The organism is Aeromonas sp. 75A, assembly GCF_051919425.1.
GTDB lineage: Bacteria > Pseudomonadota > Gammaproteobacteria > Enterobacterales > Aeromonadaceae > Aeromonas > Aeromonas veronii.
In genome coordinates, this window is the sequence record NZ_JBQBES010000002.1 from 172,135 (window position 1) to 229,805 (window position 57,671).

The window sequence follows — 57,671 nt, forward strand, 5'->3', positions numbered from 1 at the left end:
AGGGAGAACACCATGAGTCTCGATATCGACATCATCAAGGCCCGCGCCAAGAACGAATACCGCCTCTCCAAGGTGCGCGGCGAAGCGATGATCAGCGTACGCATTCCCGGCGGGATCATGCCCGCCCACCTGCTGGCGGTAGCCCAGCAGATCGCCGAACAGTACGGCAACGGCCTGATCCACCTCACCACCCGCCAGAAGCTGGCGATGCCCGGCATCAAGTATCAGGACATGGACAAGGTCAACGCCGCCCTCGAACCCTTTATCAAGGAGATCGAGGTAGAGACCTGCGGCATCGAGGTAGAGGACACAACAGCCGGTTACCAGACCATCGGCGGGCGCAACATCGTCGCCTGTCAGGGCAACACAATCTGCCAGAAGGGCAATATCGACTGCACCGGGCTGGCCCAGCGGATGGAGAAACACCTCTACCCCAACCCATATCACCTCAAGATGGTGATCGCCGGCTGTCCCAACGACTGCGCCAAGGCCAACATGGCCGACTTCGGCATCCTCGGCATCGCCAAAATCCACTTCAATGCCGAGCGCTGCATCGGCTGCGGCGCCTGCGTCAAGGCGTGCAGCCACCACGCAGTGGATTGCCTCGCCATCAAGCATGGCAAGGCGGTCAAAGAGGAGAGCAAGTGTATCGGCTGTGGCGAGTGTGTGCTGGCCTGCCCGACCCTGGCCTGGCAGCGGGATCCCAAGCAGCTCTACATGGTCAAGCTGGGGGGACGCACCAGCAAGAAGACCCCTCGTACCGGCAAGCTGTTCCTCAACTGGGTGACCGAAGAGGTGCTGCATGCGGTGATCAAGAACCTGTTCGAGTTCGAGGCCGAGATGCTGGATGGCAAACCCATCTACCTGCACATGGGTCACCTTATCGACCGGGCCGGTTATCACAAGTTCAAGGAGCGGGTGCTGCGCGGCGTCACCCTCAACCCGGAAGCCATGGTCGCTGACCGCATCTTCTGGGCCGAAGATCAGTACGTCGCCAACATGCACGTCAAAGCGGTGCAATAGGAAAAACCTCGTTTGGGGAAGCGTGATCAAGTGGCCGACACCGGTGGGGATCTGTCGTTGGCCCGGGCGTAGATCACCCTTCCCCTTTTTTTATTCCCGTCGGGGGATCTTTCCCCCGACCATCCGGGGTGCGTCACGGCGCGCCCTGCTATCTCGCCCGGCGCGGCATCGCGAGCGGGCCAGCATCCGGAGCCTGTTATGGACTTTCTCCCTCTCTTCTGTCAGCTGCAAAACAAGCCGGTCCTGATCGTCGGCGGCGGTGAGGTGGCTGTGCGTAAAGCGCGCCTGCTGCTCGATGCCAAGACGAAGATCACCATCAATGCCCCGCATCTGGAACCCCAGCTGATGAGCTGGGCCGAGCAGGGTCGCCTGACCGTCTGCGCCGCCAGCTTTCATCCCGAACTGCTCGATGGCAAGTGGTTGGTGATCGCCGCCACCAACCAGCAAGAGGTCAACCAGCAGGTCTTCAACGAAGCGAACCTGCGCCAGATCTTCTGCAATGTGGTGGACTCCCCGGCCCACTGCAGCGCCATCATGCCCGCCATCATTGACCGCTCGCCGCTGATGGTGGCCATCTCCAGCGCAGGCGCGGCACCGGTTCTAAGCCGCCAGCTGCGGGAAAAACTCGAAGCCATGCTGCCGCAACACCTCGGCCAACTCGCGGCGCTGGCGGGCAAGCTGCGCGAGCAGGTCAAACTCATTCCGGACAAGCTGGCCCGCCGCCGCTTCTGGGAGCGGCTCTTTAGCCACGATCGCCTCGCCCGCCAACTGGCCCGCGGCCAGCAGCAAGCTGCCGAACAGAGCGTCGCTGAGCTACTCGAGGAGCAACCGCAGAGCAAGGGAAGCGTAACCTTGGTAGGCGCAGGGCCCGGCGATGCGGGGCTGCTTACCCTAAGCGGTCTGCAGCAGTTGCAGCAGGCGGATGTGGTGGTCTATGACCGACTGGTCTCGCAGGAGGTGTTGGCGCTTGTGCGCCGGGATGCCGAGCGGATCTTTGTTGGCAAGGAGGCGGGCCGCCACTGTGTGCCCCAGCAGGCGATCAACCAGCTGTTGCTGGAACAAGCGCAGCTGGGCAAACAGGTGGTACGGCTCAAGGGGGGCGATCCCTTTATCTTTGGCCGGGGCGGCGAGGAGCTGGAAACCCTGGCCGAGGCGGGCATCCCCTTCTCAGTGGTACCGGGCATTACGGCAGCCTCAGGCTGCGCCGCCTACAGCGGCATTCCCCTCACCCACCGCGATCACGCCCAGCGGGTGCAGTTCATCACCGGGCATGACAAGGAGGGCAATATCGCCCAGGAGTGGTCGGCGCTGGCGGCCCCCCGCCAGACTCTAGTGTTCTACATGGGGCTGGCCCACGCCGCCCGCATTCAGGATGAGCTGCAAACCCACGGCATGCCCGGTCATACCCCGGTGGCGCTGGTGGAGCAAGGCACCCAGCTCAGTCAGCGGGTGGTGCGCGGCGAGCTGCAACAGTTGGCCGAACTGGCTCGTCAGGTGAAGAGCCCGAGTCTCATCATCATCGGCTCGGTGGTCACTCTGGCCGACAAGCTGGACTGGTATGGGGAAGCCAACGCCATCCACGGCATCTAACCCCGCACGGCGATCAACCAATAGAGACAACAAAGCAGAGAGCGGCCATGCCGCTCTCTGCTTTTTGCATCAATGACCCAGCCGTGGCACGGCGCGTCTGTTACTCGAGCGTGATGGGGCCGGTATTCTGAACATCGCTGTCATTCCAGTCGCTCTCATCGCGAATACGCGGATCCCCCTGCAAGGTGTAGAGGATAGTGCCCTGACGAAACTGCAGCGCGCCATCGGCCCGTTTCGCCTTCACCTTGACTCCGTTGACCCACACCTGCTCCTTGCCATCCACCTGAATATTGGCCACCGTGGCGCCGGTCTCGCGGTTTTTGGCGATCCACTTGCCCTGATAGGGCGAGTCCCCCTTGGCCATCGGCAGTGCGGCGGCCTTGCCCGCCGACCAGGCGTGCACGGTGCAAAAGCCGTGGGCCCGGCGATCATGCTTGATGACGTAATCCAGGGTGGGTTCGCTGGCGGGCAGATCGAAGGTGATCCCGATGGCCACCTTGCCGCTTGTGGCCGAATAGGCGGCGGGCGCCTGCGTTTTCAGGGTAGCCTTCTTGCCATTGATAAAGACATTGCCCCCTTGCGACTTGACCCGGATATCGGTGGGACAGGTGGCGCTGAAGTTGGGCAGCGCCGCGAGGGCACTGCCGGCATGGGCGGTCATGGCCAACATGACAAGGGTCAGCAGAGCAGGTTTTTGATTCATAGTGATACGCCTTCAAGAGAAGAGAACCTCGTCCGTGAGCGGTGTCGTTCCTGATGGCGGCACTCTAGCTTGACCCTCTCGGGCTACCCAGTTAAAAAAAATAAAACCGGTCAGTGGAATTATTAATAAATATAAATATTTAGAATCAATGCGTTGAGAAAAAATCTTACAAACAACACGTATCTGCCAAGCAATAAAAAAGCCGATAACCCGGTTATCGGCTCATTGCCAATGCAAAAGTGGATGCCCGATCAGACCACCACGGCGGTACCACTGATGCTGACCATCAGCATGCTGCCGTTTTGCCCCACCACCTCGTAGTCGATATCGATGCCGACCACCGCATTGGCGCCAAGGGCGGCGGCACGCTCTTTCAGCTCATCGAAGGCGATCTCGCGGGCACGGGCCAGCTCTTTTTCATAGGCGCCAGAGCGGCCGCCGATGATGTCGCGGATCCCGGCGAAGAGATCCTTGAAAATGTTGGCGCCGAGAATGGCTTCGCCAACCACGATGCCGCGGTATTCACGAATGGTTTTGCCTTCCAGCGTGGGGGTCGTCGAGAGGATCATCTTGAACTCCTGTGAGTAGCAGAAGGGCTCAGACTACCCCAACTGCCCGAAAATCCCAACCGGGGGGTGACCTGTACGACGTCGACCTTAAAAATCACGGCAGCCAGATAAAAAAACACCGCGCACGGAGCGCGGTGTTTGTTTCAAAGGGCCATTGCCAACTGCAAGCCGTCACGGATTGTAAGAGACCACCGAGCCACTGAGGCCGGTCATCTGGGAGATCCGCCCCTGCATCCCCTGCAGTTTGGCCTTGGAGACATCCGGCCCGATAAAGACCCGGTTGAGCTGACCCTGAACCGGTGTGCGCGGCGAGGTGTGGGCAGAGTAGCCCGCCGCCCGCAGCTTGCTCACCAGCGCGTTGACGCTGTCGACGTTCTTGAAGGCGCCAAGCTGAAGGATCCAGCTGCCCTGCGCCGGTGCCGCAGCAGGCGCGGGAGTGGTCGGCTGGGTCATCTTGCTTTCAATCAGATCGTCGAGGGACTTGATCTGACCCGCCTGCGGCTTGGTCGGTGTGGGTGCCTTGGCAACTTCAACCGGTTTGGCTGGCGTCGGCTTGGGTGCTGGCTTGGGCGGTTCGACCGGTTTTTTGGCCACCACTTCCGGCTTGGGCTGTGGCTTGGGTTGAGCATTCTGTTGCGGCTGAACCGGTGCCGGTGCGGCAGGGGTTGTCGCCGGCTGCGCGCCGTTGCCCTGACCGGCGAGGGTCATCGGGTCAGCCACCTCCTCCACTTGCCACTGCTGGGCCGCAGAGGCCTGTTGCTGGCTGGCCAGATGATCGGCTGGCAGGCTGCTGGCCGCCGAGACCTGCAGCGCAGGCTTGGCAGGCTCCAGCTCGGGGCGCAGCGGGATCTTGGCAAAGGCCTCCTCCTTTTGTGCCAGCTTGTGACCATCCAGCAAGTCCGGCAGGAAAATAACAACCAGGGCCACCAGGATGACGGTGCCCACCAGACGGTTTTGAAACTTCGAGGCCAAGTTGAATCCTACCTTTACGTAACTCAATATGCGATTTGGCTCCCCGCCCGAAGACCGGGGAGCCGGGGTGTGGCCTAGACGGCGACACCCGCCAGAATGTCGGCGACAGTGTAAAACGAACCAAACACAATGACCATATCGTCCGGACTCGATGCGGCCAACGCTGCCTGATAAGCGGCGCTGACATCATCAAACACCCTGGCAAGCCCCTTGTCCTCTCCCAACGCCGCAGCCAGCTGCGCAGCAGTGGCTGCGCGCGGGCCGGTGAGGCTGGCCAGATACCACTCGCCGATCAGACCATCGAGCTCGGCAAGGGATCCCGCCATGTCCTTGTCTTTGAGCATGCCGACCACGGCGCGGCGCACACCCGAGCAGGGCATCTTGCGCAATTGCGCGGCCAGATAGGCCGCCGAATGGGGGTTATGGGCCACATCGACGATCACCAGCGGCGCACTTTGCAACTGCTGCATCCGGCCAGCCAGCCGGGCATTGGCAAGCCCGTCACGAATGGCGGACTCCGGCAGCGGCAAGCCGAGGGATTCCAGCGCCGCCAGCACGGTCACCGCGTTCATCAGTGGCAGCGCCGGTTTTGGCAGATCCCGCCACTGGTTGAGGCCATGATAATCCCAACCGCTCTCGTGCTCATCGCCACGAAAATCGATACCGACCTGACGCAGGTTGGCGCCAAGACGCTGTGCTTCGCTCGCAATAGTCGCAGGCGGATTGGGCTCACCGCTTATGGCGGGTTTACCGGCGCGATAGACGCCAGCCTTCTCCACCGCCACGGCTTCGCGGGTATCACCCAGCCAGTCGCAGTGATCGAGGGCAATGGAGGTGATCATCGCCACATCGGACTCCACCACGTTGGTGGCGTCGAGCCGACCACCCAGCCCCACTTCCAGCAGCAGCACATCGGGGGCGGCGCGGCAGAAGAGCCACAAACCGGCCAGGGTGGCGAACTCGAAGAAGGTAAGGGCAATCTCGCCGCGAGCAGCTTCCACCTCGGCAAAGGCGGCGCAGTGATCCCTGTCGGGCAGCTCTTGCCCGTTGACCCGCACCCGCTCGGTAAAGCGCAGCAGATGGGGCGAGGAGTAGACGCCGACCTTGTAGCCTGCGGCCATCAGAATGCTGGCCGCCATGGCGCAGCTGGAGCCCTTGCCGTTGGTACCCGCCACCGTGATCACCTTGAACGGCAGCTGGGTAAGCCCCATGCGCCGGGCAACGGCACCGACCCGATCCAGCCCCATGTCGATATTGACCGGATGGATCTGCTCCAAATAAGAAAGCCAGTCGACAAGCGACCGGCTTTGGGATTGTTGCATGTTTGAACTCATCTTCACTCTTCGATGACGTGAGTATTCAGCATTTTGGCGAGCAGGCTGGCCAGACGGTTACGCATTTCGCGGCGATCGATGATGATATCGATGGCACCCTTTTCCAGCAGGAACTCGGAGCGCTGGAAGCCTTCCGGCAGTTTCTCGCGCACGGTCTGCTCGATAACACGCGGGCCGGCAAAGCCGATCAGCGCCTTGGGCTCGCCCACGTTGATGTCACCCAGCATCGCCAGACTGGCAGAGACGCCCCCCATGGTGGGGTCGGTCAGCACGGAGATATAGGGCAGTCCCGCCTTGGTGAGTCTGTCCAGCGCAGCACTGGTCTTGGCCATCTGCATCAGGGAGAAGAGGGCTTCCTGCATGCGAGCACCACCAGAGGCGGAGAAGCAGACCAGACCACGGCCTTCCTTGATGCACTCCTCGACGGCACGCACGAAGCGGGCACCGACCACGGAGGCCATGGAGCCACCCATGAAGGAGAATTCGAACGAACAGGCGACAACCGGTACCCCTTTGAGGGTCCCTTTCATCACCACCAGCGCATCTTTCTCCGCCGTCTCTTTCTGAGCGGCAGACAAACGATCCTTGTAGCGCTTGGAATCCTTGAATTTCAGTACATCCTGCGGCTCCAGCTCGGCACCGATCTCGGTACGACCCTGCTCATCGAGGAAGCTCTCGAGACGGGCGCGGGCGCTGATGCGCATATGATGATCACACTTGGGGCACACTTCGAGGTTGCGCTCCAACTCTGCCCGGTAGAGCACCTGTTCACAAGCACTGCACTTGGTCCACACCCCTTCCGGAATGTTGTGACGACGGGGCGCAGTGATCTTGCTCTTGGGAAGAATCTTCTCAAGCCAGCTCATGGAATTCCTTAATGCTTTTGTGCCTGACAAAACGCATCGAGCCTAGATTGTTCAATGACTTAATAGCTCGATGGCAACAAATGACGGGTCATTAAACCACAATTTTTCGGGCGCAGTTACTAAAAACTGGTCGTACCCGGTGCCGAGTCCGGCAGCCACAGCGGACCGAGCGGCAACTGCGGCAGAGCAAACTCGGCCGGGTAATCCACGTCGACCAGATAGAGGCCACCGGCCTTGGCGGTCGGCCCGGCCAGATTGCGATCCTTGGCAGCCAGCACCTCGGCAATCCACTCCACCGGTTTGAGCCCCTGCCCCACCAGCAGCAGGGAGCCGGTGATGTTGCGCACCATATGGTGCAGGAAGGCATTGGCCTTGATGTCGAGCACGATGTAGGGGCCGGAGCGGCTGACACACAGATGGGTCACATTGCGCCACGGGGTGTTGGATTGGCAGGCGACGGCACGGAAGGTGCTGAAGTCGTGCTCCCCCAGCAGGCTCTGGCCCGCCTGGTGCATCAACTCGGCATCGATGGTCTCGTGGTAGTGGCTGACGCCACTGCCAAGGATCGCCGGCCGGTAGTTGTGGTTGTAGATGACATAGCGGTAGCGACGGGCGGTGGCGCTGAAGCGGGCGTGGAAGCTCTCGTCCACCTCCTTGACCCAGCGCACGGCGATATCCGGCGGCAGGTTGGAATTGAGCCCCAGGGTCCAGGCCCCTTCGGCGCGGTTAGCCTCGGTATCGAAGTGGATCACCTGACCGGTCGCATGGACACCAGCATCGGTGCGCCCGGCACACTGGATGGAGACAGGGTGGTTGGCAATCCGGCTCAGCGCCGTCTCCAGTTCAGCCTGCACGCTGATCACTTCACGCTGACGCTGCCAGCCGAAATACCGGCTGCCGTCATATTCAATACCTAGGGCAATTCGCATGGATAAACTTGTCTTGTTGTGAAAACGCAGTGAAAGAAACGGGGCGGATTATACGCGCTCAGCCCGAAAAGTCCCACCACACGCGCAATTGGCCTGGATAGCGAGCCTGCACGGCCATGATCCCCCATCGCAAATCGCCAAAATATGAGGGGCAGCCTGCTGGCTGCCCCCATTTTGCTGATCCCGTGATGGGAGATGCTTTAGCCCAACCGCTTGAGCAACTTCTCGGCTTCGGCACGCTGGTGATCGCTGCCCTGCTCCGCCGCCTCTTGCAGCAGCTCGCGGGCGCTATCCTTGTCGTCAATCTCGAGGTAGGCACGGGCCAGATCCAGCTTGGCACCCACACCGCCGTCGTCGGCATCCACATCAAACCCGGTGGATTCCGGCAGCACCTCGGGGAAGCCATCGAGCCCCACATCCAGCGAGAAGCCCTGATACGGCTCCTGCTCCGGCGCAGTGGCATCCGCTTCAGCCAGCAGCTTGTCGATCTCGACGTAGCCACTCTCCTGTGCCTGCTCACGGGGCTGGAGATCTGCCGGATGTGATTCCACCTCGGCAAACGCATCTTCGAAATCGGAGAGCGCCAGCTCGTTGGGATCCCACTCCAGATCCAGCTCCGCTTCCTTCGCCTTGACAGGCTCAAGACCGAGCTCGGCCAGCATGGCATCCGCACTCTCGTCAGCGTCCTCTGCGGCACTGAGATCAATGGCGTTATCATCTTTGCCAGCAGCAGGCTCGTCGAGGGCACTGTCGAAATCGCCGAGATCGAAGCTCGCCAGATCGTCGTCAGCGGAGCCGACTTCGTCGATGGAGCTCAAATCGGGCTCGAGGTCGGCTGAGAGATCCGCATCCAGCTCGGCAAACAGGGCTGCCTGCAGCTCCTCTTCGCTCATAATCTCGTCAGCGGCCTTGGGCTTGGGGTTGAACTCGCTGGCCAGAACCATGGCGGGCTCGTTGGCCAGCGCAATGGGCTCATCCAGCGCGAGATCGAGATCCGGCACAAGATCCGGGTCACGACTGGCTGGCTGGGCCGCCATCCGCTCAGGCTCAAAGCCCTGCAGCTCCATCTCGCCCTCGTCGCTGAACACCAGATCGACATCCGGCTTAGCGGCCGGCTCGTCAGGCTCCATCGGCATAAAGCCATCCGGGGTGTTGAGATCCGGCACAGGGCGCACCGGCTCGTTGTCGGTCACATCGACGCTCAGCAGGTCATCAAACTCGCTCTGCTCCTGATCCATCATCATGGCGGTGGATTCGGAGAGGCTCTTCTCCTGCTCTTCCAGTTCGCGGCGGGCACGGGCACGCAGCCACAGGGTCACCAGCGCCAATACCAGCAGCACCGGCAGCAGAATGATCATGGCGAGGTTGAGCGGTGAGGAGAGCAGATCCATCAACCAGTTTTTCTCAGGCTCAGGCTCGGCTGCCGCCGGCGGGACCGGTTGGGCCTTGAGCTCGGCAATCTCTTTTTGCAGCGCGGTCTGATCCTGCAGCTGGGCCTTGAGGGTCTCCACCTCTTCGGTCAGGGATTGCAGACGCAGCTTGAGCCTGTGGTTCATCTCGGTCACCTGGCCGAGCTGGGCATTGGCATCTTCCAGTGCCAGCGCCATCTCAGTGGCCGGTTTGCCCACTGGTTTATCCAGATCGGAAGGCAGAGGCGCCGGTGTGGTGCCTTCTGCTGCGCTAGGAGCAGGTGCTACCGCCTCTTTCGGCGCTGGCTCGCTCACCTTGGCCACTTCTTTGGTTTCAGCCGCCGGTTGCGGTGCCACCACCGGGGCGGGAATGGGGGCGGCTTTCGCCACTGGCAGCGGCGCAGGCGCAGCCTTCACCAGCTCGGTCTTGGCAGCTTCAACCTTCGCGGGTTTGGCGGCAGCCGGCTTGGCGGTATGGGCCTGCTTGTCAGCCAGATATTTGGGGCTTAACCCCTTCCAGCTGGCGTTGTCGCTACGGAACTTGGCGCGGGCCTGTGCATCAGTGATGACGCTCGCCTCGGCCGCGGTCGGCAGCAGAATGCGGGACCCCACCAGAATGTGGTTGATATTGCCATCGGCAAAACTGCGGGGGTTTTTCTCGTAAATCGCCACCATGGTCTGGTAGACGCTGACCCGATTGGAGGGGCGATATTTGCTCGCCAGGCTCCATAGGGTATCGGTCGGACGAACAGGGCCATAGCTACCGGCATTGGCAGTGACCTGACGCACCACCGGCTGGGCGGTTGTACGCACCGGTTGTGCGGCGGGTCTGGCGACCGGCTGCGCCAGCGGCTGGGAATTGACGGCGGGAGGTGCGGGTTCGTCAGGGCCTTTTAGCTCGACAAAAAAAGGCTCCCGCGCCGAGTCTTCAGCCTGGACGGTGCCCAGCAGACCCAATGCGAGTAGCGTTGCCAATGTTATGCGGGAATGTCCCATATTCGTTCCTTCGTATGACGGCCCTATCACATTGAAAAATCTGGATAGTTACCCCAAAACAGTCGGTTCAATATAAATCAGGCTCGCCTGGCAAGCCAGCAGTCCGACACATTTAGCACCCAACTTGACCCTGAGTGTAGGAAAAAACTTAATCAGTTGATATCGCAACAGAATCTTGAAGTGACGGAGTGCGGCATGGGTCACACCCCGGTTTGATCACAGGCCGGATGCGCAGCACTCCCTGCTGCGCATCTGTGGCATCTGACCGGCCTTACAGATAGTCGCGAACCAGCAGCTCGGCAATCTGTACACTGTTGGTTGCCGCGCCCTTACGAACGTTATCGGCCACGATCCACATATTGATACCACTTGGATGAGAAATATCCTGGCGCACCCGACCCACCAGCACCTCATCCTTGCCGGTTGCGTCACGCACCGGGGTCGGATAGTCCCCTTCGTCATCAAACAGGGTCACACCCGGCGCATTGCGCAGCAGGTCCTTGACCTGTTCAGCATCGAGCGGCTGGTGCAGTTCGACGTGTACCGCCTCGGCGTGGCCGTAGAAGACCGGCACCCGCACGCAGGTGGGGTTCACGGTAATGCTGGCATCCCCCAGGATCTTCTGGGTTTCCCATACCATCTTCATCTCTTCACGGGTGTAGCCGTTGTCGGTGAAGCTGTCGATCTGCGGGATCAGGTTAAAGGCGATCTGCTGCGGATAGAGAGTCGGTTCCACCGGACGACCGTTGAGCAGATGAGCGGTCTGACCCGCCAGCTCGCTGACCCCCTCTTTGCCCGAGCCTGACACGGATTGATAGGTGGCCACGTTGATGCGGGCAATGCCCACTTCGTCGTGCAGCGGCTTCAGGGCCACCAGCATCTGGATGGTGGAGCAGTTGGGATTGGCGATGATGTTGCGATTGCGAAAATCGGCCAGCGCATCCGGGTTCACTTCCGGGATCACCAGCGGGATATCTTCGTCGTAACGGAAGCAGGAGGTGTTGTCGATGACGATGCAGCCGTGTTCGGCAGCAATCGGCGCCCACTTGGCAGAGACCTCGGCACCGGCGGAGAATAGTGCGATCTGCACCTGGCTCCAGTCAAACTCCTCCACATCGAGGATCTCGAGGTTCTTGCCGCCAAAGCGCACGGTATCACCGGCGCTACGGCTGGAAGCCAGCGGATAGAGGGTCGCTACCGGAAATTCGCGCTCTTCCAGGATCTCGATCATCGCCTGACCCACGGCGCCGCTGGCACCCAATACCGCTACGTTAAACTGCTGGCTCATTCTGTTCTCCTCTGATAATGCTGCAATGGCGCCGGGTGGCGCCATGGTCGGCAGGCGCTCGCACGGCGAGATAACGCTGCCTGATATGGCTGAGCCAGCGCAGTAGTATCTGCGCCAGCTCAGTAAAAAATGGGGGCGAGGTAGCCAGTACGGCTCACCCCTTCCGGTTATCTTCCAACTCCTAGGCCCCGATTCAGGGGCGTGACAGCGCAAATCCCAGCTCGCCCAGCGCCTGGTCGGCAAACGCACCCTCAACCTGCAGGGAGGATAGTTCACGGCGCTCGAGATAGTGTTTGCGCTGCTCGTCAAAGCTGCCGGGCAGGCCGAGTCGGGCCCGGAAACGGGCATCATCGCGGCGCACGTCATAGACCAGATGCACCAGCTGCTTGATCAGCGCCTGATCCGGTGCGCGGCCCGGCACCACCGCCTGCACATCGGGGGCAGGCAACAGCTGACTCAAATCCTGACGAGGCTGGCGTCCCAGCTGCTGGCAGAGCGCCTGATAGAGCATCCAGGTACCGCGGGCCTTCCCCTCCAGGCTGTAACCGGCAATATGGGGGGTGGCAATCTCGGTATGGGGCACCAGCGCAGCCAGTGGCTCGGGCTCGTTCTCCCACACATCCATCACCAGTCGCAACGGCTTATCGCTCAGCTGGCGTGCCAGCAGGGCCCGGTTATCCCACACCTCGCCACGGGATGCGTTGATCAGGATCTGCCCTGCCGGGCGCGCGGCAATCTGTTCGGCATCGAGCAGATGGTAGGTGGCATCCGGCCCTTCACGGGTAATGGGCACATGGAAGCTGACAATATCGGCGCCAAGGGCGGTCTGATAATCGACAAAGCCCGCATCGGGGGTATTACGCGCCTTGGGTGGATCGCAGCGCAGTACCCGCATGCCGAGCGCTTGGGCCTTGCCAGCCACACACTCGCCAGTATTGCCCGCGCCAATCACCGCCAGCGTCATGGCCGAGAGGTCGAGTTCGTAACGCTCCGCCAGCACCAGCAAAGCGGAAAGCACATAGTCCCCCACCGAATACTTGTTGCAACCGGGGGCGCTGAAGAAGGGAATATTGCGGCTTGCCAGCAGGGCCTTGTCCACATGGTCTGTGCCTATGGTGGCGGTGCCGACAAACCCGAGTTTGGGGCTGGTCGCCAGCAAATCGCCGTTGACGCGGGTGACCGAACGCACCAGCAGCACATCGGCATCCAGCAGATCGCGGGCCTGCATCTGCCGTCCGGGCAAGGGGATCACCTCGCCAAATTCGGCAAACAGCTCCACGGCATGGGGCATATTCTCATCAACGACTATCTTCATCGGGCTCTCTTTGGTCACAACCGCCACGGGGGCGCCATTCTAGCGCAAAGCCGCCCGAGATTTCAGCCTGTGATGCAATCCGGCGCGAAACGGGACCACATTGCGCGGCAGCCGCTCCATCCGCCCGCTCAAACAGAGGATGTGGCCACAAAATGTGTAAGCAGAGGTAACAAACGTGCTGCTCGGCTTTGTCCGAGCATGTCACGGTGGCACAATGCCCCTCTTTTTTCGCGATCGCCCATACCCACCATGCCGCCACACGCTCCGCCGCTCCCAATGTCAACCGCCTCACTCACCCGCAGTCAGGTGCTTGGCTTCACAGCCCTGTTAATCCTGCCCCTGTTACTACTCGCCACATTGCCCTGGCAGCCTTTTCTGACCGGTTCACTGCAATCAGGCTGGCTATGGTGGTCATACGCCCTTACCCGCATGGTCGATATTCCCGGGATCGGGGTCAGTGGCGCCCTCTTGCTGTTGCTGACCCGCTACAAACTCAAACTGGAGCTGTCCCCCTTCATTGCACTGGGGTGTGCGCTGGCAGCCCTGCTCGCCAGCGACTGGGTGCTCAAGAGCCTGATCAAACACCTGACCGAAGAGCCCAGACCCTATCTGCTCTGGCTTGAGAGTCAGGCGCTGATCCCGGCCATCAAGCACTTCTACGCCAGTAGCGTCGATGTGCGCAGCGAACAGGTTCACGCCGCCAGCCAGCTGCTGGCCCTGCCAGAGTGGCTCGGCCACCACTGGCAGGCCGAGGTGAACTACGCCTTCCCTTCTGGCCACAGCATCGCCGCCATCAGCCTGGCCCAATTTTTTGGTCTGATCTGGCTGGCCCGCGCTCCCACGGGCGTCTGGCTGCTGCCACTGTGGGCACTGGGAATTGGTCTGTCGCGCATGGTGATGGGGATGCACTGGCCGGTGGATGTATTGGCCAGCGCTCTACTGGGGTCGCTCACGGCGCTGATTGCCGGCCGCTGGTGGCTGCACAGATATTGAATCCGGCGCCATCTTGGCGCGGCATCCTGCGTGGGATGGGAGGACAAGCCTGTGCTTTTTTGCCATAATGCCGCCTCATTTTATCCCGACCGAGATCCCATGACCGACGCAGTTCATACCCTCAAGGGCCGTTTCCGTGGTTTTTACCCCGTCGTCATTGATGTTGAAACAGCCGGGTTCAACGCCAAGACCGATGCCCTGCTCGAAATCGCGGCTTACACCCTGAAAATGGATGAGCAGGGCTGGCTCGTTCCCGATCAGGTATTCCACTTTCATGTCGAGCCTTTCGAAGGGGCCAACCTGGAAAAGGCCGCGCTGGAGTTCACCGGCATCGATCCCTACAACCCGTTGCGTGGCGCTGTCTCGGAAAAAGAGGCGCTGACCGAGATCTTCAAGGGGATCCGCAAGGGGATGAAGGAGCAGGATTGCAGCCGCGCCATTATCGTGGCCCACAACGCCACCTTCGATCACGGCTTCGTGATGGCGGCAGCCGAGCGGGCTGGCCTCAAGCGCAATCCGTTCCACCCGTTTGCCACCTTCGACACCGCTGCTCTCTCCGGATTGGCGCTGGGTCAGACCGTGCTGGCCAAAGCGTGCCAGAGCGCCCGCATCCCGTTTGACAATAAAGAGGCGCACTCTGCCCTCTATGACACCGAACGCACCACAGAGCTCTTTTGTCATATCGTCAACCGTTGGAAGAGCATGGGGGGATGGCCGCCAGCGCATCCAGATGATGACACAACCGATGCCCCTGCCGACGATGAGGGGCAAGCATAAACGGACGAAGGCTGCCAGTGGCAGCCTTCGCTTTTTGGGGAAATGATTGATTGCACGGCGCACCGGAAATAGCCATCAATGTCACTATCAACCGCTGCGCACGCGATGAACGGAGACAAACAGGTCAAAACCCCTCATGTTGAGCAACCTTGTGCCACATGCTGCTGCGATATGAGAGGTTTGACTGATTTTTTACTCGACATTTGTCACATTTTTCGCAAACTAACTCCCCTTCACATGACAGACAGCAATAACAAACTATAAGGAAATCAAATGAATCCAGTTGTTATCGCAGTCGGGCTGATGCTGGTGCTCAGTCTGCTGCGGATCAATGTGGTGGTCTCGCTGGCGCTGGGGGCCATTGCTGGCGGCCTGGTCGGTGGGCTGTCGTTGACCGATACCCTCACCACCTTCAGCGGTGGTCTGGGCGGTGGCGCCGAGATTGCCCTCTCCTACGCCATGCTGGGCGCCTTTGCGGTTGCCATCTCCCGCTCCGGGATCACCGACCTGCTGGCCCGCAAGGTGATCAGCCAGTTGGGCAAGGATGCCAGCTCGACCCGCATCATGTGGGTCAAAACCCTGCTGCTCTCTTCCGTGCTGGCCGTGGCTATCTCCTCCCAGAACCTGATCCCGGTTCACATCGCCTTTATTCCCATCCTGATCCCGCCGCTGCTGCATGTGATGGCGCAGATGCAGATCGACCGTCGTCAGGTGGCCTGTGTCATCACCTTTGGCCTGACAGCTACCTACATGGTGCTACCGGTCGGCTTTGGTGGCATCTTCCTCAACAACATTCTGGCCAAAAACCTGATCGATAACGGCGTGCCCATCACCACCAGCCAGATCCCGCTGGCGATGGCCATTCCGGTCGCCGGTATGGTACTGGGCCTGCTGATTGCGGTATTCATCAGCTATCGCAAACCGCGCCAGTACGATCTGGCCAAGATCCTGGATGCCGAGCCCGAAGCAGTCGAGCTCAACCTCACACACATCTGGGTGGCCCTGCTGGCCATTGGCGTGGCGCTGGGGCTACAACTGATGACCAACAGCATCGTACTGGGTGCGCTGGCCGGTTTTGTCATCTTCACCTGCGGCGGCGTCATCAAGTTTCGCGAAAGCCAGGATGCCTTCACTCAGGGGGTGCGGATGATGTCGCTGATCGGCTTCATCATGATCTCTGCCGCCGGTTTTGCCGCCGTCATGAAGGCAACTCACGGGGTCGACTCTCTGGTTCAGGTGGTCGCCTCCGGCATCGGTCAGCACAAGGGGATCGCCGCCTTCCTGATGCTGCTGGTGGGTCTGCTCATCACCATGGGGATCGGTTCTTCCTTCTCCACCGTGCCCATCATCGCCACCATCTATGTGCCGCTCTGTCTGCAGCTTGGCTTCTCACCAATGGCGATCATCGCACTGGTTGGTACCGCTGGCGCGCTGGGGGATGCGGGTTCACCGGCCTCCGACTCGACGCTGGGCCCCACCTCCGGCCTCAACGCCGATGGCCAGCATGACCATATCTGGGACAGCGTGGTGCCCACCTTTATTCACTACAACATCCCGCTGGTGATCTTCGGCTGGATTGCCGCCATGGTGCTCTGATAGCCCCTCGGGCTGCGACCTCTGTACATCACAATGCACAACAAGAAGGCGACCTGATGGTCGCCTTCTTTATTTATTCGGCTAGATGAACAACAGCACGGTAGCTTGTGGTGGCGGTGAAAAGGCACCGCTCGCTAACCCAGCGCAACCTCCTGCATGATGCTCCGATTGATAAAGTAGCGATGGCAGAACAGCAGAAAGTCCTGCAGCGGCAAGGGCCTCGAGTAGAAATAGCCCTGAATTTCATCCACCCCTATGCTCAGCACCGCCTTCAGCTCATCGTTGTTTTCCACCCCTTCCGCCACCACCCGCACACCTAGTTGATGAGAGAAGCTGGTGATCGCCTCGACGAACAGGGCCTGACGGGTGTCATTGTCGATGGCCGTGATAAATGAGCGGTCGATCTTGAGCTTGTCGAAATAGAGTTCCCGCAAGTAGGAGAACGATGACCAGCCGGTACCGAAATCATCGAGGGCCACCCGCACTCCAATCTGACGCAGGGTGTCGATGATCTGCTTGCTCAGCTCGATATCATCCAGAGCAATCGTTTCGGTCAGCTCGACGATCAGCTGTTGCAGGCTTAGCGGCCCCTCTCTCATGTTCTCATCCAGCTGGGCTGCCAACTCCATAGTGAACATGGAACTCGAGAGGTTGACCGAGATCTCCAGCGGTTCAATCAAGTCGCTCGGGAAAGTAGCGAGATCATGTTGCAAGCGCCGGAAGATCCATAACCCGAGCGCCTCCCCCAGCCCGTTATCTTCCGCCAGCGAAATGATATCGAGTGGCGGAATAAACCCGTACTCCGGGTGATTCCAGCGGATCAGTACCTCAGCCCCCAGTCGCACCGTGCCTTGACCACGGACAATCGGCTGATAGTAGAGGCTCAACTGCAAATTGCTGTGGTGCTGGAGCAGCTCGCGCAACTCGGTCGACAAACGGCGGTTACGCAGATAGTGCTGATACATGCTGCTGGAGAAAACCACGTAACGATTCAGCCGCTTGCGCTTGGCACTGTCGAGGGCGATATCGGCAAACAGCAGCATCTCCTCCGGCGTGTGTACCGGTCGCACGTACTGGCTGACCCCCATAAAGACCCGCACCCGGTGGGCGGGATCAGTCGCCAAGGCGAGCCCGGCAAGTTCGTTACGCAGCTGCTCCAGAAATGGAAAGCGCAAATAGGTGGGCATAACGCCGGAAATAATGATGGCAAACTCATCGCTACCGGTGCGGGCGGCAAAGATACCGTCAACCGATACCGCGCTGATCCGCTCGGCCAGTTGCGTCAGCAATGCATCCCCCACCTCGTAGCCCAGGCTGTCATTTACCTCCCTGAAATGGCCAAGATCCACCAGACAGACGGTCACGCTACTGCGCCCCCCTTTATGTCCCGTCAGCTGCTTGAGGTGTTTGATCAAGGAGGCCCGGTTCGGCAAGCGGGTTAGCGCATCATTCCACGCAAGAAAGTGCTGGTGGCGCACTTCGCGAAACAGCATCAGCAGCATCACCACGGTCGCCAACATCAAGAAAGCCAGAATGAAGAAGTTCTGGATACGCGACGAGTTGAGTACCTCCCGCTGGGCAATAGCGGATGGACCTGTGAAATTTTTCACCATCACATCGCGGATCGCAGCCAGATCCCGAGCCAACTCCTCGGCAAAACGAGCAAGTTCTTTTGAATCTCGCTCTCCGCTGACCACGGCCTGCTCATACTTCTCGAACAGAGTCATGATCTTGCCTGCTGCCTGTTCAGCCCCAAAGCGGGTTCTCACCGGCTTGGCCTCCTCCCCGTGCAGGAAGACATCGAGCCGGTTCCAGGCAATATCAAAGCGCTTGTTCATCTCTTCCTGACTGGTCGAACCGGTACGATAGAGAGAGAGCGCTTCATCAAAGCCATGGATTTCCAACTCCAGCTGCGCCAACGCCCAGGCGGAGAGTTGGGTATAGCGGGTCACAGCATTAAAAGCACGGTCATAGTTCCAGACCGACCAGATGGCAACCCCCAAAAAGGCAGTCACCATCAGGATCAAGCTCAGAAACTTGCCGCGCAGCATCTTATTTGCTCTCGATCGCCGTCAGTTGCCACACCATCCGGCTGTGATAGAGCTCCTTGTTCAGCTCCGGGTGATCAGAGAGGGGATAAATGATCCAGAGCGGCCCCTTGTTGCGCAGGGTCAACGCCTTGCCATCCTGCTTCTCGGCCAGCAGTACCGCATATTTATCCCCATCTTCCAGCGGCACCGCCGCCCAGTAGTCATTGATGGCGACCGCCTTGACCTCCCCACTCTTGAGACCATATATCTTGACCAGATTTCGCAGCAGCACGCCACGATAGGTGTGGTCTCCCTCGGTCCACGGGGTCTGGGTCTTGACCTCTGTCTGAGGTAAAGCCTCAAACTCGGCCCGGGTCAACACGACCTCCCCTTTACCATTGCAACAGCCATCCCCCTTGATCTTGAGAAAGGGATCATCAGCCAACACCATGCCAGAAACGAGACAGCCGGATAACAGCAGTATCCTGCCAAGCCATCCACCCATGATAGACCTCCGTATCGTACTGTTTGTTTTATTGGTTTCACTCTGTCCACCCACAGGGAAACTGCAGAGTCATAATGCAAAACAATGTTGCTGCAACCAGCTCACCACAACAGGCAACCAGCATCAGGCTGTACCCGAATGCCACCTAAAGCATGGCATCCAGGCTCCGAATGTCGCAACCGCACCGGAAAATATTCATGTCCCTTTGGTTCACGACCTGGCTTGTGGAACAGAAATATGACCCCCATACAGGCAAACTGACGGTACAGTCCCTATCGCAGATACAAAAAAAGGCCGCTCAATGAGCGGCCTTCTTCATAACGGGATCAGCAATCAGCTTTCGCGACGCTTGCCACCGAATTTGCGATCTTTGTTGAAGCCACCTTCACGGCGCTCCCCGCTCTTGTTGAACGGACGGTCACCCTGGGGACGGCGATCCTTGTTGAAAGGACGGTCGCCACGGAACGGACGATCACCACGGGGCGGACGGCTGCTGGTGTTGCCACCGGCCGGCACTTCGGTGTAGCGGGTGATCTGCAGCGGACGCTGGCAAACACGGGCTTTCTTGATCACTTCCAGTACATCGGCGGTCATGCCTTTCGGCAGATCGACGGTGGAAAAATCATCAGCGATGTCGATGTTGCCGATGAAGCGGCTCTCGATGTTCGCTTCGTTGGCGATGGCGCCCACGATCTGGCCCGGCTTGACGCCGTGATGGGCACCCACGTCTACGCGGTAGCGCTCCATCTCCACATCCGGGTTGTCTTTCAGCGGACGCGGCTCCAGGGACGGCATGCGACGGGCAGGACGATCGCCACGGTCACCGAAGTCACGACCGCCACGGTCGTTGAAGTCACGGCGCTCGAAGCCACCACGATCGTTGCTGTTGTTGAACAGCGGATCCGGAATGGAGTCATCCAGCAGCAGCGGTTGGTCACCCTGTACCAGCTTGGCCAATGCAGCAGCCAGCTCCAGCGGATCGGCAGAATCCTCTTCGATCAGCTCGTTTACCAGGTTATGGTAGATCTCGAGCTCTTCACCCATCATGGTTTCGCGGATGCGCTCCTTGAACTTGGCCAGACGATGCTGGTTGATGTCCTCGGTGCTCGGCATCTTCATCGGCTCGATGGCCTGACGGGTTGCGTGCTCGATGGCGCGCAGCATGCGACGCTCGCGGGGAGCGACGAACAGGATGGCTTCGCCTTTACGACCAGCACGACCGGTACGGCCGATACGGTGAACGTAAGATTCGGTGTCGTACGGAATGTCGTAGTTCACTACGTGAGTGATGCGCTCAACGTCCAGACCACGGGCGACAACGTCGGTGGCGATCAGGATATCCAGCTGGCCTTGACGCAGTTTGTCGACGGTACGCTCACGCAGTTTCTGCGGGATGTCGCCGTGCAGCGCTTCACAGGCGTGACCACGGGCGGCCAGCTTGCCAGCCAGCTCTTCGGCAGCGTTCTTGGTACGCACGAACACCAGCAGGGCTTCGTAGGATTCCACTTCCAGCAGACGGGTCATGGCGTCCAGCTTGTGCAGACCGGTTACCTGCCAGTAGCGCTGGCGAATAGTGGTAGCGGTAGCAGTCTTGGAGGCAATTTTGATCTCTTTGGGCTGCTTCAGGTGCTTCTGGGCCACGCGACGGATCTGCTCCGGCATGGTGGCAGAGAACAGGGCAACCTGACGAGTGCTCGGGCACTGCTCCATGATCCAGTCAACGTCGTCGATGAAGCCCATACGCAGCATTTCATCAGCTTCGTCCAGTACCAGAGCTTTCAGGCCGGAGAGGTCCAGGTTCTTGCGACGGATCAGGTCCATCACGCGGCCCGGAGTACCAACGACAACCTGGGCACCGCGACGCAGGGCGCGGGTCTGGGTTTCGTAAGAGGCACCGCCGTAGATGGGCAGTACGTGGAAATCAGGCATGTGGTGGGCGTAGCGTTGGCACGCTTCAGCCACTTGCAGCGCCAGTTCGCGGGTAGGCGCCAGCACCAGGATCTGGGTGTTGCGGTTACCAGCTTCCAGACGAGACAACAGAGGCAAGGCAAAAGCAGCGGTCTTCCCTGTACCGGTTTGCGCCTGCCCCAGCAGATCGTGTCCCGCCATCAGGTGGGGAATTGCTGCGGCCTGGATCGGTGACGGGCGCTCATAGCCCACGTCCTGCAGCGCTTTCAATACAGGCGCGGCCAGTCCAAGCTCACTAAAAAGGGGCAGTTGTTCGGTATCAGACATAGATTCTTCCAGATTAAGGCAGGCGGCTAACACCGCGGAATAGCAAAAAGGCGGCGATTATAGCGCCACTTTGTTCTGCTGTCTTGAAAAATGTGATAAGCCTCTCAAGACGTTGGCAATTATAGAGGGATCTGACGAGTATGGCTTGCTTATTTTGCACTCATAGTGCGTTATTGCAGATCACTCCTCGCTGGAGTCCTTGCCCCGCTTGTGTTTGAGCACCGCCATGGTCAGTCGGCTGGTGCACAATAAACGCTCACGTTCGTCCCGAATTTCAATCTGCCACACCTGGGTCGTTGCTCCCAGATGGAGCGGCGTGCAACGCCCGGTCACCACCCCTTCCCGTTTGGCCCGCAGATGGTTGGCATTTACCTCCAGCCCCACACAGTAGCTATCTGGCCCGACCGCCATATTGGCGGCAATCGATCCCAAGGTTTCCGCCAGCACCACAGATGCGCCGCCATGCAGCATGCCAAGGGGCTGGTGAGTGCGATGATCCACCGGCATGGTCGCTTCAAGCCAATCGGTGCCAAAAGCCGTGTAGACGATATCGAGATGGGCCATCAGGGTGTTGCGAGAGGTGGCGTTGAGCCCCTCCAGACTCATGGGTTTACGCCAGATGGGCGCAATATCGTGACTCATTGCGAGCAGACTCCTTATGTAAGTGATGAATGCGTACCGATATGAGTGAAACGCCCTCCATCGGCAAAATGGTTCGGTTATGTGAGTTGTTGGTTACCGGGTAACTTGGTAACAACGCAGCCCCGACCCGGAGCTGCGTGTTACACAATCATGCCCTTAAGCGGGATGTCACCAGGGGTAGGTAACGCCGGGCCACTCGGACCAAGGCACATCTCGCCCCGGCAAGCGGGGGGCTGGCCACTGCCACACCCTGACGAGCCACTCGCGCAGCTGAATCTCCAGCTCCTCATCCGTGATGGGCGCCTCTGCCACCTTCCAGAAGAAGAGCTCCACCGCTACCTCCGGCAGCACCGAGGGGTAGAGATAAACCCCGCCCCAAAATTGCGGCTCCCGATCCGGGCTCCAGAGACCATAGGCAAAGGAGCGCTTGGCCAGAAACTCCGACTGCTGCCACTCCAGATCTCCTTCGTGCTGGCTCAGGCTGAAGTTGGCTGAGGGCCAGATATCGTTCGGGCGAAACAGCTGATGGAGCTGCTCGCGCTCGCGCAACATGGCGACAAACTCCACCACAGCCTGAGCGGGGGTAGCGGGTAACAGCAAGAAACGTGGATGCCGATAAGCCTTCGGCACCCGAAACCGCTTGGGAAACGTCAGCATCAGAGCAGCTCCAGCAGGGCTTGCAATGGATGTTTGAGCTTTTCCCCCTCCATCCGCTTGACCTGACTGCGGCACGAATAGCCGGTCGCCAGGCAGCGCGCTTTGGGTAGACGGGCTAGCGGGTCAGCCCAGCTCAACCCATAGATGCCCTTGGAGTTCTCCACCTGTTTGACATCGTGACCATAGGTGCCCGCCATACCGCAACACCCCACAGAGACCGGCTGCAAACTGGCCCCAAAGCGGCCAAACAGGGTGCTCCAGTCACCGTGAGTGGAGGGCTTGGCGGTCTTCTCGGTGCAGTGGGCAAACAGATACCAGGGCTCGCTCCCCTCCTCGCTCTTGGTCTTGTCGGTTCGAGCAGGCAACTGATCTACCGGCAGCGAGAGCAGCCACTCCTGCGGCAACAACACCTGAAAATCGCCGCGAGCCGACCCCAACGCCTTGGCATACTCGTCGCGATAGCAAAGCACCATGGCCGGATCCACCCCCACCATGGGAATGCCAAGTGCCGCTACCTTATTGAGGAACTGGGCGCTGTTGGCCGCGGTACGGGCAAAGGCGCGCAGGAATCCCTTGATATGCTGGGGTTTACCGTTGGGTTTAAAGGGCAGCAAGTAGGGCTGGAAGCCGAGCTTGCTGGCGAGTTTCACCAGGTCGCGCACCACAGGGGCGTCGTAATAACTGGTGAAGGGGTCCTGCACGATGAGCACAACCTGCTTGCGCTGCTCGGCACTCATCCGCTCCAGTCCCGGCAGATCAAAATAGCGGGCGCGGTTATCGTGCAGGCTCTCGGCAAGGGTAGGCACCGAGAGCAGCGGCACATCGACCATGCCGATACTCTTCTCGGTCGCCTTCTGGGCCCACTCTTTTTCGAGGAAGAAGTTGACCAGCTTCGGCGCCTTGGCAAGCAGCGGCGCATAGCTCTCCACCGTGCCGACGAAGTAATCCTTGGGGGCGCGCAGGTAGCGGCCGTGGTAGAGCTGCATAAAGCGGGCGCGAAAATCGGGCACATCCACCTTGATCGGGCACTGGCTGGTGCACGCCTTGCAGGCCAGACAGCCCGCCATCGCCTCCATCACCTCGTGGGAGAAGTCATACTCGCCGCGCTGTTTGGCCCAGCTGTTGCGCACCTTGTCCACCAGCTGTTTGAAGCGCACACCACCGGATTGCAGCGCCACCTCTTCCGCCAGCGGGTCAAAGCCCTGCTCCGCCAGCTGACGCAACCATTCACGCATCAGGCCCGCCCGCCCCTTGGGGGAGTGGCGACGATCACGGCTGATCTTGACCGAGGGGCACATGGGGGAGTCGGTCTCGAAGGTGAAGCAGAGACCGTTGCCGTTGCAATCCATGGCGCGGGTGTAGCTGGTGCGCACCGCGAGCGGGATCTGGCGGTCATACTTGCCGCGCTTGGGCCCATCCACCGACACCAGCTCGGCGCCGCTACCGTAGGGGATACAGATCTTGCCCGGGTTGATGCGGTTGGTCGGGTCGAACGCCCCCTTGACCCGCTGCAGCTCTTCCCACAGCTCGCCAAAGAAGGCGGGGCTGTATTCGGAGCGAAAGCCCTTGCCGTGCTCGCCCCACATCAGACCGCCATATTTGGCGGTCAGCGCCACCACCTGATCGGAGATGCGGCGCAGCAGCACCTCCTGCTCGGGATCGCACAAATCCAGCGCCGGACGCACATGCAGCACACCGGCATCAACGTGGCCAAACATGCCGTAGTCGAGGCCGTGGGCATCCAGCAGAGCGCGAAACTCCATGATGAAATCGGCCAGTGACTCGGGCGGCACGGCGGTATCTTCGGTGAAGGCCACCGGCTTCTTGCGCCCTTCGGCGTTGCCCAGCAGCCCCACCGACTTCTTGCGCATGGTGTAGATGGTTTCGATGCTCGGCAGGTGGTCACACACCTGATAGCCGATAATCCCGGCCTCCGCCTTGGCCAGCAGCGCGTCGATACGACGGCACAGCTCCGCCACCTTGGCCTTGTGTTCTACCTCGTCGGTATCGGCAAACTCGACAATGTTGAGTCCCTGCAGATCCTTGCCGGGCACATCCTGAATAAGTTCTTTGACCGAATGCCAGATGATGTCGGCGCGGGCCAGCCCGAGCACTCGAGAGTCCACCGTCTCCACCGACAGCGCTTGGGCCTCAACCATAAAGGGGGCATTGCGCAGGGCGGAGGGGAAACTGTCGTACTTGACGTTAACGAGCGTGCGGTAGCGCGGGATGGGGGTGATGTTGAGTTTGGCTTCGGTGATAAAGCCGAGAGACCCTTCAGATCCGCACAGCACCCGGCTCACATCCAGCGTGTCGGTATCCGGTTGATAGAGGTGCTTGAGATCGTAACCGGTCAGAAAGCGGTTGAGCTTGGGGAAGGTCGCCTCGATGTCGGCGCGGCGCTCCTTGCCGATGCGATAGAGGGTGCGATAGATCTCCCCTTCCCGACTCTCCAGCGCCAGCTTGTCGGCCAGTCGCTCACCGGTCAGCGGCTCGGTCGCCATCAGGTCGCCATTCTCCAGCACCGCTTTGAGACCAAGCACGTGATCCGAGGTTTTGCCGTAAACCAGTGACCCCTGCCCCGAGGCGTCGGTGTTGATCATGCCCCCTAAGGTGGCGCGGTTGGAGGTGGAGAGATCCGGCGAGAAGAAGTAGCCATGGGGCTTGAGATAGGCGTTGAGCTGGTCTTTCACCACCCCGGCCTGGGCGCGCACCCACCCATCCTCCAGATTAATTTCCATGATCTGGTTCATATAACGGGAGAGATCGACGATAATGCCGCCGCCCAATGACTGACCATTGGTACCGGTACCGCCACCGCGAGGGAAAAAACTCAAGGAGGCGAACGCCGGCTCTGCGGCCAGCTTGAGCATTGCTGCTATGTCGTCCGCACTGCGCGGATAGAGAACCGCCTGAGGTACTACCTGATAGACGCTGTTATCCGTCGCCATCGCCAACCGGCTTGCATAAGACTTTTCGATATCACCACGAAATGCGCTGCGCTCTAGCAACTCAAGAAACTGCAGGGTTGCGGGTGACAAACTGTCCTGGTAATCGAGTCTCGGGATCATGAATCCTTGTTCCCATCCTTTGCTTGATGCCGGCACGCCGGCGACAACGACTGGCCAGCCGCCTGTCAATGGCAGTCAGGCCAGTCCGCTCACATGTGAGCGGGCAGTATATCAGCTAGAAAACCGCTTGCGCTTGGCAATATTCACCATTTGAAAGGAGGACTTTTATGGCTCACCACAGCCATGTTATCAGTACGCTGGTCACCACCGAAAAACAGGCGCTTACCCTGTCGCTGTTCGGTTGTATCACCTTTGCCATCTTCGGCATCGGCTACGGCCTCTTCGTCGGTTCCAACGCCATCATGCTCGATGGTATCTTCACCCTGTTCAGCATGGGCATGACAGGCCTCGGTCTTGTTACCGCCTATCTCGTTACCCGCCCTTCCGATGCGCGCTTCCAGTACGGCTACGCCCACTTCGAGCCCATCACCAACGTCATCAATGGCGCCATTATCTTGCTGCTCTGCCTTGGCGCTCTCTATAGCGGCATCACCACCCTGCTGGATGGCGGACGAGAGATCGATCTCGGCCACGCCCTTATATATGCCGCCGTCTCCACCTTCTTCTGCGCCATCATCTATCGCATCGAAGCCCAAGTCGCCGAGCAGGTTGACTCCGAACTGGTGCGGGTAGACTCCAAGGAGTGGCTGGTGGATACCCTGCTCAGCGCCACTCTGCTTATCGGTTTCGTGGTCGCCATTGGCCTTGATGCCATCGGCTACGGCCAATACAACCGTTACATAGACCCGGTGCTGGTCTCGCTGCTGGCCCTCTGCGCCACCCTCATTCCCATCAAGGTGCTCGGTCGCAACCTGCGGGAAGTGTTGAAGATCGCCCCCAAGGGAGATGTGCCACGGCAAGTCGAGCAGGAGATCGAGGCGCTGCGCCAGCGCCACGGCATCGAGTGCTACAGCCATCTGGCCAAAAGCGGTCGCCGCTTCGATCTGGAATTGAACATTCTGGTGGCGCCGGGTCAGGAGTGGCCCGTCGAACGTCAGGATGCCCTGCGCCAGGAGCTCTGGTCTCGCCTTGGCGACACCCTGGGCGATGCCTGGCTCTCGGTCTGTTTCACCCGCGAAAAGCGCTGGTTGTAACGACCGCACGGGGGAGAGCGGCACCGCCGCCTCCCCTGTCGCATCACAACCCCATCACGCCTCGCTGACGCTGCTCTTGCCAAATTGGCGCCAGCCGCTATCATCAGGGCTCATTTTTCACCCGAGGTTTTATTGCCCATCATGGACAATCCCCGAAGTTGCCCTTCGTCTCTCTCTGTCAAAGCCTATCTTTTTCTGCTTAATCAGCGCCTCTGAATAACACCTTTGCCTTGCTGTTACTGCGGCCATCGCGCGCCGTGATCACTCTCTGCTCTGTCTGTTTTTATTGAGGTCATACAATGGAATTGCTGCTGGATCCCCATATCTGGATTGGTCTGTTTACCCTGATCATTCTGGAAATCGTGCTGGGGATCGACAACCTGGTCTTTATCGCCATCCTGGTGAAAAAACTGCCCCCCGCCCAACGGGACAAGGCGCGCATCATCGGCCTGTCGCTGGCCCTGCTGATGCGACTTGGGCTCTTGAGTGTCATGTCATGGCTGGTCACCCTGACCACCCCGATTTTGCACCTGTGGGATCACCCCTTCTCCGGTCGGGACCTGATCCTGATGGGGGGCGGCCTGTTCCTGCTGTTCAAGGCCACCTCCGAGCTGCATGAGCGGCTGGAAGCCAAACCCCAGGATGATGGCCCGGTCGGCGCCTACGCCAGCTTTGGCGTGGTGATCGCCCAAATTCTGGTGCTCGATGCGGTCTTCTCGCTCGACTCCATCATCACCGCCGTCGGCATGGTAGAACACCTTGGCGTGATGATGGCCGCCGTGACCATCGCCATGGTGGTGATGGTGCTCGCCTCCAAGCCGCTGACCCGCTTCGTCAACGCCCACCCCACCGTGGTGGTGCTCTGTCTGAGCTTCCTGCTGATGATCGGCTTCAGCCTGGTGGCGGAAGGATTCGGCTTCCATATTCCGAAGGGCTACCTCTACGCAGCCATCGGCTTCTCGGTGCTGATCGAGTTTTTCAACCAGCTGGCCCAGCGCAGCGCCATGCGTCACGAATCCAAACAGCCCCTGCGTGAGCGCACCACCGCCGCCATCTTCAAATTGATGGGCAGCAAGGCCTATCAGGATCAGCCGGATGACGATCTGGATGCCCCGGCCGTAGCGCCGGTGAGCTTTGGCGAGGAGGAGCGCTATATGGTGACCGGCGTACTGTCGCTGGCCGAACGCTCCATTCGCACCATCATGACCCCGCGCTCGGAGATGGCCTGGATCGATATCAACGACTCCAGCGACGAGATCCGCGCCCTGCTGCAGCGCGAGCCCCACAGCCTGTTCCCTATCTGTGACGGGGATCTGGACGAAGTGATCGGAGTGGTCAAGGCGCGCGATCTGCTGTTTGCCTTGAACGAAGGGCAATCTTTGAGCGAACTGGCCAAGCAGAACGATCCCATTATCGTGCCGCAGACCATCAACGTGATCCGCCTGCTGGCGGAGCTGCGCAAAGCCAAGGGGAGCCTTATTCTGGTCTCCGACGAGTTTGGCGTGATCCAGGGGCTGGTCACCACCCACGATCTGCTGGAGGCCATCGTCGGCGAGCTGCCGGACGAGGACGAAACCCCGGATATCGTGCGCGATGGCGAAGGGTGGCTGATCAACGGCAGCACCAACATCCACCATGTGGAGCAGGTGCTGGAGCATGAGGGGCTGGTGAGCGAGAGCGATGAATACGTGACCCTGGCGGGCATGCTGCTCTCCCACTTCGGCACTCTGCCTACCTCGGGCCAGCAGTTGCAACTGCAGCAGCTCAACTTCGAGGTGATCGAGGTGAGCGAGCGGCGCATCGAGCGGGTGAAAGTGATGCCCGCCGCGGCTTGAGCCTGCCACCAGCAGAAAACCGAAGAGGGCCAGACGGCCCTCTTTTTTATGCTTCAACTTTATGCCTCAACGCCTCCTTTACCGGCGGTTTGTGCCGATTGCTGCATCAAGCACAATTCTCTTGTGCAATTACCCCTCTTTTTCACAACAAGATGGCGGCATAAAGTGGCCTCACTTCCACCATGAGGAACTCAAGATGAGCCACGATCACCTGTTCTGCCCGCTGCGCCTTGGCCAGCTGCACCTTGCCAACCGCATCGTCATGCCCCCCATGACCCGCTCCCGTGCCAGTCAGCCCGGTGATGTGGCCAACGCCATGATGGCGAGCTACTACGCCCAGCGCGCCGAGGCGGGCCTGATCATCAGCGAAGGCACCCAAATCGACCCCATGGGCAAGGGCTATGCCTGGACGCCGGGCATCTACAGCGCCGAGCAGATCGCTGGCTGGAAACTGGTGACCGATGCCGTGCACGCCAAGGGGGGCACCATCTTCGCCCAGCTCTGGCACGTGGGCCGGGTCACCCATCCGGACAACATCGGCGGCGCCCAGCCCATCTCCGCTTCAGCCCTGCCCGCAGTGGGTGTCAAGGTGTTCGTCGATAACGGCAGCGATGCGCCAGGCTTTGTCGAGACCGTCACCCCGCGCGCCATGACCCAGGCCGATATCGATGCGGTAGTGGGCCAGTTCCGTCAGGCGGCTCGCAACGCCATCAGCGCCGGTTTTGACGGTATCGAGCTGCACGCCGCCAACGGTTATCTGATCAACCAGTTCCTCGACTCCGAATCCAACGCCCGCACCGACAATTACGGCGGATCGCTGGAGAACCGGCTGCGCTTTCTCAAAGAGGTGACCGAGGCAGTCAGCAGCGAAATCGGCGCCGATCGGGTTGGGGTGCGTCTTGCGCCACTCACCACCCTCAACGGCACCGTGGATGCCAATCCGCAGGAGACCTATCTGGCGGCCGCCCGTCTGCTGGGCCAGCTCAATGTCACCTACCTGCACATTGCCGAAGCGGACTGGGACGATGCCCCCCTGATGCCGGAGAACTTCAAGCAGGGTCTGCGCGATGCCTTCCCCAACACCCTGATCTACGCCGGCAAATATGATGGCAAGCGGGCTCGCACCGCCCTCGAAGCGGGCTGGGCCGACATGATTGGATTTGGCCGCCCCTTCGTTGCCAACCCGGATCTGCCGAACCGGCTGCGTCACGGCTATCCGCTGGCCCCCCACGATCCGGCCACCCTGTTTGGCGGCGGCGAAAAAGGGCTGACAGACTACCCCGTCTATCAGGCCGATGACGCAGCTACCCGCAGCTGATTGTCGATGGCCAACCGGCCACGTAACGCAGGCCCCACAGGTTGGGGCCTGCTGTATTGTTGCCCATTCGCGGCAGTGGCGGTTTCACTGTCTTGCTGTTGCAATGATCTCGTTGTTCTCTCCCCTCGCTTTCACAAGGAGTCATCATGAATCACACCCAAGCCTGGTGCTGGCATGCCCCCGGTGAACCGACCCAGCTTACCCTCGTCGACCTGCCCCTGACACCGCTCGCCCCTGACGAGGTACTGGTGGCAAACCGGGTTATCGCCTTCAATCCGGTGGACTGGAAGCTGATCGAATATGGCCACTCCCACTGGCAGGATGGTAAGGTGCCCGGCGTCGATGGCATGGGCACTATTGTGGCCCTCGGCACCAACGTCAGCCATCTGCGTCTCGGTGCCCGGGTCGCCTACCACACCGATCTGCGCCACCACGGCAGCTTTGCCCGCCACACTAGAGTACCGGCCCGCGCCCTGCTGCCAGTGCCCGATGCCCTGAGTGACGAGGCGGCCGCCGCCCTGCCCTGTCCCGGCCTCACCGCGTGGCAGGCGCTGGCCAAGCTGCCGCGCCTGCACGGGGAAGCGCTGCTCATCACAGGTGCCGGCAGCAGCGTCGGCCGCTTTGCGGTACAGCTCGCCCTCAAGCAAGGAGCGCGAGTCTTTGCCAGCGCCAGCCCACGCCACCATCACTGGCTCAAACAGATCGGTGTGCAGGGTGTAGCCGATTATCGGGATCCCGACTGGCTGGCCACCTTGCAGACTGCCAACGGTAACGAGCCGTTCGAGGGGATCATCGATCTGGTCTCCAGCCAACAGGCAGAGAGCCTGCTGCCTGCCCTTGGCTACTACGGTCACATGGTGACTGTGCTCGGGCGCATCCCGCACAATCCGTTGCCCGCCTTTAGCCATTGCCACTCATTGCACGAGATTGCGCTGGGCGCCCAGCACGCCTTTGGCTCGGACAAACAGTGGAGCCGACTGGTGGCCGCCGGTGTCGCCATGATGGAGCAGATGGTGAGCGGCGAGCTGACCCTACCGCCGCTGGTGGTCGGCGACTTTGAGGAACTACCCACCCTGCTCGAGCGCTTCAAGCGCGAAGGACAGGGTGAGAAGTTTCTGGTGCGAGTGGCGTAACACTGCCTTCCCCGGCAACCACACCAGCCTTTGAAAGATGAGAGGCCCGCCAGTGATGGCGGGCCTCTCTTTATATCCACTGCATGTCATCTCGACTTCATTGGCGCCTGACTCAATGCAGGATCACCCCGTGAGTCTCGGCATAACTGCGGATCTCCCGGGTCAGCCGCGCCTTGTCGGCCAGAGAGAGCCAGCTCGCCTCAACGGCATTGAGCGACAAGCGGCAGAGCTGACTCATGGTCGCGCCAAGGCCATCGGCCAGCGCCACAAAGTTGGCATTCATATAGCCGCCAAAGTAGGCGGGGTCGTCCGAGTTGATGGTGACGCAGAGCCCCTGCTCCAGCAGCCGCAACACATTGTGCTGGGCCATATCGCCGAACACCTTGAGCCTTGTGTTGGAGAGAGGGCAGACGGTGAGCGGCAAGCGGGTATCCGCCAGATAGCGCAGCAGCTCGGGATCGTCTGCCGAACGCACCCCGTGATCGATGCGGCATACCTGCAGCTCGTTGATCGCCTGCCAGATGTAGTCGGCAGGCCCCTCTTCACCGGCATGGGCCACCACCGGCAGCCCCAGCTCTCGGCAGCGGGCAAAGACCCGGGCAAACTTGGTCGGCGGATTGCCCTTCTCCCCCGAGTCGAGGCCGATACCGTGAATGCTTGACAGGAAGGGCATAGCCTCTTCCAACGTCGCAAAGGCATCCTCTTCGCTCAGGTGGCGCAAAAAGCTCATGATCAGCCGCCAGCTGATGCCAAACTCCTTCTCCCCGGTCTGCAGCGCCCGCTCGATGCCGCCCAGCACAGTGGCAAAGGGGATACCGCGAGCGGTGTGGGTCTGCGGGTCGAAGAAGATCTCCACATGCACCACCTTGTCGGCGGCGCAACGCTCAAGATAGGCCCAGGTGAGGTCGAAGAAGTCCTGCTCGGTCACCAGCACGCTGGCGCCGCGATAGTAGAGGTCGAGAAAGGATTGCAGGCAGTCAAAGTCATAGGCGGCGCGCACGCTGGCCACGTCGGGCCAGGGCAGTGGCACACCGTTGCGGCGGCCCAGCTCAAACATCAGCTCGGGTTCGAGGCTGCCCTCGATATGCAGGTGCAGCTCCAGTTTCGGCAGTCCGGCGATAAATAGCGCGGCGGTGAGGTGTTCGGGTGTGACTGGCTTGGAAATCGGGGTGTCCATAGCGACGGCTCCATCAGCAAAGTGATCCGGCGTCAGCCCCTCCACCAGACTGACCCGACGGCAGCTTTATTGTGCACCGAAGTGGCGAGACAGGGGAGACTTGTCATCAAACAGACTTATAATGGCGTCACAAAAATCATAAATGATTGAACATCTTAACGATTGGCGGCTCGCCTGCGCCCTGACAAGGAGTTTTCATGAAGAAGAACGTCATCTGCGATATCGACGGTGTCATCCTGCACAACAACGATCTCATCCCCGGTGCCGACCGTTTCGTCCATCGCCTGCTGGAGCAGGGCAGCAAGCTCTTGTTCCTCACCAACTACCCGGCCCAGACCCAGAAAGATCTGCAAAACCGCTTCCGTTCCGCAGGTATCGAAGTGCCGGAGGAGTGCTTCTACACCTCCGCCATGGGCACCGCCGACTTTCTCAAGCGACAGGATGGCAAGAAGGCCTATGTGATCGGTGAAGGGGCGCTGACCCACGAGCTCTACAAGGCCGGTTTCACCATCACCGATATCGACCCGGACTTCGTGGTGGTGGGCGAGACCCGCAACTACAACTGGACCATGATGCAACAGGGCGCCAAGTTCGTCGATCAGGGGGCCCGCTTTATCGCCACCAACCCCGATACCCACGGCCCCATGATGCACCCGGCCTGCGGCGCCCTGTGCGCCCCCATCGAGCGGATGACCGGCAAGAAGCCGTTCTATGTCGGCAAGCCGAGCGCCTGGATCATCCGTGCGGCGCTCAACCGGATGGAGGCCCACTCCGACGACACCATCATCATCGGCGACAACCTGCGCACCGACATTCTGGCGGGCTTTCAGGCCGGTCTCGAAACGGTGCTGGTGCTCTCCGGGGTGAGCAAGGTCGCCGATATCGACCGCATGCCGTTTCGCCCGAACCATATTTTCGACTCCGTGGTCGACATCGATATCGTCTAATCACCACCCAAGCGTTAAACAGGGCAGGTCTCTCCTGCCCTTGCAGGATCTGTTATGGAACCCATTCTGATCGCTGTGGCCTTTGGCTGCGGCATGGTAGTCAATCTGATTGGCCTGCCCCCCCTGCTCGGCTTTCTGGCCGCCGGTTTTATCCTCAACGGCATGGGATATGAAAATACTCCTGCCCTGAGCGAGGTAGCCGATCTCGGCGTCACCTTGCTGCTGTTCACCATCGGTCTCAAGCTCAATATCAAGACCCTGATGCGGCGCGATGTGTGGGGTACCACCAGCCTGCACCTGCTGCTCTCCACCCTGCTCTTTACCGTGGTACTGCTGGTCTGCAAGGGACTGGGGCTTGAACTTGCCCTGTCGCTGGACTGGAAGCTGGCGCTGCTGCTGGGCTTTGCCCTCTCCTTCTCCAGCACTGTCTTTGCGGTCAAGGTGCTGGAAGATCGCAGCGACATGAATGCCCTCTACGCCCGCATCGCCATCGGGGTGCTGGTGATGCAGGATGTGTTCGCCGTGGCGTTTCTGGCCTTCTCCAGCGGCAAGTGGCCCAGTATCTGGGCGCTCTGGGTACTGGGATTGCCGCTGCTGCGCCCGCTGCTGTTCAAGCTGCTGGAGCGTGCCGGGCACGGCGAGCTGCAGGTGCTGTTCGGGGTGTTTTTGGCGCTGGTGGTCGGGGCCGCCGGTTTTGAAGTGGTCGGCCTCAAACCGGATCTCGGGGCACTGATCATCGGCATGATGCTCGCCTCTCATCCGGCTGCGGCAGGGCTTGCCAAGGCGCTCTTTAACCTCAAAGACCTCTTTCTGGTCTGCTTTTTTCTCACCATCGGCCTCAACGGCCTGCCGACCCACGACACCATGCTGCTGGCACTGGCGCTGGTGCTGGCCCTGCCGCTCAAAAGTGTCCTCTACTATCTGGTCTACAGCGGCGCACACCTGCGGGTGCGTACCGCCCTGCTCTCGACCCTGGCGCTCACCAACTTCTCGGAGTTTGGCCTGATCGTCGCCGCCATCGCCGCCAAGGCGGGCTGGCTCTCCCACGAGTGGCTGGTGGCGGTCTCGCTGGCACTGGCGGCGAGCTTTATGATCTCCGCCCCGCTCAATGCCCAGAGCGAGCGCATTTATCACCGCATCGGCCACTGGCTGCGGGGATTGCAGGCAAGCAACCTCCATCCGGAAGACAGGCCCATAGAGCTTGGTGATGCCGAGGTGATCATCCTCGGTATGGGGCGGATCGGTCAGGGGGCCTACTTCGAGCTGGAGAACAAGTACGGCAACGTCATCCTCGGGGTGGAGAACGACAGCGAGAAGCTACCCACCCTGCGCGCCCAGGGGATGAACGTCATCGAGGGGGATGCCACCGATACCGACTTCTGGGACAAGGTGCTGCTCTCCAATCAGGTCAATCTGGTGCTGCTGGCGATGCCCCACCATTCGGGGAATCTCTACGCCATCGAGAAGCTGCGCAGCCACGGATTCAACGGCAAGATCGCCGCCATCGTCCGTTTCGAGGACGATATCGCCTCCCTCAGAGAGCAGGGAGTGGATGCGGTATTCAACGTCTACAACGAAGCGGGCAGCGGCTTTGCCCGCCATGTGATCCGCCGCTTGCAGCCGCTTTGAGTTATCGGCCAGCAGCCCTTGGCAAGGGAATGCGCATCGTTTAAGTTATGCACAACCTCGTTTAATAAAACGAACAAACGCGGGGCCGGGATGGCCCCGCGTTCCTATCTGCCGAAGCCAAGGAGGCACCATGAAGACCCTCAACGACTGGATCCTGCTCGATCGCCATGAGGCGGCCCCTACCCCGCTGATGCCAGCCCCTGAGCGCATTAAAGCGGGCAACCCGGCGCAAACGGTGTGGAACCACTACTCCGACCCAAGCCAGCAGTTTCACGTGGGCTTCTGGGCTTGCGAGCCGGGCCGCTGGGCCATCCACTACACCGAGCACGAGTATTGCCAGATGCTGGAGGGGGATGTGGTGATCCACGACAGTGAGGGCGGCCAGCTTGCTCTCAAACCCGGCGATCAATTCGTGATTCCGGCAGGCTTTGTCGGCGAGTGGGAGACCCTTACTCCCTGTCGCAAGGTCTATGTGATCTTCGAACCCGCCTCTGCTTGACGTTCACGTCACCCTGCCCCGTTGCAGCAGCCCTTATCCTGTTGATCTGCTTGACGCTTACGGCATGATTTTCTGCGGTTTTCCCGCTTGCAAAAGGTTTTTCCGCTAGGCATTGTGTCTGACGAGGAATGTAAATGGAATTTCGAGCCCAAACGTGGGGGGCTCATATAAAAATCAAGAGGATTACCGCCAATGTGTTCAATTTTCGGCATTCTGGATATCAAGTCCGATGCAGTAGCCCTGCGCAAATCGGCGCTGGAGATGTCCAAGCGACTTCGTCACCGCGGGCCTGACTGGTCCGGCGTCTACAGCTCCGACAAAGCCATTCTGGTGCACGAGCGTCTGGCCATCGTCGACCCGGGCAATGGCGCCCAGCCGCTCTACAACCCCGAGCGCACCCATGTGCTGGCGGTCAATGGCGAGATCTACAACCACAAGGAGCTGGAGAAGAGCCTCAAGGTCGACTTCCAGTTTCAGACCAAATCCGACTGTGAAGTGCTGCTAGCTCTCTACAAGGAGAAGGGCCCGGCGTTTCTCGACGATCTCAACGGCATCTTTGCCTTCATTCTTTATGACGCCGAACAGGATGCCTACCTGATTGGTCGCGACCACATGGGGATCATCCCCCTCTATACCGGTCGCGACGAGCACGGCAACTTCTATGTCGCCTCCGAGATGAAGGCGCTGGTGCCGGTCTGCAAGAGCGTCGAAACCTTCCCGCCGGGACACTACCTGTGGAGCAAGGATGGCGAGCTCAAACAGTGGTACAAGCGCGACTGGATGGAGTACGCCGCGGTCGAGCACAATGTCAGTGACAAGGCCGAGCTGAAAGCGGCGCTGGAAGCGGCGGTCAAACGCCAGCTGATGTGCGACGTGCCTTATGGCGTGCTGCTCTCCGGCGGGCTGGACTCCTCCGTTATCTCAGCCATTACCAAGCTCTATGCGGCACGCCGCATCGAGGACGATGGCAAGAGTGAAGCCTGGTGGCCACAACTGCACTCCTTCGCCGTGGGGCTCGAAGGCTCACCTGATCTCGCCGCCGCCCGCAAGGTGGCCGATCATCTGGGCACCATCCACCACCAGATCCACTTCACCGTGCAGGAGGGTCTGGATGCCCTGCGCGACGTCATCTATCACCTCGAGACCTATGACGTCACCACCATCCGCGCCTCCACGCCCATGTATCTGATGGCCCGCTACATCAAGGCGATGGGGATCAAGATGGTGCTCTCCGGTGAAGGCTCCGACGAGCTGTTTGGTGGCTACCTCTATTTCCACAAGGCACCCAACGCCCGCGAGTTCCACGAAGAGAACGTGCGCAAGCTCGCCTCTTTGCACCTCTATGACTGCCTGCGCGCCAACAAGTCGATGGCAGCCTGGGGTGTGGAGGGTCGCGTGCCCTTCCTCGACAAGGAGTTCATGGACGTGGCGATGCGCCTGCAGCCCGCCGACAAGATGTGTGGCAAGGGCAAGATCGAGAAGCACATCCTGCGCGAAGCGTTCGAAGATCTGCTGCCCCACGAAGTAGCGTGGCGCCAGAAGGAGCAGTTCTCCGATGGCGTGGGCTATTCGTGGATCGACAGCCTGAAAGCCATGGTGGAACAGGAAGTGACGGATCAGATGTTCGAAGCGGCCGCATTCCGCTTCCCCATCAACACCCCGCTCACCAAGGAGGCCTACTTCTACCGCACCATCTTCGACGAGCACTTCCCGCTGGAAGCCGCCGCCCGTACCGTGCCTTACGGCAAGTCGGTCGCCTGCTCCACCCCCACTGCGCTGGAGTGGGATGCCAAGTTCAAGGAGATGGCCGACCCGTCCGGCCGCGCCGTGATGGACGTGCACCAGCAGGGCTACTAAGCCCGAACGGGTTCACCCGGGCGGATAACGCCAGATAGTAAAAAGCCCTTCACCACGGTGAAGGGCTTTTTCATGTCCCCGCTGCCACGCCCGCCAAACCACATCAGACCACGCAGATAGTTGATTTTTCATAAATATTTAATTTTTTTACCTGCTGACCATTCATTGACAGGGTGTGCTTCGATTGACTATGCCTGAAGGGTGATCAACAGGATCACCACGATGACAACAAGGATCGGGAGGGGGCATGGACGCTAACACTCTATCAAGGATCGGCCTGCTGACAGCACTGCTCGCCAGTCCGTCTGCAATGGCGAATGACAATATCGTGGTACTGCAGCTTGGCAAGGCCTTCAGCAATGAAAAGCTCGACATCAACATCGCCGACGCCAAGTTCCATCATATGTTCTGGCGCTGGGGAGACTCAGGCTGTCAATTTGGGCTGGGGGTACGTGCCGGAACGCTCAAGGTAGAAGATGAAGAGACCGCCAGACTGGGGGGCGGCGCCCGTATCGAATGCCAATGGGGTAACTGGGTGACCTGGCTCCCCGGCGAAATGGTCTGGCTCGATCAGTACCAATTTGGGACTCGCGGCCACGGCTACAAGGATTACGGCGGCCCCTTCCAGTTCGCTCTGGGTATCGGCCTCGGCTACGCCATCACCAAGAATTGGCTGATCGGCTATCAGTATGAGCACATGTCCAACGCCTATATGTATGACAAGAACCCGGGGCTGGACAGCCATACCCTCCATATCGAGTACCGTTTTTAGCTGGACGCCCCCCACTGCAAGCAATATAACGCGATGCAAAAAGCCCTTCACCATGGTGAAGGGCTTTTGGTTATTTCATCTCCTGATAACCGAAGGGGCAGTTACAGATAGAAGATCCCCACGATCAGGGTATGGAAGACAAAGCCGACCATCAGGGGTACCGAGGTGCGCTTGATCACCGCGAACGGGGTCAGCTTGGCCCCGCTGGAGACAGCGATGATCACCCCGGAGACCGGCGACATGGCACGCCCCATGTGGGAGGCCTGTTGCATCGGCAGGATCATGGCGGCGGTATTGACCCCCATGCTCGCCGCAATCTGCGGGATCAGCTCGACAAAGGCGAGGAAGGGCGCATTGCCGGAGCCCATGATGATGGCGGCAACCAGCGTAACCAATGCAAAAACGATCGCCATGGCAAAGGCAGGCAGTCCCACATGTTCGGCGCCGACGATCAGGATATCGATCACCCCCAGCACCTTGATGCCGTATGCGAAGATCCCCGCCGCCACCAGCAGCCCCACCACGTTGCTGAATGCTGACCCCATGCCGTTGAGGAAGTGGCTGAAACCACCGCACACCTGTTTCATGTCACGGGTTCTGGCTGCCTCTACCACCATGCTGATAAACATCGAGATCATCACTATGGTGATAACATTGAGCTTGATGTGGTCGACAAACAGGGAAGAGAAGCCCACCGCCATGATGATGGGCAGCATCGGCAAAATGGCATAAAAGCCGGGGACTCCGACCTGTTGCGCCGAGTCGTCCACCTCAGCGGCCCCCTGATGCTGGTGTCCATCCTGCAGATCGCAGCGCCGCTGCCAGAATACGTGCATCAAGCCCACCACCAGCACGGTCGCCAGTGCGGCCGGGCCCTGATAGGTGTAGACATATTCGATCACGTTGTGGCCCATGCCCACCGCATCGGTTGCACGGATGGCGTCAATAGCGGTCGGGGTATAGGCCACCCCGAGGGAAGTAGCAATCACCCCGGCCGACGAAGCCGCAGAAAGCCCCAGCCCCACCATGATAGGGAACAGGGTCGCCATCAACAGTACCGCCAGACCGGTCGCCGAGGGGATTGCCAGTTGCAGCGCGCTGGCCAGCAGATAGGAGAAGAAGAGCAACACATAGGGGGAGCGCAACCGGCGCAGCGGACGAATCGCAATGCGCACCACCGCATCGTTGGCACCGATATGATCCATGTAATGGGCAAAGCCCATCAGCGCCATGATCATCAGCCCCAGATCGGCCGCCCGCGAACTGAAGAGATCCCGCATCACCTCAAACGGATCGAACAGGGCAATCCCGGTGCTCTCGACCCCTTTGGGCAGCACACTCCCCCACCCTGCCAGCTGGCTTGCCACCATCAGCACCAGTCCGGCGGCAAACAGCACCGGCTCGGCCCGATAGCCTTTGAGGATCAGTCTGGCCACCAGCACGATGACCAGCACTGCAATCACTACCTGAAACATGACGACTCCTTAGCGACTGAAACTGGCGTGGGTGAGCTTGATTATCTCGATCACCACGGCACTGGCCGCCTCGAGGGAGCTGACCGGCAGGTACTCATAGATGGAGTGGAAGTTGTGAGCACCGGTGAAGAGGTTCGGGCAAGGCAATCCCTTCTGGGAGAGCACGGCGCCATCATAACCACCGCGCATTGGGATGGGCTTGGGGGTGATCCCCAGCGTCTCGTAAGCGGCCAACGCCAGTTCGATGGGATAGCAGTTCTCCCCCTGCAAGCTGTTGAAGACATTGCTGTAGCGATCGCTCAAGTGGTAACTCACGCTCTGCTCACCCCACAGGGCCTGACAGCTCTTGCCGAGGGTGTCGAGCAGGGTCATTCGTTGCTGATACCCATCCTGAGTGAAGTCGCGCACATCCAGCTTGAGCACAGTTTGGGCGCTGTTGCCCTGCATCTGCTTGACCCAGTAGTAACCCTCGCGCCCCTCGGTATATTCGGGCGCTTCGCCCCCCGGCAGCATGGCGATAAACTTGTGCGCCATCAGCAGCGAGTTCTTCAGCTTGCCCTTGGCCGACATGGGGTGGGCCGAGGCACCGTGAAAGACAAACTCCGCATCCCCCGCATTCCAGTTCTCATAGACCAGCTCGCCAATGCCGCAGCAGTCGAGGGTATAGGCGAAGTCAGCGCCAAAACGTTCGGTATCGAACGCCTTGGCCCCGCGCAATCCCTGCTCCTCGTCAGGTACCAGACCAATTTTGATGGTGCCGTGGGGGATCTCCGGATGTGCCTGCAGATAGGCAACCGCATTGACGATGGCGGCGATGGCCGCCTTGTCATCGGCCCCCAGCAGGCTGGTGCCGTCGGTCACGATGATCCGATCACCGACATAGTTGGCCAGCTCGGGGAACTCGCTCAGACGCAGGGTGATCTGCTGGTCGGCATTGAGGCAGATATCGCCCCCTTCATAGGCCACTACTTGGGCATGGGTATCGTTGGTGTGTTCAGCACTGGTATCGAGATGAGCAAAGAAGGCCACGGTGGGCAGATCCCCCGCCACATTGGCAGGAAGTGTGGCGGTCAGGATGGCGTTATCCGCCACCTCCACGGTCAACCCCAGGGCGATCAGCTCCTGCGCCACCTTGTCAGCCAGCACCCGCTGCCCCGGGGAGGAGGGCATTACCCCGGCGGCGCCCGCTTCACGATTGGTGGTGGTATTGATGGCGGTGTATCCCAAAAATCTGTCGACAATATGCATTGCGGTAGTCCTGTGAGTAGTGACGGATATGATGCCGTGACGAGATCCGGCGGCGCGGTCGCCTTATTCAGAAAGCAGCCGCTTTTTTCTGCAAACAGCCGTCTGATGAAGCGATAACGCCTTGGATTAACGAGAAAAAATGAGATGGATAAAGAGAGTGCCCATCACAGTCGAATCAATGGGTAGTGATAAATAACACAGAAAGACCGCATAAAAGCTCTCAGATAACCAAAAGTGGGTAGCTGATCACGTAACCTATATGCTGAAAGGCGAAATAAAAACCTGAATGAAAGTCTCTGCTTTCGTATCGGGTAGCGAAATCCACTACCCGGGCCAGACACATTGGCGGGATGTCATAAAGGAAAAATGCCAGAGCACAGGCTCCGGCATCGATAGTGGGAAAGTGATCAGAGAAACCGATCTGCCCGGCGACCGCTCAGGCTGACCGACGATCCCCCTCGTTGGCATGATGAGTGCGTCGCGGTTAATCCTTCTTCGCCTTGTTGGCGAAGAAGATATCGGCCTGAATATCCTGGGTGCGCACCGTGAAGATCTGGTTGGTCAGATCCTCGGTCAGCGTTTCGGCCTCCTGCATCACCCGCAGATTGAAGTCGTTGAGCATGCTGTTGGCGGCGGCCTTGTCGGTTTTGACCGTTTTCAGATAGCTGGCTTCCATCTCTTTCTGCTCTTTGGCGATCTTCGCCTCCCAGCTCTGGTACGCCTGCTTCACCATGGGGGCCAATTTTGGGTAATCGGTCATCACCAAGGTCTGCAGCTTGCGATATTTCCAGTAGATGGAATCGCTGTCAGCCTTGTCGCTGCCCATGGCATAGTGGGCCGGATAGTCTTCCAGACCGCTGTAGTAGGGAACGAAGGCCGTCAAGTCCGCCATGCCTAGGCCCACATAGGTCACCTCCCCCACCTCGCGCGGCATCCAGGGGCGTACCTGCATCACGTGGGACTCGTAGGTGCGGAACACACTGACAGGGCGCCACGGCTCCTGACCGTTCAACCCCTTGCTGTAGGGATCGTGCTCGGTGCCGTCATAGTGATTGCGCAGCACCGCCTTGACCTCCTCCAGCGTCATCTTCTTCTCGGGGGAGAGGGTGACCGGGAACTGGCGACCGGCATCCACCGCCTGCTTGAGCGAGGGGTTGAATATCTGCTGGATAGTCCAGACTCGCGGATCGTTATAGGTGCGATCCCGCTCGTCATCGCGGGTATAGGCTTTCGAGAAGTTGAAAACCCCATCCTTTTGCGGATGGTAGAGCCCCTTCTCGGTAGCAAATTCGATCAGATTCTTCGATCCCATCATGTCGGCACTGGCTGGATCGTACTGCTGCAGGCGGCCCTGATTGCCGGTAGCGAAATAGTGATTTTTCGGCAGACGCTGCGCCATCCAGTGATGGCCGGTGGCAGTCTCCAGATACCAGAGCTCGTTATCATCCACCACGGCGACACCAAATCCCTCTCCCGCGCCTATGGTCTCGATGATGTTGCCAAGCAACGAGATCGCCTCGTGGGCCGATGTGGACCGGGAGAGCAACACATCGGGAATGTCATCCTCGGTGATCCCCTTATCTTCCACATAGGGGTCAAAGGCGAGCGCTTCGGGTGAGGCAAAAATGGACTCGGTGCCGCTCACCCCGACTCCCTTCTCGTTGAACCCGGTGGCGCCGTGCAGCTGGGTCTTCCAGTTCGGTACCGTGGTATAGCGCAGGGAGTTTTTCGGCAAGGGATAGCTGAAATCATTGGCGCCGTTGTGGGCCTTGGAGCTGTGCATACCACTCTGCCCCTGCTTGGCCGGATGGATCACAAAATACTGGGCTTTCAGGGCATCGCTGTCGGCGCTGCGGGCCACCATCATGGAGCCATCGGCGCTGGCTTCACTGCCGACCAGCAAGGTGGTACAGGCGAACGCCGACGAGAAGAGAGCAAGGTTGATGGAGAGTGCGACGACGCACTTTTTGAAGGAATGCATGAGATCTCCTTGTTGCACAGAGTGGTTGCAAATAAGCGGTGGCGCGCCAGTCAACCTGCCGCTGTCACAAGGGATCTGCGCGGTGACACGGGCCGGACAGTGCGGGCCATCAAACCGTAAACACGAAAAAGAGCAGTGCGGATAAACCGTGGAAACCAGGGAGGTAGCCAAGGCCCCCTGATAGGCGACCTGTGCGCATTTCTGCTTTCCGCTGTTCCGCTGGCGTGGCGATACTAGGCCCAATCAACTGACTTGAGTGTGACTGGCAGCCCAAAACACCGACAATAAAGACTCAATCGATGCAAAATATTGATAAGTGTGACAAGTGCAGGATCCTTGGCGACATTCAGCCGTCAACACGAGGCACGCAAGGCGCATACAGAAGGGAAATAAAGAGATGAGGAGATATAACGCGCGAGATAGCGTGCTGACGCCATCCCGCGATTCAAGTCAGTAGGTCACTGCGCATCCGGCTGGTTGGCAGGGGCCGCCTTGATAAAGGCTTGCAACTGTTCGCAGTTAGCGACGATGCGGCGGATGGTGGGGTAATCGTCCAGGGTCATGTCGTAGCGGCGGGCGTTGTAGACCTGAGGCACCAGCATGCAGTCGGCCAGGGTCACTTCGTTGCCAACACAGTAGACACCGGCGGTAGTCATCAACAGCTGTTCGAGGGCGGTGAAGGTCTCGTCAATCCAGTGGCGATACCAGCGGGCCTCCTGCTCGTTGTTGGCCCTGAAGTGCTCTTCCAGATAGTTGAGCACCCGCAGATTGTTGAGCGGGTGAATATCGCAGGCGATCATGTTGACGATCTGGCGCACTCGGGCCCGCGCGTCGGGGGAAGAGGGCATCAGAGAATAGGCGGGATAGGTCTCGTCAAGGTACTCCATGATGGCGACCGACTGACCGATCTGCACATCGCCATCCACCAGAAACGGCACCAGCCCTTGCGGGTTGATCCGGCGATAGGCCTTCTCGCTCTGCTCGCCTTGCCGCAAATTGATGGGATGCTGCTCGTAGGCGAGCCCCTTGAGCTGCAACACGATCCGCACTCGAAAACTTGCCGACGAACGCCAATAGCCAAACAACTGCAACATAATCTGTCCCTGCATCTTATCTGGGCCCGAAGCCCGGCAGGTGCTCACCACCTGCCTCCTTGTGTATCCGGCACCGGTTGAGGGCTCGTCGTGATCCGGACATATCCCGAATAGGTTTGCCGCCAACCGGCGCTGGCCATCAACCTCCCTGACCGCTCGCTGGCACCACCTGTTGAGAGATGGTGCCAAACAGGTTTTGGCCAGAGCGATCCTCCATCGCGATCGACACTCTATCACCAAACTGCAAATAGGGGGTTATAGCTTGATCACAATCAAGAATTTCCAGCATGCGGCGCTCGGCGATGCAGGATGAACCGGCGCTGCGATCGTAGTTGGAGACGGTGCCCGAGCCAATGATGCAGCCCGCACCGAGCGGTCTGGTCTTGGCGGCGTGGGCAATCAGCTCGAAGAAGTTGAAGGTCATATCCATCCCGGCATCCGGTGCACCAAACAGAGCGCCATTCAGATGGGTACGCAGGGGCAGCAGCACCTTGCCATCGCGCCAGTCATCGCCGAGCTCGTCCGGAGTGATGGCCACCGGCGAGAAGGCGCTGGACGGTTTGGACTGGAAGAAACCAAAGCCCTTGGTGAGCTCCCCCGGGATCAGGTTGCGCAGGCTCACATCGTTAACCAGCATCAGCAGCTTGACGTGACTGGCGGCCCCCTGCGAGCTCACCCCCATCGGCACGTCGTCGGTGATGATGGCTACCTCCGACTCGAAATCGATCCCCCACTCCTCCGATCCCATGACAATCGGCCCACGGGGGGCGAGGAAGCTGTCGGAGCCCCCCTGATACATCAGCGGATCGTGCCAGAAGCTCTCCGGCATCTCGGCACCGCGTGCCTTGCGCACCAGCTCCACATGGTTGACGTAGGCGCTGCCATCGGCCCACTGATAGGCGCGCGGCAACGGAGAGAGGCAAGACGCTTCGTCAAAGGGGAACGCCTCGGCCGCACGGCCCTCGTTAAGCTGCTGATAGACAGCCTCCAGCCTGGGGGCAACCTCGGCCCACTCATCGAGGGCGGCCTGCAAAGTCGGGGCAATCTCGCTCACCCGCACCGCCCAGGCCAGATCCCGGCTCACTACCACCAAAGCGCCATCGCGCTTGCCATTGTTCAATGTTGCCAATTTCATAAGCGATTCCTTATTTGCCGGCAGCCGCGTCCGGGCGCTGCCAGCTGGATACATACCGGGTGTTCTCGATCCCTTCGCACAGACTGCCGACGTTCAGCGCATCGCGGGTGTCTAGCATGACCGCTACCTCGTCGGTGAACTTCTTGGCATAGGCCTGCCCCGCAGCAAACGCCTTGGGATGGGGGCCATGGGTGAAACCGGCAGGGTGGAAGGTAACCATGCCCCGCTCGATGTTGTCCCGGCTAAAGAAATCCCCTGCGTGGTAGAAGAGCACCTCGTCGTAGTCGTCATTGCTGTGGTAGAAGGGCACCTTGAGGGCGCCGGGGTCACTCTCGATAGGGCGCGGCACGAAGGTGCAAATCACGAAGCGGCTCGCCACAAAGGTGGAGTGAGCCGACGGCGGCAGATGGTAGCGATGGCTCATCAGCGGGCGGATATCCCGCCAGTTGAGGCGCACCACGCACAAGTCCCCGTGCCACCCTTGCGCATCCAGCGGGTTGAAGGGCCAGGTGATAACCGACACCTGATCGTGACGCTTCACCTGCAGCGACCAGGGATTCTCATCCTGCTGGGCCAAAAAGCGCTCGTTGATGGCGGGCACATCGAGCGCCGCCGGGTCGAAGATGGCGTGATTGCCCACCAGCCCCTTGTCCGGCAGCTGATAGCTGTCGTTGGTCGCCTCGATCATCAGGATGAACAGGGGCGCCGTCGGCTCGATGCGCCACATGGTGCCACGGGGGATCACCACGTAGTCGCCATCGCGAAGAGTCAGATGGCCGTAATCGCAGAAGAACTCACCGCCCCCCTCGTGGATAAAGAGCAGCTCGTCGCCGTCGGCATTGCGCACCAGAAACGGCATGGGTTCGGATAGCCGCCAGAACCGGTAGCGGCAGTGGGGGTTGCTGAGAATGTCGGGGGCCACCCAGGGTGAGAGCGAACTCACCTCCTCTTGCAGAGCATTGAGGTCAAACAGCCGTGGCCGCAGCGGCCCTTCCCAACTGCTCCAGTCGGTGGGGGCATGCTTGTGGTGCATATGAGTGGCGGGGCCGAAAAAGCCGCTGCGCCCCAGCTCGCGCTCATAGATGGCCTGCTCCGGCAGGTCGGCATGGGCCTGCCGGGAGTGGGTCCCCTCCCGATGGGGGAAGTTAATCCAGTTACGCATCGCTCGCTCCCTCTTTGCGGGCACCCTTCTCATCCTCGCCGCCATCCAGCACGCCGCGGCGGATCTGGTCCAGCTCGATCGATTCAAACAGAGCCTTGAAATTGCCCTCGCCAAACCCTTCGTTACCCTTGCGCTGGATGATCTCGAAGAATACCGGGCCTATCACGGTATCGGTGAAGATCTGCAGCAAGATGCCATCCTTGGTGGGGGAGCCGTCGATGAGGATGCGCAGCTCTTTGAGGGCCGCCAGATCCTCCTGATGCCCCTCGACCCGGCTGTTCACCTTCTCGTAGTAGGTATCGGGCGTCGGCATAAAGCCGGTACCGCGGCTGCGCAGGGTGCGGATGGTCTGGTAGATATCGCTGGAGGCCATGGCGATGTGCTGAATCCCCTCCCCCTTGTACTGGCGCAGGTACTCCTCGATCTGCGACTTGTCATCCGCCGACTCGTTGATGGGGATGCGGATCTTGCCGCAGGGGGCTGTCATGGCGCGTGAATGCAGCCCGGTCAGCTTGCCCTCGATATCGAAGTAGCGAATTTCACGGAAGTTGCCGATCCGCTCGTAGAAATTGGACCAGACATCCATATTGCCGCGATGGACGTTGTGGGTCAGGTGATCGATTTCGATGAGACCAGCATCTACCTCTGCCATCCGGGACTGCCAGTCGGGGTAGAAGACAAAATCCACGTCATAGATGGAGCCCTTGTCGCCATAACGGTCGACAAAGGAGAGCGTGCTCTCGCCGATACCGTAGATGGCGGGAATATTGAGCTCCATCGGGCCAATCTTGCCGACAAAGGGCTTGGCCCCCTTGGCGATGGCGAACTGCTGGGCTTTGCCCGCATCGCTCACCCGAAATGCCATGCCGCAAACGCTCGGCCCGTGCAGGCTGGCAAACTGCTCCGCCTGGGAGTGAGGCTCAGCATTGACCACGAAGTTGATATCCCCCTGCCGGTAGAGCCAGCACTGCTTGTGTTTGTGCTTGGCGACCTCGGCAAACCCGAGCGAAACGAACAGGCTCTTGAGGGCGGCAATCCCCTTGGCATCGGGGGCTGTGTACTCGACAAACTCGAAACCGTCTGTGCCTAACGGATTGATGGTATGGGTGGCGGAAGAGGTGGCATTCATCGGGCGCTCCTTGCTCTTGATTCGGTTAAAACGGATTGCGGCACCCAGCGGCGCGGCAAGTGTTAACAACTTGTTTCATTAGAAGCAGGGCGTAGCAGGAAGAGAAGAGGCGGGTTGCAGATAGTTTTTCGCGGCTGGCAGCAAAAGATGTAAATGAATTGTGACATTCAAGCCACAGCCTTGCGGATCAAACGGTGACGACCCGCAGGACTGTCAGCTTTGCATTACAGTTGCCAGTTTTTGACCAGCAGATGGGGCAAGCAGGCCCGGGCTTTTTGCAGTCGCGTGGGCGTTGGATTGATCAGCCACGCCTCTTTCCCCAACCCCAGCAGTGGCAAATCGTGCAGGCTGTCGCTCAAGGCCAATTCGGCATCGAGGGCACAGATCTCCGGCAACAGCTTGTGCTGGCCGTGGCAATAGAAGCACGGCATCAGGCCGCCAAAACGGTAGTGCATCTGCGAGCCAATGATCCGGTTAGGCAACTGGCCGGGCAGTTGTTGATGAAGCTGGGCTCGCACCAGCGCGCAGGGACTGGCGGAGATCACCCAGCAGCGCGCCCCCTCGTTTTGCAGCAATTCGCGAGCCTGACGATACAGCCCCGGCCTGGTGCGGCAATAGGCACGCACCAGCTTGCGCCAGCCCAAAGGGGAAAGCCCCAACGTGATGGCCCACCAGATAAGGGAGATACCGCGCCGCCGCTGGCTGGGTAGCAGCTGACTTGGCAACAAATAGACCAAACCACCGAGCGCAATCACTGGCAACAGCAGCAGCGGCCAGATCCGGCGGCGCAGGATATAGCGCAGCAGACCGGCGTGGCTGTCGCCTGGAGCCAATGTGTCGTCAAAGTCGGCCAGGATCCAGCGCGGTGCACGTCCGTCAGGATCACGCTCTTTCGCTGAATGGATCATGGTGTCAGGTGCTGTGCGCATAAGCATCAGGGCGCAAGGGCTGTAATGGCTGCCGTGAGCTCGGGGGTAACAAATTCACTCCCCACATCGGGCGGGCAGACAAAGTCGAACGACTCGCCCGCCAGCGTAAAACTCAGTCGCCAGGCATGCAGATAGCCACGATCGGCTGACGTACCACCATAGCGCTCATCCCCGAGAATGGGGGCGCCGATGCTTTTGAGGGCAACCCGGATCTGGTGGGTTTTGCCGGTCTGGGGCTTGATGCGATAGAGCCGCAGCCCCTCGCGCACCGACACCGAATCAAACCAGCTGATGGCGGGATTATCCAGCGTGCGCGCCAGCATCCAGCTGCCGCCGCGCCCCTTTTGCATATCCCCCTTCACCCAACCCTGCTTCTTCTTGGGTTTGCGATCGGAGAGCGCCAGATACTGTTTGCTCACCTCACGGGCCGCAAAGGCCATGCTCAGCTCGCGATTCGCCTCTGTGGTGCGAGCCAGCAACACCAGCCCGGAGGTCATCTTGTCGAGCCGGTGTACCGGATAGAGAGTGAGCCCGGTATCGGCCTTCACGCGATTGACCAGCCCAGAATTGACCGACTCACCGTCGCCCTTCTCGTCGTGCATGCCGATGCCGGGCTGCTTGTCGATAACCAGGAAAGCGGGATGCTCAAACAATATCCGGTACATAAAACCTCGGGAACTGGGGGATAAAGCATGCAGCCAACGACTGGCGGCGCTCGGGAGTGCTGCATTCTCCCTGCTCATCCGCCATTTGGCAAACCAGGCGGGCAGAGGATGAAGATAAAAAATGGCCCCGCCTGCAACAGGCGGAGCCATTTTCGCTCATCTTGGCAGCTCACCCCTTACACATTGCGCGGGCGCAGGTGAGCGTGCCAGCGCGCTTCCCACTTCTTGAACAGCCAGACGATGACAAAGGTGAGCAGCATATAGAGCAACCCTGCGGTCAAAAAAGCCTCGAACGGACTGTAGTAGCGAGAGTTGATGATCCGCGCCGCGCCGGTCAGATCGACGATGGTGATGATGCCCGCCACCGCCGAGCCCTGCAGCATGAAAATCACCTCGTTGCTGTAAGCCGGCAGTGCCCGACGAAACGAGTTGGGCAAAATGATCCGGGTCAGGGTCTGCCAGCGGGTCATGCCAAAGGCGTTGGCTGCCTCAATCTGGCCACGCGGCATGTTGTGTACCGCCCCGCGCACGATCTCTGCGGTATAGGCGGCAGTATTGAGGGTGAAGGCCAGCAGGGCGCAGAACCAGGCTTCGGAGAAGAGCGACCAGGCGGCACTGTTCTTCAGCCACTCCCACTGTGCGGCGCCGTAGTAGATGATAAAGAGCTGCACCAGCAGCGGGGTACCGCGAAAGAAGTAGATATAGGCCCAGATCGGCCCCTTGATCAGCCAGTTGCGGCTGTTGCGCAGGATGCCCATGGGCACAGCCAGCATCAGGCCGAGGATCAGAGAGAGGGCCACCAACCAGACGGTGGTATAGAGCCCCTCCCAGTAGGTGGGCCACTCTTTGAGAATGATTGAGAAATCCATGGCTTACCTCGTCTTGATGGCATAGTGACGCTCGGCCCACTTGAGCGCCGAGGTGGAGACAGCGGTGAAGATCAGGAAGATCAACGCCACCGCCATGTAGAAGGTGAAGGGTTGCTGGGTCGAGCCCGCCGCCAGCGAGGCTTTGCGCACCATGTCATCAAGGCCGATGATGGAGACCAGCGCGGTGGTTTTCAGCAGCACCAGCCAGTTGTTGCCAAACCCGGGCAGAGCGTGGCGCATCATCTGGGGGAAGAGGATCCGCACAAACACCTGGGTTGCCCGCATGCCAAAGGCCCGTGCTGCCTCCAGCTCCCCTTTGTCCACCGCCAGAATGGCGCCGCGAAAGGTCTCGGTCATGTAGGCGCCGAAGATAAAACCGATGGTCGCGACACCGGCCACAAAGGGGCTGATGTCGATATAGTCCGGCAGCAGGGAGACCCACTCCTGATTGGGATTACTCTCCAGTAACCAGCTGTTGTAAGTCTCGTTGACCCAGGTGCAGATGCCGTTGATCAGCACCTGGCCGCCAAAGAAGAGCAGCATCATCAGCACCAGATCGGGGATGCCGCGAATGATGGTGGTGTAGCCGGTGGCGATGGCCCTGGCCCACTTGTAGGGAGAGAGTTTGGCCAGCGCCCCCAGCATCCCCAGCAGCAACGCCAGCAGCAGGGAGGCCAGCGCCACTTCCAGGGTGACCCAGGCGCCCTCCAGCAGCGAGGCTTCGTATCCTTTCAAATCAAACATATGCAGCTCCATTGCAACTTATCGAGTGGGCTGATGCCTCTGAACAACAAGAGAACCCACATCCTTAACACGGTCAGATGCAGCTCCATTGCAATTAATAGGGCCCATCGCTCCACACGGAGAGAACGGGCCCGATGACGACTGACGAGGTGAGCCGGTCGGCCTGTTATTCGCTATCTATGTGGCGAATGACTCACCGAACACGGCTCCGGTTTTTACTCGCCGTAAACGTCGAACTCGAAGTACTTGTCGTTGATTTCCTTGTACTTGCCGTTGGCACGCAGCGCCAGAATGGCGGCGTTGAATTTCTCTTTCAGATCCTTGTCAGCCTTGCGCACTGCAATACCTGCACCCTCGCCAAACCACTTGGGATCGGTCAGTTTCGGGCCGACGAATTCGAAGGCATCACCGCCCTCTTTCTTCAGCAGACCGTCGGTGATGGCGGCAGAGTCGGCCAGCACATAGTCCACACGACCGGATTTCAGATCGAGATAGGCTTCATCGGCCGTGCCGTAACGCTTGATGGTGGCGTTGGGGAAGTTGTCGGTAATAAAGGTATCCATGGAGGTCGCACGCTGCACCGCGACGGACTTGCCTTCCATAAAGGCTTTGTCGAGCTGCACGTCAGTGCCCTTCTTGGCGGCAAAGCGGGCCGGAATGTGCTGGTACTTCTGGGTGAAGTCCACCTTCTTCTTGCGCTCTTCTGTGATGTCCATGGTAGCGATGATGGCGTCAAACTTGCGCGACAGCAGCGCCGGAATAATGCCGTCCCAGTCCTGCTTGACTAGGGTACACTTCACTTTCATCTCTTCGCACAGGGCGTTGGCGATGTCGATATCAAAACCTTTCACCTCGCCACTGGGCTCGGTCCAGGAGAAGGGGGGATAGGCACCCTCAACCCCGATCCGGACCTCTTTCCACTCCTTGGCCATCAGGCTACCGGACGCGAGGGCAGTAACTACGGCTGTCGCCAGCATCAGCTTGTTCATGTATCTCTCCTTGATAAAACAGTTGATTGGGTAACCAGGCATCCCGCCATCAGTAGATGGAGGAGATGAATTGCTTGAACCGCTCGGATTTGGGATGGGCGAAAATCTCCTTGGGGTTGCCCTCCTCTTCCACCCGCCCCTGATGCAGAAACATCACCTTGTTCGATACATCCCGGGCAAACGACATCTCGTGGGTCACCACCAGCATGGTGCGCCCCTCTTCGGCCAGCTCGCGCATCAGGCCGAGCACCTCCCCCACCAGCTCGGGATCCAGCGCCGAGGTGGGTTCGTCAAACAGCATCACCTCGGGCTCTACCGCCAGCGCACGGGCGATGGCGGCCCGCTGCTGCTGACCACCGGAGAGGTGGCCGGGATAGTAGTCACGCCGCTCCCAGAGTCCAACCCGGTTGAGCAGTTGCTCTGCCTTGGCCAGTGCTTCGGCGCGAGGCACCTTGAGCACCTGGATCGGCACTTCGATGATGTTCTGCATGATGGTCATGTGTGACCAGAGATTGAAACTTTGAAACACCATGGCCAGCCGGCTGCGGATCCGCTCAACCTGACGCATATCCTCGGGCAACCGCTCGCCGGCGCGGCTGGTTTTCATCCGGATCAGCTCGCCATGGAGCGAGACGGTGCCGGATGAGGGGGTTTCGAGCAGATTGATACAGCGAAGAAAGGTCGACTTCCCCGAGCCGGAGGAGCCGATAAGGGAGATCACATCCCCCTTGTGGGCGGTCATGTCGATGCCCTTGAGCACTTCGTGGGTGCCAAAATATTTGTGCAGATCACGTACTTCCAGTGCGGCAACGTCGCTCATCCATTACAACCTTGTCTGTCCCTAGACGCCGCAGGGGGCGTGACTCAACCATCGTCCATTTAACAAAAAGTTAACCGATGGCAACCTTCAGCGAAAATATCACCCGGATAGTGAAAAAACAATACAGAACGAGGGTCTTCAGGGGATTCGCTCTATTTTTATTCGCTCTTTGCGTATTTTTCAGCACTTTATTTGCATAAACAGCCGTTTCAATGGCTATTCCGATAACGCCTTTTTATACCCCAATCATATCAGTGGCAAGAGAAAAGCGTGATGTGTGCCAAACCGGCACCAAAATGGCTTTATGCACCCCCTTGCCGAGCGAAATATCGGCCCCCCGATTGGATCAACTTGATTTCATTGGTGCACTCGGGCTCGCACAGAACCTTATCAAACAGAGAGGTTGTGGCAAAAAAGTAACAATCTGTCCCCAAAAGGGCTGTTTTCGACCATGAAAGCGATAGATATGTGACACAGAGCCAATAAGTAATGATAAGGTGGTATTTTTATCAGTTTTTGTGATCGAGGCCTCGATGCTGCTCAATGTGTTGCTGATCTTGTTGCCACTGGCAATCGGCTATCTGATTCCCCTCTCCTCTGCACGGCTGATCAAGCTGGTCAACCAGAGTCTGGGCAAGATGGTCTACCTCATTCTGTTTCTGATGGGGCTCGGGCTTGCCTATGTGGAGAACCTGGGCAGCAATCTGGCGGTGATCTTCAAGGTCGCCGGGGTGATGCTGACCGCGATCACGGTCTGCAACCTGCTGGCCCTCTGGTGGCTCGACAAGCGCACACCGCCGACCCATGAGGCGAGCGATGCCAAGATGCCGGGCAAGTTGCACCTGCTGTGGGAATCCCTGCAGCTCTGCTTTGTGGTGCTCGGCGGTGTGCTGCTGGGTCTACTGGTAGATCTGCGCGCCCTGCCCATCGACAAGTGGAGCGAGTGGGCCCTGATGCTGCTGCTGTTTCTCATCGGGGTGCAGATGCGCAACTCCGGCATGCGGCTGCGCCAGATCCTGCTCAACCCCTGGGGGATGAAGATAGCCGCCACCGTCATCCTCAGCAGCTGGCTGGGCAGCCTGCTGGCGGCCCAATTGCTGGGGATGCCCTTTGCCCATGGTCTGGCGATGAGCTCGAGCTTCGGCTGGTATTCGCTCTCCGGCATTCTGGTGGCCGACAAACTGGGGCCGGTGCTCGGTTCTGCTGCCTTTATCAACGATCTTGGGCGCGAGCTTATCGCTATTCTGATCATCCCGGTCCTGATGCGACGCCACCCCTCGGCGGCCATCGGTTACGGCGGTGCCACGGCGCTGGACTTCACCCTGCCGGTCATCCAGAAATCAGGGGGCATTCAGGTGGTGCCGGTGGCCATTGTCTCCGGCTTTATCCTGAGCCTGCTCGGCCCCATCCTGATCCTCGGGTTTCTGGCGCTCTAAGCCTGATTCCCACATTGCAGATAAAAAAGCCCGACCTTGTTGTCGGGCTTTTGCTGTTTGGAGCAACCACGCACTCGCACTGGCTGCGATATTGCCCGCAGCCTTATTCGCGCCACTGGCCGCCACTCATCACCCGTTCGATAGCAAACGTCCGGTCGTGCACCAGCAGCAGATCCGCATCCTGCCCGACCCCGATACGCCCCTTGCTACCAAGCCCCAGCGCCTGCGCCGGATTGCTCGTCACCACGGCCAACGCCCTCTCCAGCGAGACACCGAGCCGTGTCGCGCGCACGCACTGCTGCCACAGGCTGGAAATCTGGCCGCAGCGCATCTCGATTAGCCGCCCTTCGCCATCAAAGCGCGGCAGGCTGGCGTTGGCATCCGAGCTGAAGGTGATGCGATCGGCAGGCACATTGGCGGCCAGCAGCTCGAGAAACGCATCGGCGGCAAGCCGCTCGCCATCCTCCAGCAGATCGGGAAAGCTCGAGGTGGTGAGGTCGACCCAACCTCCCGCCTTGCCCCACTCGATGGCCTCGGCAAAGAGCCAGGGGTTGCGGTTGCAGTGAGTCGGATAGAGCTGGCGCAGCGGAATGTCGGTCTTATCGCGCTGGGCCCGCAGGGGGGCCAATGCCCCCTTGCCATCCCCGACATGGAAGAAGCTGACCCCGCTCTTGCCCGCAAGCAGCCCGGCTACTCGCGCCTCGCTGGCAAGCCTGGCCAGCTCATCGTGGGTCGGCGCACTGGATCTGTGGTCACTGATGGCCACCTCCCCCACCCCCAATACCTCGGGGATCAGGATGATGTCCGACTCCACCGTGCCGGTCAGGGTCTTGACCGGCAGATGGTAAGAGCCGCTATACATAAACGCGCTCACCCCGGCGGCGCGAAACTCGCGCACCTTGCCGAGCACCTGCGCGGGAGTGCGGGTCAGGCTGTCGGTGCCAAGCGCCGCCACCAGGGTAGTGACACCGGCCCTGAGCGCCTCGCTCGCCGCCAGCTCAGGGGTGCGAAAGGCAAAGCCACCTTCACCGCCGCCGCCGGTGATATGGGCCAGCGGATCTACCAACCCGGGCACCAGATAGTGGCCACGACCATCGACCCTGTGCAGCGGCCAGTTTTCAGGCACAGTCAGCCCCTGGCCCATCCAGGCAATGCGGCCATCGGCCACCAGCAGATCCTGCTGGCCAAGGTGGGAGGGGCTGAAGATCTCGGTTCCCTCGATCAGGGTCAACATGGCGATCCTCCTTGCACGATTGTCGCTTGCCCAATGAAAAGAGAGGGAGCAAGCTCCCTCCCCCCGTCAACCACCATATATATCGTACTTGAAGTACTTCTGGTTGATCTGCAGATAGGTGCCGTTGGCACGCAGGGCCTTGATCGCCTCGTCCAGCTTGCCCTTGAGCTCCTTATCGCTCTTGCGCACGGCGATCCCCATACCATCACCAAACCACTGGCGCTCGGTCAGGGCGGGCCCCACATAGTCGAACTTGTCGCCCCCCTCTTTGCCAAGCAGTCCCTGCTCGATGGCAGAGGCATCGGCCAGCAGGGCCAGCACCCGGCCCGCCTTCAGATCGAGGTAGGCCTCATCGGCATTGCCATAGCGGACTATGGTGACATTCGAGCCAAAATTGTCGGTCAGGTACTTGTCGTGGGTGGTGGCACGCTGCACTCCGATGCGCTTGCCCGCCATGCCTTCCGGGGTCAGCGTCAGCTCGGTCCCCTTGGCCGCCACAAAGCGATTGGGAATATGGGCATATTTCTCGGTGAAATCGACCTTCTGGCGCCGCTCGTCGGTGATCGACATGGCGGCGATGATGGCGTCGTATTTGCGCGACAGCAGGGCCGGGATCATGCCGTCCCAATCCTGCGCCACCAGCTCGCACTTGACCGCCATCTGCTTACAAAGGGCGTTGGCGAGATCGATATCAAACCCCTTGATCTCGCCCGACGCATCGGTCCAGGAGAAGGGCGGGTAGGCCCCCTCCACCCCGAAACGCACGGTTTTCCACTCCTTGGCCATGGCGGGGGTGGCCAGCAGGCTGGCAACAAACAGGGCTGAGAGGGTCAGTCTGATCTTCATCTTGAGTACTCCATTACATAAAAAGCGCACAGGCGCGGACAAGGCACCGCAGGCAAATGCATGCGATGACCAAAAGCGGCAAAATCTGGATGAGCGAGATCACGCCCGAGCGGGCGTCAGTGAACTGCTCCAGGGGTTCGATCTATTCGTCGAACCACTCGGAGAGATAGAAAGGCTTGAAGTAGAAGGCCAGAAAAAAGCCTCTGGCTTTGCGCATCATGGTGGTTTGTCGCGTCCTGTGACAAAGATAGCATCACCTTAGCACGCCCGAATTTTGCCCGGCAATAGGCAGCCACAGGGCAGTAGCAAAATCCCGATCATGGTCAAGGCGAGCGGGATCCGTTAGGCTCGAAGCACCTTGCCATCCCATAACAGACCCACAGCGACCGATGAATTTTCTGGCCCATCTCCATCTGGCTGCCCACACCCGAAGCTCTCTCACCGGCAATCTGCTCGGCGATTTCGTCAAAGGCACGCTGCCCACGGGGCTTGCCGCCCACTTCGATGAGGGGATCTGGCTACACCGCAAAATTGACGCTTTCACCGACAGCCACCCCGAGCACAAGGCGGCCGTCGCCTGTTTCGAGGCCCCCTGGCGCCGCTTTGGCGGCATAGTGGTTGATATGATCTACGACCACTGGCTGAGCCTGCACTGGGGACTGTTCAGCACCGAGCCCCTGCCCCGCTTCCTGCAACGCAGTTATGACCAGCTATTGGCGGATCACACACGCCTGCCGGATGGACTGCCGCTTCCCCTCAAGCGGATGGCCGAGCAGAACTGGATCGCCTCCTACCGCCACAAGGAGGGGCTGGGGCAAGCGCTGAATGGCATCGGCCGCCGACTGCGCCGCCCGGTACCACTGGGAGAGGCGCTGCTGACCCTCGATGAGTCGCAGTGGCAAACATGCGAGGCGGGGTTTCTGCGTTTCTATCCCGCGCTGATGGACTTTAGCCTGCAGCAACTGGCCCAATATCGGGCAGCCCAAGGGGCACAGTGATCCCTCTGGATAGCGCTGCTTCCCCATAAAAAACGCCCCTTGCGGGGCGTTTGTCATCAGTTGGCTTCGTCTTTCTTTTTGCGAATGCTTAAGCCAAGTTCGCGACCACGCAGTCGGGCGTAATAGATGGTGCCGACAAAGGCGAGAGTGGTGAAGACCAGCTCCACCACAGCCAGCCACCGCTCCCCCTCATCCGTGGTGATCAGGGTGAGGGCGTGGAGGAAATAGGGCATCAACACGAAGTTGCCCCAGGCGTGGGTGTAGGGGTTGCCCTGCACTATCCCCTTGAGAGGGAAGAGCAGCGGCACCGTCCAGATCACCGGCAGCAGCCAGGGGTTGAGGTCCGGATGGGGCGACAGCCACAGATGCCAGAGGATGACCCAGCCCAGCAGACCAAAGAAGCCGACCAGAGTCAGCAGACGGGCAAAGCGGGTGCTCACTTGAGGATCTCCAGCACCTGCTCCGGCGGGCGACCAATGCGGGCCTGACCATTCTTGATGACAATGGGGCGCTCGATCAGCTTGGGATGCTGGTGCATGGCACGAATAAGGGCGTCGCCGTTCACTTCGCTGAGGCCCAGCTCCTTGTAGAGATCCTCCTTGGTGCGCATCAGCTGGCGGGGATCGTTAAAACCGAGCAGAGAGAGCAGGTTGCGGATCTCATCTTCGCTCGGAGCCTGCTCCAGATAGAGCACCACATCAGGGGCGATCCCGTGCTGTTCCAGCAGAGCCAGGGTTTCGCGACTCTTGGAGCAGCGCGGATTGTGGTAGATTTGGGTCTCGCTCATGGTAACTCCCTGATTAATCGCAAGATGGGACTAGAAACGGCGCTATTGTAGGGGAAAGTGATGGTCAGGGTAAGCGGCAGTGGAAAGGAATTGAAACGAATTTGTTGGCTGATTGTGGCGGGCCTGCTGGGCGCCTGCACACCCGCCCCCGAATTTACCGATGCCACAGGGCAGTCGGTCAGCCTGCGCCACTTTGCCGGCAAGCCGATCCTAGTCAACTACTTCGCCCCCTGGTGCGCCCCCTGCCTGCGCGAGATGCCGCGCCTCAACAGGCTGGCAGCGGAGGGCCAGATCACAGTGGTGGCCATCAACTACGACCCGACCACGCCAGCAGAGCTGGACAAACTGGCTGCGCAGTACCACATCAAG

General features: G+C 59.9%; 51 protein-coding genes (2 of these 51 only partly in view). 18 read left to right on the forward strand and 33 right to left on the reverse strand.

Annotation, left to right across the window (positions count from 1 at the left end; all coding sequences use genetic code 11):
- The 3 genes from asrB to cysG all read left to right on the forward strand — a co-directional run.
- Position 1 carries a 1-nt sliver of an anaerobic sulfite reductase subunit AsrB gene (gene asrB, locus ACTG2T_RS00780; RefSeq protein WP_019446166.1) on the forward strand. The gene continues 839 nt to the left of window position 1, outside the view, so just 1 of its 840 coding nucleotides falls inside the window; the start codon falls outside the window, past its left edge; its stop codon straddles the left edge of the window (only 1 of its three bases is visible, at position 1).
- A gap of 11 nt (positions 2-12) precedes the next feature.
- Entirely contained in the window at positions 13-1,023 is a 1,011-nt protein-coding gene (asrC, locus tag ACTG2T_RS00785; RefSeq protein ID WP_040066440.1) for a sulfite reductase subunit C, read from the forward strand.
- A 198-nt stretch (positions 1,024-1,221) separates the two neighbouring features.
- A complete protein-coding gene (gene cysG / locus ACTG2T_RS00790; RefSeq protein ID WP_330124450.1) occupies positions 1,222-2,613 on the forward strand; it encodes a siroheme synthase CysG in 1,392 nt (463 codons plus the stop codon).
- Positions 2,614-2,713: 100 nt separating this feature from the next.
- Here the strand turns inward: cysG and ACTG2T_RS00795 are convergent, their stop codons facing one another.
- The 9 genes from ACTG2T_RS00795 to ACTG2T_RS00835 form a co-directional block, all read right to left on the reverse strand.
- Positions 2,714-3,316 carry a hypothetical protein gene (locus ACTG2T_RS00795; protein ID WP_330124451.1) on the reverse strand — a complete coding sequence of 201 codons (603 nt, stop codon included), beginning with the start codon at positions 3,314-3,316 and terminating at the stop codon, positions 2,714-2,716.
- A 251-nt stretch (positions 3,317-3,567) separates the two neighbouring features.
- On the reverse strand, positions 3,568-3,885 hold the full coding sequence (locus ACTG2T_RS00800) for a heavy metal-binding domain-containing protein (protein ID WP_005333757.1): 318 nt from the start codon (positions 3,883-3,885) through the stop codon (positions 3,568-3,570).
- A 171-nt stretch (positions 3,886-4,056) separates the two neighbouring features.
- Entirely contained in the window at positions 4,057-4,857 is an 801-nt protein-coding gene (gene dedD, locus ACTG2T_RS00805) for a cell division protein DedD (protein WP_330124452.1), read from the reverse strand.
- A gap of 74 nt (positions 4,858-4,931) precedes the next feature.
- Entirely contained in the window at positions 4,932-6,191 is a 1,260-nt protein-coding gene (gene folC / locus ACTG2T_RS00810; protein WP_330124453.1) for a bifunctional tetrahydrofolate synthase/dihydrofolate synthase, read from the reverse strand.
- Between the two features lie 2 nt (positions 6,192-6,193).
- Positions 6,194-7,057, reverse strand: a complete 864-nt coding sequence (gene accD / locus ACTG2T_RS00815) for an acetyl-CoA carboxylase, carboxyltransferase subunit beta (RefSeq protein ID WP_005333765.1) — start codon at positions 7,055-7,057, stop codon at positions 6,194-6,196.
- 119 nt (positions 7,058-7,176) lie between these two features.
- Positions 7,177-7,986, reverse strand: a complete 810-nt coding sequence (truA, locus tag ACTG2T_RS00820) for a tRNA pseudouridine(38-40) synthase TruA (RefSeq protein WP_139444261.1) — start codon at positions 7,984-7,986, stop codon at positions 7,177-7,179.
- A 200-nt stretch (positions 7,987-8,186) separates the two neighbouring features.
- Complete coding sequence (locus ACTG2T_RS00825) at positions 8,187-10,391, reverse strand: FimV/HubP family polar landmark protein (protein WP_330124454.1); 2,205 nt, start codon at positions 10,389-10,391, stop codon at positions 8,187-8,189.
- A 271-nt stretch (positions 10,392-10,662) separates the two neighbouring features.
- A complete protein-coding gene (locus tag ACTG2T_RS00830; RefSeq protein ID WP_330124455.1) occupies positions 10,663-11,679 on the reverse strand; it encodes an aspartate-semialdehyde dehydrogenase in 1,017 nt (338 codons plus the stop codon).
- A gap of 193 nt (positions 11,680-11,872) precedes the next feature.
- Positions 11,873-12,994 (reverse strand): 4-phosphoerythronate dehydrogenase, encoded by a 1,122-nt coding sequence (locus ACTG2T_RS00835; protein ID WP_330124456.1) that lies wholly within the window; start codon positions 12,992-12,994, stop codon positions 11,873-11,875.
- Positions 12,995-13,243: 249 nt separating this feature from the next.
- Here ACTG2T_RS00835 and ACTG2T_RS00840 point away from each other — a divergent pair, with 249 nt between their 5' ends.
- The 3 genes from ACTG2T_RS00840 to ACTG2T_RS00850 all read left to right on the forward strand — a co-directional run bounded on the left by ACTG2T_RS00840 (position 13,244) and on the right by ACTG2T_RS00850 (position 16,360).
- Entirely contained in the window at positions 13,244-13,987 is a 744-nt protein-coding gene (locus ACTG2T_RS00840) for a phosphatase PAP2 family protein (RefSeq protein ID WP_330124457.1), read from the forward strand.
- 99 nt (positions 13,988-14,086) lie between these two features.
- Positions 14,087-14,764, forward strand: a complete 678-nt coding sequence (rnt, locus tag ACTG2T_RS00845) for a ribonuclease T (protein WP_198303920.1) — start codon at positions 14,087-14,089, stop codon at positions 14,762-14,764.
- Positions 14,765-15,037: 273 nt separating this feature from the next.
- A complete protein-coding gene (locus ACTG2T_RS00850; protein WP_005344933.1) occupies positions 15,038-16,360 on the forward strand; it encodes a Na+/H+ antiporter family protein in 1,323 nt (440 codons plus the stop codon).
- A gap of 134 nt (positions 16,361-16,494) precedes the next feature.
- Here the strand turns inward: ACTG2T_RS00850 and ACTG2T_RS00855 are convergent, their stop codons facing one another.
- The 6 genes from ACTG2T_RS00855 to ydiJ form a co-directional block, all read right to left on the reverse strand.
- Positions 16,495-18,411, reverse strand: a complete 1,917-nt coding sequence (locus ACTG2T_RS00855; RefSeq protein WP_330124458.1) for a putative bifunctional diguanylate cyclase/phosphodiesterase — start codon at positions 18,409-18,411, stop codon at positions 16,495-16,497.
- Position 18,412: 1 nt separating this feature from the next.
- Positions 18,413-18,895, reverse strand: a complete 483-nt coding sequence (locus ACTG2T_RS00860) for a molybdopterin-binding oxidoreductase (protein WP_330124459.1) — start codon at positions 18,893-18,895, stop codon at positions 18,413-18,415.
- Between the two features lie 333 nt (positions 18,896-19,228).
- Positions 19,229-21,130, reverse strand: a complete 1,902-nt coding sequence (locus ACTG2T_RS00865; RefSeq protein ID WP_047438936.1) for a DEAD/DEAH box helicase — start codon at positions 21,128-21,130, stop codon at positions 19,229-19,231.
- Positions 21,131-21,310: 180 nt separating this feature from the next.
- The gene (locus tag ACTG2T_RS00870) at positions 21,311-21,772 is read right to left on the reverse strand and encodes a hotdog fold thioesterase (RefSeq protein WP_064336666.1); all 462 of its coding nucleotides are present in this window, start codon (positions 21,770-21,772) and stop codon (positions 21,311-21,313) included.
- A gap of 168 nt (positions 21,773-21,940) precedes the next feature.
- A complete protein-coding gene (locus ACTG2T_RS00875) occupies positions 21,941-22,429 on the reverse strand; it encodes a hypothetical protein (RefSeq protein ID WP_330124460.1) in 489 nt (162 codons plus the stop codon).
- Positions 22,429-25,500 (reverse strand): D-2-hydroxyglutarate dehydrogenase YdiJ, encoded by a 3,072-nt coding sequence (gene ydiJ / locus ACTG2T_RS00880; RefSeq protein ID WP_330124461.1) that lies wholly within the window; start codon positions 25,498-25,500, stop codon positions 22,429-22,431. Before ydiJ ends, ACTG2T_RS00875 begins: the two co-directional genes overlap by 1 nt.
- A gap of 167 nt (positions 25,501-25,667) precedes the next feature.
- Between ydiJ and ACTG2T_RS00885 the strand changes: the two genes are divergently transcribed.
- The 4 genes from ACTG2T_RS00885 (at position 25,668) to ACTG2T_RS00900 (ending at position 30,880) form a co-directional block, all read left to right on the forward strand.
- Complete coding sequence (locus tag ACTG2T_RS00885; protein ID WP_005352774.1) at positions 25,668-26,594, forward strand: cation diffusion facilitator family transporter; 927 nt, start codon at positions 25,668-25,670, stop codon at positions 26,592-26,594.
- A 299-nt stretch (positions 26,595-26,893) separates the two neighbouring features.
- Positions 26,894-28,429 (forward strand): TerC family protein, encoded by a 1,536-nt coding sequence (locus ACTG2T_RS00890; RefSeq protein ID WP_330124462.1) that lies wholly within the window; start codon positions 26,894-26,896, stop codon positions 28,427-28,429.
- A gap of 196 nt (positions 28,430-28,625) precedes the next feature.
- Complete coding sequence (locus tag ACTG2T_RS00895) at positions 28,626-29,747, forward strand: alkene reductase (RefSeq protein WP_330124463.1); 1,122 nt, start codon at positions 28,626-28,628, stop codon at positions 29,745-29,747.
- A 146-nt stretch (positions 29,748-29,893) separates the two neighbouring features.
- Positions 29,894-30,880: a zinc-binding dehydrogenase gene (locus ACTG2T_RS00900; RefSeq protein ID WP_330124464.1), complete on the forward strand. Its 987-nt coding sequence runs from the start codon at positions 29,894-29,896 to the stop codon at positions 30,878-30,880.
- 112 nt (positions 30,881-30,992) lie between these two features.
- Here ACTG2T_RS00900 and ACTG2T_RS00905 read toward each other — a convergent pair whose 3' ends face one another.
- On the reverse strand, positions 30,993-32,057 hold the full coding sequence (locus tag ACTG2T_RS00905; RefSeq protein WP_330124465.1) for an adenosine deaminase: 1,065 nt from the start codon (positions 32,055-32,057) through the stop codon (positions 30,993-30,995).
- A 197-nt stretch (positions 32,058-32,254) separates the two neighbouring features.
- On the opposite strand from ACTG2T_RS00905, the gene ACTG2T_RS00910 reads away from it, so the two are divergent.
- The 5 genes from ACTG2T_RS00910 to ACTG2T_RS00930 all read left to right on the forward strand — a co-directional run bounded on the left by ACTG2T_RS00910 (position 32,255) and on the right by ACTG2T_RS00930 (position 37,761).
- Entirely contained in the window at positions 32,255-33,004 is a 750-nt protein-coding gene (locus ACTG2T_RS00910; RefSeq protein ID WP_005337281.1) for an HAD-IIA family hydrolase, read from the forward strand.
- Between the two features lie 54 nt (positions 33,005-33,058).
- A complete protein-coding gene (locus ACTG2T_RS00915) occupies positions 33,059-34,633 on the forward strand; it encodes a cation:proton antiporter family protein (protein ID WP_019446569.1) in 1,575 nt (524 codons plus the stop codon).
- A 130-nt stretch (positions 34,634-34,763) separates the two neighbouring features.
- Positions 34,764-35,132 carry a cupin domain-containing protein gene (locus tag ACTG2T_RS00920; protein ID WP_330124466.1) on the forward strand — a complete coding sequence of 123 codons (369 nt, stop codon included), beginning with the start codon at positions 34,764-34,766 and terminating at the stop codon, positions 35,130-35,132.
- A gap of 192 nt (positions 35,133-35,324) precedes the next feature.
- Positions 35,325-36,989, forward strand: coding sequence for an asparagine synthase B (gene asnB / locus ACTG2T_RS00925; protein WP_151287213.1), 1,665 nt, complete (start codon positions 35,325-35,327; stop codon positions 36,987-36,989).
- A gap of 247 nt (positions 36,990-37,236) precedes the next feature.
- Positions 37,237-37,761 (forward strand): acyloxyacyl hydrolase, encoded by a 525-nt coding sequence (locus ACTG2T_RS00930; protein WP_127007513.1) that lies wholly within the window; start codon positions 37,237-37,239, stop codon positions 37,759-37,761.
- A 101-nt stretch (positions 37,762-37,862) separates the two neighbouring features.
- On the opposite strand, the gene dcuC is transcribed toward ACTG2T_RS00930, so the two are convergent.
- From dcuC to ACTG2T_RS00995, 13 genes are all read right to left on the reverse strand, one after another.
- Positions 37,863-39,236, reverse strand: coding sequence for a C4-dicarboxylate transporter DcuC (dcuC, locus tag ACTG2T_RS00935; RefSeq protein ID WP_330124467.1), 1,374 nt, complete (start codon positions 39,234-39,236; stop codon positions 37,863-37,865).
- Positions 39,237-39,245: 9 nt separating this feature from the next.
- Positions 39,246-40,484 (reverse strand): peptidase T, encoded by a 1,239-nt coding sequence (pepT, locus tag ACTG2T_RS00940; protein ID WP_330124468.1) that lies wholly within the window; start codon positions 40,482-40,484, stop codon positions 39,246-39,248.
- A 484-nt stretch (positions 40,485-40,968) separates the two neighbouring features.
- A complete protein-coding gene (locus ACTG2T_RS00945) occupies positions 40,969-42,465 on the reverse strand; it encodes a C69 family dipeptidase (protein WP_330124469.1) in 1,497 nt (498 codons plus the stop codon).
- A 458-nt stretch (positions 42,466-42,923) separates the two neighbouring features.
- Positions 42,924-43,559: a maleylacetoacetate isomerase gene (gene maiA, locus ACTG2T_RS00950; RefSeq protein WP_005361400.1), complete on the reverse strand. Its 636-nt coding sequence runs from the start codon at positions 43,557-43,559 to the stop codon at positions 42,924-42,926.
- A 139-nt stretch (positions 43,560-43,698) separates the two neighbouring features.
- A complete protein-coding gene (locus tag ACTG2T_RS00955; RefSeq protein WP_330124470.1) occupies positions 43,699-44,694 on the reverse strand; it encodes a fumarylacetoacetate hydrolase family protein in 996 nt (331 codons plus the stop codon).
- Between the two features lie 10 nt (positions 44,695-44,704).
- A complete protein-coding gene (locus ACTG2T_RS00960) occupies positions 44,705-45,856 on the reverse strand; it encodes a homogentisate 1,2-dioxygenase (protein ID WP_330124471.1) in 1,152 nt (383 codons plus the stop codon).
- On the reverse strand, positions 45,849-46,985 hold the full coding sequence (gene hppD, locus ACTG2T_RS00965) for a 4-hydroxyphenylpyruvate dioxygenase (protein ID WP_150389323.1): 1,137 nt from the start codon (positions 46,983-46,985) through the stop codon (positions 45,849-45,851). Before hppD ends, ACTG2T_RS00960 begins: the two co-directional genes overlap by 8 nt.
- A 224-nt stretch (positions 46,986-47,209) precedes the next feature.
- The gene (locus ACTG2T_RS00970; RefSeq protein WP_330124472.1) at positions 47,210-47,893 is read right to left on the reverse strand and encodes an HAD family hydrolase; all 684 of its coding nucleotides are present in this window, start codon (positions 47,891-47,893) and stop codon (positions 47,210-47,212) included.
- Positions 47,894-47,919: 26 nt separating this feature from the next.
- On the reverse strand, positions 47,920-48,579 hold the full coding sequence (locus ACTG2T_RS00975) for a TIGR01621 family pseudouridine synthase (RefSeq protein ID WP_330124473.1): 660 nt from the start codon (positions 48,577-48,579) through the stop codon (positions 47,920-47,922).
- A 176-nt stretch (positions 48,580-48,755) separates the two neighbouring features.
- Positions 48,756-49,448 (reverse strand): ABC transporter permease, encoded by a 693-nt coding sequence (locus ACTG2T_RS00980; protein ID WP_005337302.1) that lies wholly within the window; start codon positions 49,446-49,448, stop codon positions 48,756-48,758.
- A 3-nt stretch (positions 49,449-49,451) separates the two neighbouring features.
- The gene (locus ACTG2T_RS00985; RefSeq protein ID WP_005352911.1) at positions 49,452-50,192 is read right to left on the reverse strand and encodes an ABC transporter permease; all 741 of its coding nucleotides are present in this window, start codon (positions 50,190-50,192) and stop codon (positions 49,452-49,454) included.
- Between the two features lie 215 nt (positions 50,193-50,407).
- Positions 50,408-51,181 carry an ABC transporter substrate-binding protein gene (locus tag ACTG2T_RS00990; RefSeq protein ID WP_005337307.1) on the reverse strand — a complete coding sequence of 258 codons (774 nt, stop codon included), beginning with the start codon at positions 51,179-51,181 and terminating at the stop codon, positions 50,408-50,410.
- 49 nt (positions 51,182-51,230) lie between these two features.
- Positions 51,231-52,001, reverse strand: a complete 771-nt coding sequence (locus ACTG2T_RS00995) for an ABC transporter ATP-binding protein (protein ID WP_005337310.1) — start codon at positions 51,999-52,001, stop codon at positions 51,231-51,233.
- Between the two features lie 533 nt (positions 52,002-52,534).
- Between ACTG2T_RS00995 and ACTG2T_RS01000 the strand changes: the two genes are divergently transcribed.
- Complete coding sequence (locus ACTG2T_RS01000) at positions 52,535-53,437, forward strand: lysine exporter LysO family protein (protein ID WP_019445359.1); 903 nt, start codon at positions 52,535-52,537, stop codon at positions 53,435-53,437.
- 103 nt (positions 53,438-53,540) lie between these two features.
- Here ACTG2T_RS01000 and iadA read toward each other — a convergent pair whose 3' ends face one another.
- Both iadA and ACTG2T_RS01010 read right to left on the reverse strand, forming a co-directional pair.
- Positions 53,541-54,671, reverse strand: coding sequence for a beta-aspartyl-peptidase (iadA, locus tag ACTG2T_RS01005; protein WP_330124474.1), 1,131 nt, complete (start codon positions 54,669-54,671; stop codon positions 53,541-53,543).
- A gap of 66 nt (positions 54,672-54,737) precedes the next feature.
- On the reverse strand, positions 54,738-55,517 hold the full coding sequence (locus ACTG2T_RS01010) for an ABC transporter substrate-binding protein (protein WP_330124475.1): 780 nt from the start codon (positions 55,515-55,517) through the stop codon (positions 54,738-54,740).
- 389 nt (positions 55,518-55,906) lie between these two features.
- On the opposite strand from ACTG2T_RS01010, the gene ACTG2T_RS01015 reads away from it, so the two are divergent.
- Positions 55,907-56,515: an ACP phosphodiesterase gene (locus ACTG2T_RS01015; protein WP_236317644.1), complete on the forward strand. Its 609-nt coding sequence runs from the start codon at positions 55,907-55,909 to the stop codon at positions 56,513-56,515.
- A gap of 56 nt (positions 56,516-56,571) precedes the next feature.
- Here the strand turns inward: ACTG2T_RS01015 and ACTG2T_RS01020 are convergent, their stop codons facing one another.
- Entirely contained in the window at positions 56,572-56,955 is a 384-nt protein-coding gene (locus tag ACTG2T_RS01020) for a DUF2069 domain-containing protein (protein ID WP_019445364.1), read from the reverse strand.
- Complete coding sequence (arsC, locus tag ACTG2T_RS01025) at positions 56,952-57,302, reverse strand: arsenate reductase (glutaredoxin) (protein WP_139444290.1); 351 nt, start codon at positions 57,300-57,302, stop codon at positions 56,952-56,954. Before arsC ends, ACTG2T_RS01020 begins: the two co-directional genes overlap by 4 nt.
- Before the next feature lie 60 nt (positions 57,303-57,362).
- Between arsC and ACTG2T_RS01030 the strand changes: the two genes are divergently transcribed.
- Positions 57,363-57,671, forward strand: partial view of a TlpA family protein disulfide reductase gene (locus ACTG2T_RS01030; protein ID WP_139444291.1) — the 5' portion only. Its footprint extends 174 nt past the window's final position; the window shows 309 of its 483 coding nt (coding positions 1-309); its start codon is at positions 57,363-57,365; the stop codon falls past the right edge of the window.

Bases quoted from the DNA above. Each gene is read 5' to 3' on its own strand.
- asrC (WP_040066440.1), top strand. From the start codon at position 13: ATGAGTCTCGATATCGACATCATCAAGGCCCGCGCCAAGAACGAATAC.
- cysG (WP_330124450.1), top strand. From the start codon at position 1,222: ATGGACTTTCTCCCTCTCTTCTGTCAGCTGCAAAACAAGCCGGTCCTG.
- ACTG2T_RS00795 (WP_330124451.1), bottom strand. From the start codon at position 3,316: ATGAATCAAAAACCTGCTCTGCTGACCCTTGTCATGTTGGCCATGACC.
- ACTG2T_RS00800 (WP_005333757.1), bottom strand. From the start codon at position 3,885: ATGATCCTCTCGACGACCCCCACGCTGGAAGGCAAAACCATTCGTGAA.
- folC (WP_330124453.1), bottom strand. From the start codon at position 6,191: ATGAGTTCAAACATGCAACAATCCCAAAGCCGGTCGCTTGTCGACTGG.
- accD (WP_005333765.1), bottom strand. From the start codon at position 7,057: ATGAGCTGGCTTGAGAAGATTCTTCCCAAGAGCAAGATCACTGCGCCC.
- truA (WP_139444261.1), bottom strand. From the start codon at position 7,986: ATGCGAATTGCCCTAGGTATTGAATATGACGGCAGCCGGTATTTCGGC.
- ACTG2T_RS00825 (WP_330124454.1), bottom strand. From the start codon at position 10,391: ATGGGACATTCCCGCATAACATTGGCAACGCTACTCGCATTGGGTCTG.
- ACTG2T_RS00830 (WP_330124455.1), bottom strand. From the start codon at position 11,679: ATGAGCCAGCAGTTTAACGTAGCGGTATTGGGTGCCAGCGGCGCCGTG.
- ACTG2T_RS00835 (WP_330124456.1), bottom strand. From the start codon at position 12,994: ATGAAGATAGTCGTTGATGAGAATATGCCCCATGCCGTGGAGCTGTTT.
- ACTG2T_RS00840 (WP_330124457.1), top strand. From the start codon at position 13,244: ATGCCGCCACACGCTCCGCCGCTCCCAATGTCAACCGCCTCACTCACC.
- rnt (WP_198303920.1), top strand. From the start codon at position 14,087: ATGACCGACGCAGTTCATACCCTCAAGGGCCGTTTCCGTGGTTTTTAC.
- ACTG2T_RS00850 (WP_005344933.1), top strand. From the start codon at position 15,038: ATGAATCCAGTTGTTATCGCAGTCGGGCTGATGCTGGTGCTCAGTCTG.
- ACTG2T_RS00855 (WP_330124458.1), bottom strand. From the start codon at position 18,411: ATGCTGCGCGGCAAGTTTCTGAGCTTGATCCTGATGGTGACTGCCTTT.
- ACTG2T_RS00860 (WP_330124459.1), bottom strand. From the start codon at position 18,895: ATGGGTGGATGGCTTGGCAGGATACTGCTGTTATCCGGCTGTCTCGTT.
- ACTG2T_RS00865 (WP_047438936.1), bottom strand. From the start codon at position 21,130: ATGTCTGATACCGAACAACTGCCCCTTTTTAGTGAGCTTGGACTGGCC.
- ACTG2T_RS00870 (WP_064336666.1), bottom strand. From the start codon at position 21,772: ATGAGTCACGATATTGCGCCCATCTGGCGTAAACCCATGAGTCTGGAG.
- ACTG2T_RS00875 (WP_330124460.1), bottom strand. From the start codon at position 22,429: ATGCTGACGTTTCCCAAGCGGTTTCGGGTGCCGAAGGCTTATCGGCAT.
- ydiJ (WP_330124461.1), bottom strand. From the start codon at position 25,500: ATGATCCCGAGACTCGATTACCAGGACAGTTTGTCACCCGCAACCCTG.
- ACTG2T_RS00885 (WP_005352774.1), top strand. From the start codon at position 25,668: ATGGCTCACCACAGCCATGTTATCAGTACGCTGGTCACCACCGAAAAA.
- ACTG2T_RS00890 (WP_330124462.1), top strand. From the start codon at position 26,894: ATGGAATTGCTGCTGGATCCCCATATCTGGATTGGTCTGTTTACCCTG.
- ACTG2T_RS00895 (WP_330124463.1), top strand. From the start codon at position 28,626: ATGAGCCACGATCACCTGTTCTGCCCGCTGCGCCTTGGCCAGCTGCAC.
- ACTG2T_RS00900 (WP_330124464.1), top strand. From the start codon at position 29,894: ATGAATCACACCCAAGCCTGGTGCTGGCATGCCCCCGGTGAACCGACC.
- ACTG2T_RS00905 (WP_330124465.1), bottom strand. From the start codon at position 32,057: ATGGACACCCCGATTTCCAAGCCAGTCACACCCGAACACCTCACCGCC.
- ACTG2T_RS00910 (WP_005337281.1), top strand. From the start codon at position 32,255: ATGAAGAAGAACGTCATCTGCGATATCGACGGTGTCATCCTGCACAAC.
- ACTG2T_RS00915 (WP_019446569.1), top strand. From the start codon at position 33,059: ATGGAACCCATTCTGATCGCTGTGGCCTTTGGCTGCGGCATGGTAGTC.
- ACTG2T_RS00920 (WP_330124466.1), top strand. From the start codon at position 34,764: ATGAAGACCCTCAACGACTGGATCCTGCTCGATCGCCATGAGGCGGCC.
- asnB (WP_151287213.1), top strand. From the start codon at position 35,325: ATGTGTTCAATTTTCGGCATTCTGGATATCAAGTCCGATGCAGTAGCC.
- ACTG2T_RS00930 (WP_127007513.1), top strand. From the start codon at position 37,237: ATGGACGCTAACACTCTATCAAGGATCGGCCTGCTGACAGCACTGCTC.
- dcuC (WP_330124467.1), bottom strand. From the start codon at position 39,236: ATGTTTCAGGTAGTGATTGCAGTGCTGGTCATCGTGCTGGTGGCCAGA.
- pepT (WP_330124468.1), bottom strand. From the start codon at position 40,484: ATGCATATTGTCGACAGATTTTTGGGATACACCGCCATCAATACCACC.
- ACTG2T_RS00945 (WP_330124469.1), bottom strand. From the start codon at position 42,465: ATGCATTCCTTCAAAAAGTGCGTCGTCGCACTCTCCATCAACCTTGCT.
- maiA (WP_005361400.1), bottom strand. From the start codon at position 43,559: ATGTTGCAGTTGTTTGGCTATTGGCGTTCGTCGGCAAGTTTTCGAGTG.
- ACTG2T_RS00955 (WP_330124470.1), bottom strand. From the start codon at position 44,694: ATGAAATTGGCAACATTGAACAATGGCAAGCGCGATGGCGCTTTGGTG.
- ACTG2T_RS00960 (WP_330124471.1), bottom strand. From the start codon at position 45,856: ATGCGTAACTGGATTAACTTCCCCCATCGGGAGGGGACCCACTCCCGG.
- hppD (WP_150389323.1), bottom strand. From the start codon at position 46,985: ATGAATGCCACCTCTTCCGCCACCCATACCATCAATCCGTTAGGCACA.
- ACTG2T_RS00970 (WP_330124472.1), bottom strand. From the start codon at position 47,893: ATGATCCATTCAGCGAAAGAGCGTGATCCTGACGGACGTGCACCGCGC.
- ACTG2T_RS00975 (WP_330124473.1), bottom strand. From the start codon at position 48,579: ATGTACCGGATATTGTTTGAGCATCCCGCTTTCCTGGTTATCGACAAG.
- ACTG2T_RS00980 (WP_005337302.1), bottom strand. From the start codon at position 49,448: ATGGATTTCTCAATCATTCTCAAAGAGTGGCCCACCTACTGGGAGGGG.
- ACTG2T_RS00985 (WP_005352911.1), bottom strand. From the start codon at position 50,192: ATGTTTGATTTGAAAGGATACGAAGCCTCGCTGCTGGAGGGCGCCTGG.
- ACTG2T_RS00990 (WP_005337307.1), bottom strand. From the start codon at position 51,181: ATGAACAAGCTGATGCTGGCGACAGCCGTAGTTACTGCCCTCGCGTCC.
- ACTG2T_RS00995 (WP_005337310.1), bottom strand. From the start codon at position 52,001: ATGAGCGACGTTGCCGCACTGGAAGTACGTGATCTGCACAAATATTTT.
- ACTG2T_RS01000 (WP_019445359.1), top strand. From the start codon at position 52,535: ATGCTGCTCAATGTGTTGCTGATCTTGTTGCCACTGGCAATCGGCTAT.
- iadA (WP_330124474.1), bottom strand. From the start codon at position 54,671: ATGTTGACCCTGATCGAGGGAACCGAGATCTTCAGCCCCTCCCACCTT.
- ACTG2T_RS01010 (WP_330124475.1), bottom strand. From the start codon at position 55,517: ATGAAGATCAGACTGACCCTCTCAGCCCTGTTTGTTGCCAGCCTGCTG.
- ACTG2T_RS01015 (WP_236317644.1), top strand. From the start codon at position 55,907: ATGAATTTTCTGGCCCATCTCCATCTGGCTGCCCACACCCGAAGCTCT.
- arsC (WP_139444290.1), bottom strand. From the start codon at position 57,302: ATGAGCGAGACCCAAATCTACCACAATCCGCGCTGCTCCAAGAGTCGC.